This is a genomic window from Winogradskyella echinorum (assembly GCF_014297365.1).
GTDB lineage: Bacteria > Bacteroidota > Bacteroidia > Flavobacteriales > Flavobacteriaceae > Winogradskyella > Winogradskyella echinorum.
On sequence record NZ_JACOQD010000002.1, the window covers coordinates 576,713 to 634,383 of the forward strand.

General features: G+C 32.0%; 57 protein-coding genes and 2 tRNA genes (2 of these 59 running past the window's edge). 37 read left to right on the top strand and 22 right to left on the bottom strand.

Going from position 1 to position 57,671, the window contains the following annotated elements; all coding sequences use genetic code 11:
• The 11 genes from H8K90_RS09685 to H8K90_RS09735 form a co-directional block, all read right to left on the bottom strand.
• Window positions 1-719, bottom strand: the 5' portion of a protein-coding gene (locus tag H8K90_RS09685) for an ATP cone domain-containing protein (protein ID WP_186845762.1). It extends 124 nt beyond the left edge of the window; the window shows 719 of its 843 coding nt (coding positions 1-719); it begins with the start codon at window positions 717-719; the stop codon falls past the left edge of the window.
• A 66-nt stretch (window positions 720-785) separates the two neighbouring features.
• A complete protein-coding gene (locus H8K90_RS09690; protein WP_186845763.1) occupies window positions 786-1,193 on the bottom strand; it encodes a hypothetical protein in 408 nt (135 codons plus the stop codon).
• A 12-nt stretch (window positions 1,194-1,205) separates the two neighbouring features.
• Window positions 1,206-2,060, bottom strand: a complete 855-nt coding sequence (locus H8K90_RS09695) for a universal stress protein (RefSeq protein WP_186845764.1) — start codon at window positions 2,058-2,060, stop codon at window positions 1,206-1,208.
• Between the two features lie 59 nt (window positions 2,061-2,119).
• Entirely contained in the window at window positions 2,120-2,953 is an 834-nt protein-coding gene (locus H8K90_RS09700) for a universal stress protein (RefSeq protein ID WP_186845765.1), read from the bottom strand.
• A gap of 74 nt (window positions 2,954-3,027) precedes the next feature.
• Window positions 3,028-3,873, bottom strand: coding sequence for a universal stress protein (locus H8K90_RS09705; RefSeq protein WP_186845766.1), 846 nt, complete (start codon window positions 3,871-3,873; stop codon window positions 3,028-3,030).
• 17 nt (window positions 3,874-3,890) lie between these two features.
• Window positions 3,891-4,739 carry a universal stress protein gene (locus tag H8K90_RS09710; RefSeq protein ID WP_186845767.1) on the bottom strand — a complete coding sequence of 283 codons (849 nt, stop codon included), beginning with the start codon at window positions 4,737-4,739 and terminating at the stop codon, window positions 3,891-3,893.
• A gap of 138 nt (window positions 4,740-4,877) precedes the next feature.
• Window positions 4,878-5,180 (bottom strand): HPF/RaiA family ribosome-associated protein, encoded by a 303-nt coding sequence (locus tag H8K90_RS09715; protein ID WP_186845768.1) that lies wholly within the window; start codon window positions 5,178-5,180, stop codon window positions 4,878-4,880.
• A gap of 222 nt (window positions 5,181-5,402) precedes the next feature.
• Window positions 5,403-5,789, bottom strand: coding sequence for a hypothetical protein (locus H8K90_RS09720; protein ID WP_186845769.1), 387 nt, complete (start codon window positions 5,787-5,789; stop codon window positions 5,403-5,405).
• A gap of 12 nt (window positions 5,790-5,801) precedes the next feature.
• Window positions 5,802-6,641: a universal stress protein gene (locus H8K90_RS09725; protein ID WP_186845770.1), complete on the bottom strand. Its 840-nt coding sequence runs from the start codon at window positions 6,639-6,641 to the stop codon at window positions 5,802-5,804.
• A gap of 91 nt (window positions 6,642-6,732) precedes the next feature.
• The gene (locus H8K90_RS09730; RefSeq protein ID WP_186845771.1) at window positions 6,733-7,785 is read right to left on the bottom strand and encodes a response regulator; all 1,053 of its coding nucleotides are present in this window, start codon (window positions 7,783-7,785) and stop codon (window positions 6,733-6,735) included.
• Window positions 7,782-9,287: a sensor histidine kinase gene (locus H8K90_RS09735; protein ID WP_186845772.1), complete on the bottom strand. Its 1,506-nt coding sequence runs from the start codon at window positions 9,285-9,287 to the stop codon at window positions 7,782-7,784. Before H8K90_RS09735 ends, H8K90_RS09730 begins: the two co-directional genes overlap by 4 nt.
• A 154-nt stretch (window positions 9,288-9,441) precedes the next feature.
• Between H8K90_RS09735 and H8K90_RS09740 the strand changes: the two genes are divergently transcribed.
• From H8K90_RS09740 to H8K90_RS09770, 7 genes are all read left to right on the top strand, one after another.
• Window positions 9,442-9,849, top strand: a complete 408-nt coding sequence (locus H8K90_RS09740) for a hypothetical protein (protein ID WP_186845773.1) — start codon at window positions 9,442-9,444, stop codon at window positions 9,847-9,849.
• 46 nt (window positions 9,850-9,895) lie between these two features.
• Window positions 9,896-10,594 (top strand): purine-nucleoside phosphorylase, encoded by a 699-nt coding sequence (gene deoD / locus H8K90_RS09745; RefSeq protein ID WP_186845774.1) that lies wholly within the window; start codon window positions 9,896-9,898, stop codon window positions 10,592-10,594.
• Between the two features lie 143 nt (window positions 10,595-10,737).
• Window positions 10,738-12,705 carry a heavy metal translocating P-type ATPase gene (locus tag H8K90_RS09750; RefSeq protein WP_186845775.1) on the top strand — a complete coding sequence of 656 codons (1,968 nt, stop codon included), beginning with the start codon at window positions 10,738-10,740 and terminating at the stop codon, window positions 12,703-12,705.
• A gap of 100 nt (window positions 12,706-12,805) precedes the next feature.
• Window positions 12,806-13,393 (top strand): CDP-alcohol phosphatidyltransferase family protein, encoded by a 588-nt coding sequence (locus H8K90_RS09755; RefSeq protein WP_186845776.1) that lies wholly within the window; start codon window positions 12,806-12,808, stop codon window positions 13,391-13,393.
• A 67-nt stretch (window positions 13,394-13,460) separates the two neighbouring features.
• Window positions 13,461-13,916, top strand: coding sequence for a pyridoxamine 5'-phosphate oxidase family protein (locus H8K90_RS09760; RefSeq protein WP_186845777.1), 456 nt, complete (start codon window positions 13,461-13,463; stop codon window positions 13,914-13,916).
• A 19-nt stretch (window positions 13,917-13,935) separates the two neighbouring features.
• The gene (locus H8K90_RS09765) at window positions 13,936-14,814 is read left to right on the top strand and encodes an RsiV family protein (RefSeq protein WP_186845778.1); all 879 of its coding nucleotides are present in this window, start codon (window positions 13,936-13,938) and stop codon (window positions 14,812-14,814) included.
• 20 nt (window positions 14,815-14,834) lie between these two features.
• A complete protein-coding gene (locus H8K90_RS09770; protein ID WP_186845779.1) occupies window positions 14,835-15,293 on the top strand; it encodes a DinB family protein in 459 nt (152 codons plus the stop codon).
• Between the two features lie 14 nt (window positions 15,294-15,307).
• Here the strand turns inward: H8K90_RS09770 and H8K90_RS09775 are convergent, their stop codons facing one another.
• The 3 genes from H8K90_RS09775 to H8K90_RS09785 are packed head-to-tail and all read right to left on the bottom strand — an operon-like array spanning window position 15,308 to window position 17,824.
• Entirely contained in the window at window positions 15,308-16,297 is a 990-nt protein-coding gene (locus tag H8K90_RS09775; RefSeq protein WP_186845780.1) for an MlaD family protein, read from the bottom strand.
• A 4-nt stretch (window positions 16,298-16,301) separates the two neighbouring features.
• The gene (locus tag H8K90_RS09780) at window positions 16,302-17,063 is read right to left on the bottom strand and encodes an ABC transporter ATP-binding protein (RefSeq protein WP_186845781.1); all 762 of its coding nucleotides are present in this window, start codon (window positions 17,061-17,063) and stop codon (window positions 16,302-16,304) included.
• Window positions 17,060-17,824 carry an MlaE family ABC transporter permease gene (locus H8K90_RS09785; protein ID WP_390622205.1) on the bottom strand — a complete coding sequence of 255 codons (765 nt, stop codon included), beginning with the start codon at window positions 17,822-17,824 and terminating at the stop codon, window positions 17,060-17,062. Before H8K90_RS09785 ends, H8K90_RS09780 begins: the two co-directional genes overlap by 4 nt.
• A 159-nt stretch (window positions 17,825-17,983) precedes the next feature.
• On the opposite strand from H8K90_RS09785, the gene H8K90_RS09790 reads away from it, so the two are divergent.
• Window positions 17,984-18,754, top strand: coding sequence for a patatin-like phospholipase family protein (locus H8K90_RS09790; protein WP_186845783.1), 771 nt, complete (start codon window positions 17,984-17,986; stop codon window positions 18,752-18,754).
• Window positions 18,755-18,836: 82 nt separating this feature from the next.
• On the opposite strand, the gene H8K90_RS09795 is transcribed toward H8K90_RS09790, so the two are convergent.
• A tRNA-Ser gene (locus H8K90_RS09795) sits at window positions 18,837-18,921 on the bottom strand.
• Between the two features lie 290 nt (window positions 18,922-19,211).
• On the opposite strand from H8K90_RS09795, the gene H8K90_RS09800 reads away from it, so the two are divergent.
• The 7 genes from H8K90_RS09800 (at window position 19,212) to H8K90_RS09830 (ending at window position 27,296) form a co-directional block, all read left to right on the top strand.
• A complete protein-coding gene (locus H8K90_RS09800) occupies window positions 19,212-19,469 on the top strand; it encodes a hypothetical protein (RefSeq protein ID WP_186845784.1) in 258 nt (85 codons plus the stop codon).
• A gap of 153 nt (window positions 19,470-19,622) precedes the next feature.
• Window positions 19,623-20,654, top strand: a complete 1,032-nt coding sequence (locus H8K90_RS09805; protein ID WP_186845785.1) for a M28 family metallopeptidase — start codon at window positions 19,623-19,625, stop codon at window positions 20,652-20,654.
• Window positions 20,655-20,780: 126 nt separating this feature from the next.
• On the top strand, window positions 20,781-22,358 hold the full coding sequence (locus H8K90_RS09810; protein ID WP_186845786.1) for a M28 family metallopeptidase: 1,578 nt from the start codon (window positions 20,781-20,783) through the stop codon (window positions 22,356-22,358).
• Between the two features lie 128 nt (window positions 22,359-22,486).
• Window positions 22,487-22,562, top strand: a tRNA-His gene (locus tag H8K90_RS09815).
• Window positions 22,563-22,802: 240 nt separating this feature from the next.
• A complete protein-coding gene (locus H8K90_RS09820) occupies window positions 22,803-23,288 on the top strand; it encodes a hypothetical protein (RefSeq protein WP_186845787.1) in 486 nt (161 codons plus the stop codon).
• Between the two features lie 121 nt (window positions 23,289-23,409).
• A complete protein-coding gene (locus H8K90_RS09825; protein WP_186845788.1) occupies window positions 23,410-26,676 on the top strand; it encodes a T9SS type B sorting domain-containing protein in 3,267 nt (1,088 codons plus the stop codon).
• A gap of 101 nt (window positions 26,677-26,777) precedes the next feature.
• Window positions 26,778-27,296: a hypothetical protein gene (locus tag H8K90_RS09830; RefSeq protein ID WP_186845789.1), complete on the top strand. Its 519-nt coding sequence runs from the start codon at window positions 26,778-26,780 to the stop codon at window positions 27,294-27,296.
• Between the two features lie 99 nt (window positions 27,297-27,395).
• Here the strand turns inward: H8K90_RS09830 and bshB1 are convergent, their stop codons facing one another.
• From bshB1 to H8K90_RS09860, 6 genes are all read right to left on the bottom strand, one after another.
• Window positions 27,396-28,115, bottom strand: a complete 720-nt coding sequence (bshB1, locus tag H8K90_RS09835) for a bacillithiol biosynthesis deacetylase BshB1 (protein WP_186845790.1) — start codon at window positions 28,113-28,115, stop codon at window positions 27,396-27,398.
• A gap of 2 nt (window positions 28,116-28,117) precedes the next feature.
• The gene (locus H8K90_RS09840) at window positions 28,118-29,275 is read right to left on the bottom strand and encodes a trans-sulfuration enzyme family protein (RefSeq protein WP_186845791.1); all 1,158 of its coding nucleotides are present in this window, start codon (window positions 29,273-29,275) and stop codon (window positions 28,118-28,120) included.
• Between the two features lie 52 nt (window positions 29,276-29,327).
• Window positions 29,328-30,734, bottom strand: coding sequence for an MATE family efflux transporter (locus H8K90_RS09845; RefSeq protein WP_186845792.1), 1,407 nt, complete (start codon window positions 30,732-30,734; stop codon window positions 29,328-29,330).
• Between the two features lie 144 nt (window positions 30,735-30,878).
• Window positions 30,879-34,073 carry a cytochrome c biogenesis protein CcsA gene (gene ccsA / locus H8K90_RS09850; RefSeq protein WP_186845793.1) on the bottom strand — a complete coding sequence of 1,065 codons (3,195 nt, stop codon included), beginning with the start codon at window positions 34,071-34,073 and terminating at the stop codon, window positions 30,879-30,881.
• Between the two features lie 103 nt (window positions 34,074-34,176).
• Entirely contained in the window at window positions 34,177-34,626 is a 450-nt protein-coding gene (gene mscL / locus H8K90_RS09855; protein WP_186845794.1) for a large conductance mechanosensitive channel protein MscL, read from the bottom strand.
• A gap of 23 nt (window positions 34,627-34,649) precedes the next feature.
• Window positions 34,650-35,042, bottom strand: coding sequence for a group III truncated hemoglobin (locus H8K90_RS09860; protein WP_186845795.1), 393 nt, complete (start codon window positions 35,040-35,042; stop codon window positions 34,650-34,652).
• A gap of 70 nt (window positions 35,043-35,112) precedes the next feature.
• On the opposite strand from H8K90_RS09860, the gene H8K90_RS09865 reads away from it, so the two are divergent.
• From H8K90_RS09865 to H8K90_RS09915, 11 genes are all read left to right on the top strand, one after another.
• Window positions 35,113-35,892: a Rossmann-like and DUF2520 domain-containing protein gene (locus H8K90_RS09865; protein WP_186845796.1), complete on the top strand. Its 780-nt coding sequence runs from the start codon at window positions 35,113-35,115 to the stop codon at window positions 35,890-35,892.
• 8 nt (window positions 35,893-35,900) lie between these two features.
• On the top strand, window positions 35,901-36,434 hold the full coding sequence (locus tag H8K90_RS09870; protein ID WP_186845797.1) for a KdsC family phosphatase: 534 nt from the start codon (window positions 35,901-35,903) through the stop codon (window positions 36,432-36,434).
• A 36-nt stretch (window positions 36,435-36,470) separates the two neighbouring features.
• A complete protein-coding gene (locus H8K90_RS09875) occupies window positions 36,471-37,439 on the top strand; it encodes a geranylgeranylglycerol-phosphate geranylgeranyltransferase (protein ID WP_261799350.1) in 969 nt (322 codons plus the stop codon).
• A 3-nt stretch (window positions 37,440-37,442) separates the two neighbouring features.
• Window positions 37,443-38,036 carry a Maf family nucleotide pyrophosphatase gene (locus H8K90_RS09880; protein ID WP_186845798.1) on the top strand — a complete coding sequence of 198 codons (594 nt, stop codon included), beginning with the start codon at window positions 37,443-37,445 and terminating at the stop codon, window positions 38,034-38,036.
• Window positions 38,037-38,117: 81 nt separating this feature from the next.
• A complete protein-coding gene (locus H8K90_RS09885; RefSeq protein ID WP_186845799.1) occupies window positions 38,118-39,041 on the top strand; it encodes a septum formation inhibitor Maf in 924 nt (307 codons plus the stop codon).
• Between the two features lie 48 nt (window positions 39,042-39,089).
• Window positions 39,090-39,623 carry a mechanosensitive ion channel domain-containing protein gene (locus H8K90_RS09890; RefSeq protein WP_186845800.1) on the top strand — a complete coding sequence of 178 codons (534 nt, stop codon included), beginning with the start codon at window positions 39,090-39,092 and terminating at the stop codon, window positions 39,621-39,623.
• Window positions 39,624-39,653: 30 nt separating this feature from the next.
• On the top strand, window positions 39,654-40,736 hold the full coding sequence (corA, locus tag H8K90_RS09895) for a magnesium/cobalt transporter CorA (RefSeq protein ID WP_186845801.1): 1,083 nt from the start codon (window positions 39,654-39,656) through the stop codon (window positions 40,734-40,736).
• Between the two features lie 39 nt (window positions 40,737-40,775).
• The gene (locus H8K90_RS09900) at window positions 40,776-41,450 is read left to right on the top strand and encodes a hypothetical protein (RefSeq protein ID WP_246457644.1); all 675 of its coding nucleotides are present in this window, start codon (window positions 40,776-40,778) and stop codon (window positions 41,448-41,450) included.
• A gap of 82 nt (window positions 41,451-41,532) precedes the next feature.
• On the top strand, window positions 41,533-44,052 hold the full coding sequence (locus tag H8K90_RS09905) for a PIG-L family deacetylase (RefSeq protein ID WP_186845802.1): 2,520 nt from the start codon (window positions 41,533-41,535) through the stop codon (window positions 44,050-44,052).
• A gap of 374 nt (window positions 44,053-44,426) precedes the next feature.
• A complete protein-coding gene (locus tag H8K90_RS09910) occupies window positions 44,427-46,253 on the top strand; it encodes a sodium:solute symporter (RefSeq protein ID WP_186845803.1) in 1,827 nt (608 codons plus the stop codon).
• The gene (locus H8K90_RS09915) at window positions 46,234-47,208 is read left to right on the top strand and encodes a Gfo/Idh/MocA family protein (RefSeq protein WP_186845804.1); all 975 of its coding nucleotides are present in this window, start codon (window positions 46,234-46,236) and stop codon (window positions 47,206-47,208) included. The genes H8K90_RS09910 and H8K90_RS09915 overlap by 20 nt, the downstream gene beginning before the upstream one ends.
• A 59-nt stretch (window positions 47,209-47,267) precedes the next feature.
• Here H8K90_RS09915 and H8K90_RS09920 read toward each other — a convergent pair whose 3' ends face one another.
• Window positions 47,268-48,113 (bottom strand): DUF2911 domain-containing protein, encoded by an 846-nt coding sequence (locus H8K90_RS09920; protein WP_186845805.1) that lies wholly within the window; start codon window positions 48,111-48,113, stop codon window positions 47,268-47,270.
• A 180-nt stretch (window positions 48,114-48,293) separates the two neighbouring features.
• Between H8K90_RS09920 and H8K90_RS09925 the strand changes: the two genes are divergently transcribed.
• The 11 genes from H8K90_RS09925 to H8K90_RS09975 all read left to right on the top strand — a co-directional run.
• Entirely contained in the window at window positions 48,294-48,626 is a 333-nt protein-coding gene (locus H8K90_RS09925) for an ArsR/SmtB family transcription factor (RefSeq protein WP_186845806.1), read from the top strand.
• 24 nt (window positions 48,627-48,650) lie between these two features.
• The gene (locus tag H8K90_RS09930) at window positions 48,651-49,121 is read left to right on the top strand and encodes a DUF6428 family protein (protein WP_186845807.1); all 471 of its coding nucleotides are present in this window, start codon (window positions 48,651-48,653) and stop codon (window positions 49,119-49,121) included.
• A gap of 20 nt (window positions 49,122-49,141) precedes the next feature.
• Entirely contained in the window at window positions 49,142-49,756 is a 615-nt protein-coding gene (locus H8K90_RS09935; RefSeq protein WP_186845808.1) for an arsenate-mycothiol transferase ArsC, read from the top strand.
• A 5-nt stretch (window positions 49,757-49,761) separates the two neighbouring features.
• On the top strand, window positions 49,762-50,817 hold the full coding sequence (arsB, locus tag H8K90_RS09940) for an ACR3 family arsenite efflux transporter (RefSeq protein WP_186845809.1): 1,056 nt from the start codon (window positions 49,762-49,764) through the stop codon (window positions 50,815-50,817).
• A 94-nt stretch (window positions 50,818-50,911) separates the two neighbouring features.
• Complete coding sequence (locus H8K90_RS09945) at window positions 50,912-51,568, top strand: TetR family transcriptional regulator C-terminal domain-containing protein (protein ID WP_186845810.1); 657 nt, start codon at window positions 50,912-50,914, stop codon at window positions 51,566-51,568.
• Window positions 51,569-52,879 carry an ABC1 kinase family protein gene (locus H8K90_RS09950; RefSeq protein ID WP_186845811.1) on the top strand — a complete coding sequence of 437 codons (1,311 nt, stop codon included), beginning with the start codon at window positions 51,569-51,571 and terminating at the stop codon, window positions 52,877-52,879.
• Window positions 52,880-53,518, top strand: a complete 639-nt coding sequence (locus H8K90_RS09955; RefSeq protein ID WP_186845812.1) for a flavin reductase family protein — start codon at window positions 52,880-52,882, stop codon at window positions 53,516-53,518. It abuts the gene before it with no gap.
• Window positions 53,518-54,936 (top strand): SDR family oxidoreductase, encoded by a 1,419-nt coding sequence (locus H8K90_RS09960; protein ID WP_186845813.1) that lies wholly within the window; start codon window positions 53,518-53,520, stop codon window positions 54,934-54,936. The genes H8K90_RS09955 and H8K90_RS09960 overlap by 1 nt, the downstream gene beginning before the upstream one ends.
• Window positions 54,933-55,082 (top strand): DUF2256 domain-containing protein, encoded by a 150-nt coding sequence (locus tag H8K90_RS09965; protein ID WP_186845814.1) that lies wholly within the window; start codon window positions 54,933-54,935, stop codon window positions 55,080-55,082. Before H8K90_RS09960 ends, H8K90_RS09965 begins: the two co-directional genes overlap by 4 nt.
• Window positions 55,052-56,359: a DASH family cryptochrome gene (locus H8K90_RS09970; RefSeq protein WP_186845815.1), complete on the top strand. Its 1,308-nt coding sequence runs from the start codon at window positions 55,052-55,054 to the stop codon at window positions 56,357-56,359. The genes H8K90_RS09965 and H8K90_RS09970 overlap by 31 nt, the downstream gene beginning before the upstream one ends.
• Window positions 56,360-56,384: 25 nt before the next feature.
• Window positions 56,385-57,671, top strand: partial view of a cryptochrome/photolyase family protein gene (locus H8K90_RS09975; protein ID WP_186845816.1) — the 5' portion only. It continues 246 nt past the right edge of the window; only the first 1,287 of its 1,533 coding nucleotides appear in the window; it begins with the start codon at window positions 56,385-56,387; its stop codon lies off the right edge, out of view.

The window sequence follows — 57,671 nt, forward strand, 5'->3', positions numbered from 1 at the left end:
AGCAGAAACTGTTTTTCTCTATTTGTAAGTAATGTAGACACTGTAATTGGGTATAATCCCAATCGGTCAATCCTATCTTTTAAACCATTATTTAATGGATAATCCCAACTTAACAAATACAAACCACAACAATTACCATAGTCTAATGCATCTTTGGTAAACCTTGTATTGGTAACTACCCAACCTTTATTAAGTTGTGTTTTTTGATTTTTCTGCGGATACCAATTTTCTTTAATATCACGATAACGCGAATTGATATATAGCGGTATTTTCACATTACAGTTTAGCCCTTGCTCACCATGAAATTTACATTCAATTATGGTTGTTTCGTCGTTTTTTTGAGCTATAATATCTACTTCGTGTGATACGCATTTTCCTTGTAATAAGGAGCCTACTTCAGTTTCATAACCAGAATATTTTAAAATTGCGCTTACAAAACGTTCAAATGGAAAACCAGTAGGCCCAAGTTCGTATATTGCTTTTTTGAGCTTATACTTTGAAGCCAAATGACTTTTATTTTTTTTAAGTAGTGAAAAAGCCCTATTATAAATTTCTTTGGTTGATATTCCTTGATAAAGCTCGTCTCTTACTGTGTCCAGAATGTTATTAATAATAGATTGGCTCGCACCAGTTCTTTTTAAGGAAGTTCTTAATTTATCTAGTGAAAATTTCACCTTATCGCCAGAATATTTTATGATTTCTATATTTTCAATTTCCATACTTATAATTTAAAAATCTGACAAAATCAAAGACGATTATAACAGCCTTAGTTGGCTAACTAATATTTATTTCGACTTAAAAAAGTCTCTAACCCAAGCTTTTACTTGATTATCCGTCATACTATCTGCTTTTTCCACAGCTTTTAGTTTGGTGCTCAAAGCGTTATAGTTTTCATGTAATTCTTTGGCAAAACGCTCATTAGTTTCGGCAGGCCCAAATATGACTAAGGCATCACTATTTTCTATTTTAGGGATGATGTTATGAAAATAGCTTTTCATTTGATGTTTTTCACGCTCCAAATATTTACTATCCTGAACCACATCTTGAGGACCTCCTTTAAGACGTGTACCAGAGCCTCCATGAATACGAAAGTGATCTAAATTAGACGTTACAGTTTCGAATTTTTCTTGCTCATTTTCTAATGTAACAATTAAGGCTTTATCCTTATCTAACCAAATACCTGTTTGTTTCATAATTTTACGGTTTTAATTTCTTAAATCATGCATCACTAGTATCGGAACTTTAGAATGAAATGATATACTTTTCACTAAAGGATCAGTTAAAATACTTCCAAAAAATGCATGTTTTTTATTAATAAATGCTACCATATCACTATCACGACTCTCAACAAAAATGTTTATGGCGGTTTCTACCGAATTATGCGACAGGAAATGGGTTTTATGTTTTGTTTCACCTAAAATTTCTTCAAGCAATTGCTTGTTTTCTTTTTGCTCTTTGCTTAACTCATCTGCTTCTGAAACATGAAGCACAATTACTGTGGCATCAGATTTTTTAGCAATCTCTGTGAGATATATTAATTCTCTTCTTTTATAATGTGTTTTATAGCTAGTAGGAAATACAATCTCTTTTGGCATTATAGACTTTGCATTGAGCGGCACAACTATTACAGGACAGTTTCGTACTTTTTCCATAACGTATGTTGCAGTACTACCAAATGCTGTAGCTCTTGAGTAAGTTTCACCTTTCGTGCCCATAATAACCATTTCTATATCCTTTTTTTCAACTACATCTTTTATAGCTTCTAGAGTATTGTTAAATACAGAGATGGTTTTAAAGTTGTGTTTGGGGTTTGGATCTACCGTCATTGTAATCATATCTTGAATTTTTGCCAAACCATCTTCTGAATTTCGCTTGGCAGTTTCATATAGTTCACTACCAGGCTCCATATTCATTAGGCTTTTCATTAAATTGCTTGTAGCAGAAAAAACATTCAGCAAATAAAAATCACAAGAATCATTTTTATATAATTGAATTGCATATCGTAATGCTTTATTGGCATTTTTAGAAAAATCTGTTGGTATTAAAATTTTATGTCTCATGGCCTAATTTTTAATAATTTAAAGTTATGTCATCTCATAGGTTATTTAAATGACATTCATCAGCTTACACAAGGAATTACTAAAAAAGGAACTGTGGGATGAAATCCAATTTTCTTTATTATGGGTTCTTTTACTAAACTTTCAATAAAACTATGCTTGTAATTAATCATAACAAGTATATCAATGTTAAGCTCTTCAATGAAGTCATTGATTTCTTGGGTTTTTTTAGCGTAATCTGGCATCCAATGAAAACTATATTCATAGTTTTTTAAATATGTTTTTAGCATTGTGTAATTGTAGTCTTGCAATTTTGTCAATTTTTCTTCCTTGTTGATATGAACAATTCTTATCTTAGAATTATAGAGTTCTGCTAGTCGTTTTAACGGAAGTATTTCTTGGTCATAAAAACGATTAAAACCAGTAGAGAAAGCAATTTGTTTTGGTTCTTCAAAATCAAACTCATCTGGTACTATTAATACCGGACAACGGCTCACTTTTTTTATTATATTAACTGTATTACTGCCAAATAGAAACTCTTTAGCGCCTGTTGCTCCTTTAGTACCCATTACTACTAAATCTATATGGTGCTTATCTAAAGCACTATCAATGGCATCGTCTAAACTAAAACTACTTAGTAAAATTTCGAATTCGTGATTAGCATTTGCATTACTATTTACTGCCATTTCCTTTAATTCTTTTAAATCTTTCATGGCATTATCTGACATAGTGTTTAGTAATTTATTTGAAATACTAGACATTGTAGAAATTTTCATTTTTAGAGAATGCAGAAAATAGAATTTACACTCTTCATTGGCATATAGTTTTAATGCATAAACAGCAGCGCTCCAGGCATTATCTGAAAAATCTGTGGGTAATAGAATATTTTTTTTCATGTTTACATAGCTTTTATTATACAGTAAATTACTGCTTTCTTTTAGGATAAAACATGATATAGATCAGTTTGAACCTATGATTGAGATGGCATAACTAGAAATGGCACATTTAAATGGAAACCAATTTGATTAATGGTATTTTTAAAAAATAAGTTTTCAAAAAATGAGTGCTTATTATTTATCATTACCAAAAGATTTATCTTATGTTTAATCTGAAATTCATTAATGGCATTCATTAAATTCATGGTTCTAACATCATGAAATAAATAAGCAGAATCCTTAAACATTGCTTTTAATTTTGATTTATTTCTTTTCTGTAAGTCCGTAAGCTCATATCCTGTAGAAACATGCATTGTATTTAATCTAGCATGATTAGTTTTTACTAATTGCTTTAAAATTTTGAGTTCAGAATGTTTGTATGAGGCTTCGAGATCTGTTGGGAATAAAATTTCGTGTGGTGCTTCAAATTCAAAATCGGATGGAATTGCCAAAACAGGGCACTTAATTTCCTTAAATACATGCACCGTATTTGAACCAAATAAGACTTCTTTAGCACCAGTAGCCCCTTGAGTGCCCATAACTACAAGATCTACATCATAGGTTTCTATAAATTCTTTTATACCTGCAATGAGGGTGTCAAATCTTGAGTATGTTTCAAACTTATGATTTGGATTATCACCAAACTTATCGTTAATGTTTTGGTTAATTTTATTTAAATTATTTTGAGATGTACTTCTTACGGCATCACCAAGACCAAATTGTGCTGGATATCCTAGCACGTATTCCACGTTATAGATTACAGGTGTGTAGGCATTAAATAAATGAAAAGTACATTCTTCATCTTTAAATAATTGAATTGCATAAGTAATTGCATTCCATGAATTATCTGAAAAATCGGTGGGTAAAAGAATATGTTTCATAATATTAGTTTTTAATGTTAAAATCGAGCTGTATTTTGCATAGCTAACAAAGGTATTTTTAACCCAAGGCTTACCTTATCGATATTAGAGGGAAACAACATATCTTCTAAAAATGAGTGTTGCGTATTTACCATAGTGAGTATATCGATGTCTTTTTCTTCAATATAGGTTTTAATAACGTCTGCAATTTTCTTACTTTCTTCGTGGTAAAAGTTTACATCGTTTTCACTTAAGGCATCTTCAATAAATGACTTATTATCTTCTTGTCTGATAGAAAGTTTTTGACTTGTAGAAACATGCAAAACATTAATCTTACTCCTATAAGGTTTTGCCAAAATAGAAAGCAGTTTAAGCTCTCGACGCTTATAAGGCATCATAAAATTTGATGGAAATAATATATTTTTAGGTTGTGTATTGGTATAATTAGAAGGAATAGCCAAAACAGGACACTTTACATATTTTAAAACTTGAAACGTCTGACTGCCAAAAACAATATGTCGCTCATCTGATTTACCTTTAGTACCCATAACTATTAAATCTATGTTTTTACCATCTGCAATAAGATTTGCTTCTTCGACTAGCGTATTGTATGCAGATATTGAATGAAAGATAAACCTAGGATGAGGAGCTATTTTTTTAACCTTACTTATAAGGTTTTCTAAATTAGCGTGAGATTCATTTCTTATATTATCTAAAACGTCATTAAATACTTCACGTGAGGTTAAATCATCATGGTCATAAAACTCATTTTGATATGCATGCATAAAGTAGAACGTCGTTCTTTGGTATTTAAAAAATTCTAGTGCATATTTAATAGCATTCATAGAATTTTCTGAAAAATCCGTTGGTAATAGAATAGATAGCATAATAATAGTTTTTTGGTTTCATTGTTAAATTTAATCTCTTAAAAACTTAAAAACTATGATATATATCAGACAGAAATTATTGCTGTCTTTTCAATATTTAGACGGGAATTATGTATAAATTTTAATCTGTAAACATTATTACAGATAAGGTTTTAGTATTCCTTTTCTTTTTTCTAACTGTTTTTGCAAATCGCTAATTGTGTTCTTTACAGCTAACTCATAATTTTTTTCATTAGAAGCTGCAAATATCCTTGGACCATTAACGCTTAATTCTATTTCACAAATTTTACCATTACCTTTTGGGTCGTTTTCCTTTTTAAAAAACACTTCTGCGTTAATCAGTGTATCGTACTTTTTATTTAAACTTTTAAGTTTCTTTAATGTATAATCATCAAGAGTTTCACTTGTTTTTAAATTAACAAATTGAATACTAGTTTTCATGTCTTATTTTTTTATTGTTATACCTCCAAATTTATCTTAATTACGATGTTAATGAAATGATATTTGTCATCTATGAATTAACTTAATCAAGCTAGATTTTAACTATTGTATTTATATATCAAAAAAAACATCCAACTGAAATTAGCTGGATGTTTTTAATGGTTAATAGCAAAAGAATTTAAGTCTTCATATTTAAATTGCGGTATCTCATTTTATATTTTTTTATAGCGGTATAATACTATAGACTACATTAAGCAAAAAAATACCAACGAAGAATAGTAGTGTATAAATGACTTGTACCATTTTTATATTAATAATTTCTAGCCATTTAACCGTTAGTTTTGGAAACATAAATAAGGCCAATCCTAAAAACAATGATGACCAACCAATAAGTGTAATAATCAATGTGTAGTTTGGCTCCCAAATGTTATGGAACAACACATTTAGCAATCCAACAATAATGGCCATAAAAGAAAAGATGATTAAAAATTTTTCATCTTTTAAATCGTTGAATATTTGTTTTATACGCTTTGGGTTAAGGCTTAATATTAAAAAGAAAATAATTAGATACCATCCCCAAAATTGTGCTAAAAATATAGAACTGTCCATAGTATTAATAATTTATTCGTGTAATACCAAAAACGGAATTTCCGTATGGTAGGTTATTTTTTCTACTTTAGAATGAAATAATATGCTTTGAAAATAATTTAAGTTTTTAGCAACCATTGCAATTAAATTAATATTTCTACTTTCTACAAAACATTGTATTGCGTCTTCTACTTTTCTATTAGTTAGAAAATGAAAGGTTGGTTGATATTCTTCAAAATAATCGGTAAGTAAATCTTTACTTGCCAGCTCATCGGTATTTAAAACACTGTCTTTTTTATGTATATGAAGTATCCGTAGATTAGCTTTTAAAGTCTTTAAAATATCCGTTATGGGCTCTAATGTCTCTAAATGATAAGATAGATTAAAATCCGTAGGAAAAGCTATTTCCTTTAGTGGTGAGTATTTTGCATCTTCTGGTACAACTAAAGTGGTGCAATTAACCTTTGTAATTACATCACCTGTATTGCTTCCTATAATATATTTTTTAAGACCCGAAGCTCCTTTAGTTCCCATAACGATCATATCTATTTTCTTTTCTTCGATATGTTTTCTAATGGATTCTAGCAAAAAAGCATATTCCGTTATGGTATAGAAATTATGCTTATTATTAGTAATATGGTTTTCGCTAATTTTTTTAAGTATTGCCCTTAATCTAGTTTTAGAGGGCTTTATATATAGATCATCAATTTGATCTGCTGTTGGGATATAACTGCTATCTCCTGCCATAAAATTATCTATCCTATTCACATATAAAAGATAGAAATTACACTTTACTGGTTCAAAAAAATCTATGGCATAGGAAATAGCATTCCATGCATTTTCTGAAAAGTCTGTTGGTAATAAAATATTCATCGTTTAAGCGTCTAAGTACAAACAAATCTAAAACGATGGGTGATTTTAAAATATGATATTGGTCATATTGCCAAAAAAAATCAGAATTCTTTTAGTAAATTTCTTGTAGTTTTTGAAGATCTAAAACTTTAATATTTCTACCTTCCATTTCTATAAGTCCTTGTTTTTTAAAAACTGAAATTGTTCGTATTAAAGTTTCTGTAGCAATACCTGCCACACTTGCTAAATCATTACGAGATATTCTAATTGGATCATCTGGCTTTGCATTTATCTTTTCTGCAAACCGAAGAATAGTTGAAGCTGTTTTCTTTTGAACTGAGCTATATGCCATTTGTAATAATTGATCTTTAACTCCCTCTATATCATTTGTTAATAACTGCATTACCTCAAGTGTTACTTTATGGTTGTTATTTAGAACATCTGTGAGCTCTGTCTTTGATACACCTACCATCTCAGTATCTTCCATTGCAACAGCAGTTTCTTTGTAGGGTACGTTTTGAGTAAAGGATGTATAACCAAATAAATCGTCTTCCTTATGTAACCCAGTAGTAAGTTCCTTGCCACTTTCATCAAATTTATAGCATCGTACTACTCCTTTACTTATAAGATAAATATAGTTTGAGTTCTGCCCTTCTTTGTAAATGATATCGTTTTTACTAAAATTATAAACCGTACCATTATCGTCTAAAAAATTTTTTAAATCGTTTAAGGTTCTTATTTCTTCATCTGTATCTGATGATGAATTTTGTAGTGATTCTCGTTCCTCTTTTAAAAGTGCAGCTTTAGCAATTCTACTTTCAATAGCACTTATAATTTCATCTTCGGTAAAAGGCTTAGTAATATAATCATCTGCACCAAGGTCCATACCTTTTCTAACATCTTGGCGTTCCGTCTTCGCTGATAAAAATATAAATGGAATAAACTTTGTTTCATTGTTTTTAGAGAGCGCTTCTAATACACCGTAACCATCCAATATAGGCATCATAATATCACACACCACAATATCTGGCTTATGATTTTTCGCCATTTCTACACCAATTTGTCCATTGCTAGCTGTTAATACTTTGTAGTCTGACAATTCTAATAACTCTGCAGTATTTTCTCTTAAAACAGTATCGTCTTCTATTAATAATATAGTTTTCATGGTTGTGCTTTGTTGGGAAGTTCTATGACAAATGTAGACCCTTTATGTTCTTCGCTTGTAAAGGAAATGGTTCCATTTAAATTTTCTAAATGATCTTTTACGATATTCAATCCAATACCTGTGCCCTGCATCAATAGTGCATTTTCTGCTCTAAAATAACGATTAAAAATGTTTTTCTGATCTTTTGCAGGTATTCCTATTCCGTTATCTATAACTTTGAAAATTGTAGTACTTTCATTCTGCGAAATCTCAACATCAATAATCGTATTTTCCGATGAATATTTAATGGCATTATATATAAGGTTAGACAATGCCAATTCTAATATTTTTTCATCTTGATACATAGCCATGTGATCAATATTTTCTGGGTAATTAATCTGCTGACCATCTTTTAAAAGCATGTTAGCATTGTAAATAACTTCATTTAAAACCTTACTTAATTTAAAGTTACTAAACTTGTAATTAATCTTTCCTTTCTCTAACTTCTCTACAGAAAGAAAATCATTTAAAATAGTATTGAGATATTGAACTTTCTCAGTTATAGTTTTTATATGCTTCTCTCGTTTATCTTGTTGCTCGCTCAACTTGTATTTACTCAATAACATGGTAGAAGTTAAAATACCACTTAAGGGTGTTTTAAATTCATGAGATACCATTGATAAAAATTTAGTCTTAAGATCATTGAGTTCTTTTTCAGCATTTAAAGCCGTTTTTAATTCCTCTGTTCTAATATCTACAGTTTTCTCTAGTCGTTCTGTATAGTTTTTTTGTTCTGTGATGTCTAAAATAATAGCGAAAAAAACATCTCTATCACCTAATTTAGACCGTTGCAAATGTACATAGGCAGGATAAGTGCTACCAGATTTTCGTTGGTGTACAGTTTCAAACTCAATTTTTTCAGTATTCTCTTTGTCTAATAAAGCTATCTCTTCCCTAAACTGCGATTCGGTATAATTTGGTTTTATATCCAAAGGAGTCATGGTTTGCAACTCTTTTAACGAATATCCTATATTTTTTTGTGCACCATGATTTACATTTATAAATTTGAGCGTTTTAGCATCAAAAACGTAAATCTCGTTTAGTGATTTAAGAATAATATTCGCTAAATGATTTTTTTCTTGCTCTAATTTTTTACGCTCTGTAACATCAATCACCAAAGCCATAACAAAATTTTTACCATAAACGGTAAAAGGATTTAAACCCGCTTCAATCGGAAATTTGCTACCATCCTTATGGGCTCCAAAAATATCACGTCCTTGTCCCATTCTTCGACGATGTTGCTTTTTGATAAAGCCATCGAAATGAGCACCATGTTCAGCATGATAATTTTGTGGTATTAATATATTTAATGGTTGATTTATAAGCTCATCTGTCTCATATCCAAACATTTTATTGGCAGAATCATTTGTTTCAACAATATTTTGGTGTTTATCAACTATAATAACACCTTCAGATATAGAACCTAAAAGCAATTTGAATATATCTTGATCTTGTCGAAACATTTTTCAGCTAACTTTTTATGAATGTTAAAGATAGAAAACTCCATTTGAAATTGGTGAATATGCTTGTAAAGATTTAATTGGAAATTCTCAACTGATAGATATCATTTTTTTTAACAGAAAGCAACCATACATTTACAAATAAATACAGACAGCTATGAAAACTAAAAAGAAAATGACTTTGAAATTTTACCAAAATCTAGGTAAATTGTTTTATGCCGTTGCGGCAACTGATGGAAATGTTAAACCAATAGAAATTGAAAAACTCAACACCTTTGTAAAAAAATATTGGTTAGATATAGATGATATTGAAGATGTATTTGGTATCGATGCTGCATACCAAATAGAAGTTGTTTTTGATTGGCTTAATTATGACGAAGAAATGGATGTGAATACTTGCTACACTGATTTTGTATCCTATAAAAATGAACAGAGCCATTTATTTACTGAGGAAGTAAAGAAATTAATTTTAAAAACTAGCTCAGCAATAGCTCACGCTTTTTCTGGTATTAATAAATCGGAATTAATGCTAATAGCAAAATTAGATATAGAATTAAAAAAGTAAACTAAGTTTCAGTAATACTTACCACTTAATAAAAATAACTAGAATTATGAGCATTCATATTGAAGCAAAAAAAGGAGAAATTGCTGAAACAGTATTATTACCAGGTGACCCAATGCGCGCCAAATGGATAGCAGAAACATTTTTTGAAAACCCTAAATGCTACAACAATGTTAGAGGTATGTTAGGTTATACGGGTTTATATAAAGGAAAACGCGTGTCGGTTCAAGGAACTGGTATGGGAATTCCATCTGCACTAATCTATTGTCATGAGCTTATTAATGAGTATGGCGTTAAAAACTTAATACGTGTTGGCTCAACCGGATCTTACCAAAAAGACGTAAAAATTCGTGACATAGTAATTGCTATGGCAGCGTCATCTACTTCTGGCATCAATAATTCGCGATTTATAAATGCGGACTATTCCCCTACTGCCAATTTTGAATTATTTTTAAATGCAGCTCTATATGCAAAGGATAACAACATTCCTATAAAAGCTGGCAATGTACTCTCTGCAGACGAGTTTTATGATGATGATTTTGACAGCTATAAAAAATGGGCAGAATTTGGTGTGTTATGTGTAGAAATGGAAACCGCAGGATTATATACCATCGCAGCAAAGTTTAATGTTAGAGCATTGTCTATTTTAACGGTTTCAGATTCATTAGTAACTAAAGAGCGCACCTCAGCTGATGAGCGAGAAAGCACATTTAATACTATGGTTGAGATTGCATTGAATTCTGTATAGCTCATCATAAAAATGGCTTCAAGGTTTGTCTTCAAAGACGAATATCATTATTTAAATATTTGACTTTCAATGTTTTTACATTGATATAAATTAGCTAAATCCCTCTAAAGTTTTCTAATTTTGAAACACGAGAAAGTATCTAAATGAAAAATAAACCAGAACATCAACATAATCTCAATTTAGTATTTGGTAAAAAAACAGAACTCTATTTTGCTATCTTTTGCGGAGTGTTTTTGCTTATAGGTTACTTAATTGAAAAATTAACTGGTTTTGCAGATTGGACGTCATTGCTAAATTATATAATTGCCTACTTTTTTGGAGGTGCTTTTATTGCTATTGATGCATCAAAAAAAATTCCTAAAGGAGAATTTGATATTGATTTTTTAATGATTGCTGCTGCAGCTGGCGCAGCCTATATTGGTAGTTGGGCTGAAGGTGCTTTACTTTTGTTTTTATTTAGTTTAGGGCATGCTTTAGAACATTACGCAATGAATAAAGCAAAAAAATCAATTGAAGCTTTAGGCAATCTATCTCCAAAAACAGCGCTCGTTAAGCAAAACGATAAATTAAAAGAAGTGGCCATTGAAGCCCTAAAAATTAACGACATTATTGTAATAAAGCCAAATACAAAAATTGCTGCAGATGGCGTAATTATTAGTGGTAACAGTAGTATTAACCAAGCACCAATTACAGGAGAAAGTATCCCAATCGACAAAACATTTATTGAATCTACAAACAATTTACCAGATTTTAAGCACATAGATAAAAAACATATTGCCTTTGCAGGTAGCATAAATGGCGATAACAGCCTCGAAGTTCTGGTGCTTAAATTAAGTGAAGATTCTACAGTATCTCGATTAATTAAATTGGTAAATGAAGTTGAAACTCAAAAATCCCCTACGCAACGACTCACAAAAAAGTTTGAAAAATGGTATGTCCCTATAGTAATACTTTTAGTTATCTTATTATGTTTTGCGTATTTAGTAGTTGATGAAAGTTTTAACGAAAGTTTATATAGAGCAATAACCGTGTTAGTTGCTGCGAGTCCTTGTGCGTTGGCAATTTCTACACCAAGTGCTGTATTAAGTGGCATTGCTAGAGCTGCACAAAAAGGTGTTCTTATAAAAGGAGGTAAAGCGTTAGAAGATTTAGGGGAAATTACAACCATTTCATTTGATAAAACTGGCACCTTAACCGAAGGCAAGCCAAAACTCACCAACTTAATCACTTTAAATAATTTTAATGAAAATGAATTACCTAAAATCGTTCTTGAAGTAGAAAGTTTAAGTAATCATCCACTAGCAAAAGCTATAGCAAATGACATTAGAGTCAATTATAATATTGAGTCTCAGAATAAAGCTTCTAATGTAAACGCTATTCAAGGAAAAGGTATAAGTGCTTTATACAATGGTAATATGGTTCATATAGGTAATGTAAAGCTTATGGAAGATGTTGGCATTATAGTATCAACATCTGTCATCACTAAAATGGAGAACTTTTTAAAAAACGGGCACACCGTTATGCTCGTTGGATATAAAAATGAAGTCATAGGATTAGTTAGCGTAATGGATTTACCTCGAAAAACTGCCAAAAACACTTTAAAAAAATTAAAACAAATTGGTATAAAACAAATGATTATGCTTACTGGAGACCATCAAAACGTAGGAAATGCCATTGCCAAACAAATTGGTCTTACTGTAGTAAAAGGTAATTTATTGCCAGAAGATAAAGTAACCGAAATACAAAAACTCATTAAACGAGATAAAAAAATTGCAATGGTTGGTGATGGTGTTAACGATGCTCCTGCAATGGCATTGAGCACCGTAAGTGTTGCTATGGGTGCAGCTGGTAGTGATGTAGCTCTAGAAACTGCAGATGTGGCTCTTATGTCCGATAAAATTGAAAATTTACCCTTTGTTATAGGTCTAAGTAGAGAATCTAAAGGCATTATTAAGCAAAACATATTTATAAGTTTGGGTGTTGTTGCTATACTAGTTCCTGTAACCATTTTGGGACTCACCAATATTGGTTTAGCCGTTGCTTTTCATGAAGGTTCAACCATTGTGGTAGTGCTCAATGCATTACGTTTACTCCGTTATAAACTCAATTAGATCCATACAGTTTTTAGTTTCACTAAAGCTTATAATAAACTGATATTTCTCATTTTCAGTGGGTTAATATTGTAATAATTTTACAGAAAGTACAATAGCGATGCTCACATTCAAAAATTATAACATTGCAGACTGGTTTTCATTTTATCGGATTATTGCAGCGCCAGTATTATTAACACTCATTTGGTTTGATTTACGCTTAATATTCACATGGTTTTTACTCATTAGCTATTCTACAGATGCTATAGATGGGTATTTAGCGCGTAAGCTAAAAATTACCAGCCCAAGAGGTTCTCAACTCGATTCCTTTGGTGACCAAATAACATTAATTGTTGGTTTAATAGGGTTGTTTTATTTTGAAAATGCTTTTATAAAAACCAATTTTGTTTTAATTATTATAGCTTTCGTGCCATACATTATTCAAATGTTTATTGCCTACTTTAAATATGGAAAAGCTACAGCATTTCACACCTATTTAGCAAAATTATCTGCTATAGTGCAAAGTGTTTTTATCTTATGGTCATTATTCTTTTCTCCCGAATATTCATTGTTTTATATTATGATTGCTATTGGGCTATTAGAAACCTTTGAGGAAATTACACTCATTTTTATGTACAGAAATTGGGCATCTGACGTAAAAGGCATTTATTGGGCACTACGAGACAAACGTCGTCTTAAAAATAAGTAAACTGACCAATATCATAGATAATAACTTCGATTCTAAATAATTTAGTAAAAAACTAAAACCCTAGATTATGATTAGATCATTAAACCAAAAGGAAAACACAAAAATATTAGCATCAAATTATATAGGTAATTTATCCTATATTTATAGAGATAGACCTTATGTAGTGCCAATAACTTACTTTTTTGACACTGAAAACAATATTATAATAGGCTATTCTGGGGAGGGACATAAAATTAACGCGATGCGCAAAAACCCAAATGTATCGCTATCCGTTTCGGAAGTTGATTCAGTAAATTCCTGGAACTCGGTTCTTGCTCAAGGAACCTATGTAGAACTTTCTGGAAGTGATGCTAAAGCGCAACTACATATTTTTTCTTTAGGGGTTAAAGATTTAGTCATCAATAAAGAACACAGAAAATTAGATTTTATTAGTGAATTTTCAAGCAAAATTTATAAGGACGAATTACCAATTATTTTTCAGATTAAAGTTGAAGAGATTACTGGTAAAATGCGACGAAATTAATTTCAAAAAAAAGAAACAAATGAAATATATACTGATAATTCTATTAATGCCATTACTTTTTAATTGTAAAAATGACAGTGATAAAAAAGATCAATTACCTATCTATAATAACGAAATTAGAGATTCAATAGCCACAAATACGGTTAAACCAGATAGTATGCAAATTGAAACCGTTAATAAATCTATTGCTTTAGAGTTAAAACAAGAGCAACTCATCAAAAAAAAGGATGAGCGCATTGAGCTTCAAAAATTGGTTATAGATAAAAGAGATGCTATAGAAAAGGATGATTACACAATAAATTTTCATTACCCACTTCTTAATGAATCCTTTAAACCTACGCACACCAATTTTAATAATTTTATGAATCAGTATTATGCCAATATTTCTAAAGCCGAATCCGAAATATTACAGAATAAACTTTTATGCGATAGTATTGAAGCTCAAAAATTTAGGGAAGAGCGCTTTATAGATTACAAAATTTACAATGTTAATGACCAGCTTATAAGTCTGTTGTTTTACAAAGAGAATTATTACTCTGGATCCATGCATCCAAGTTTTACGTTCGATTGTTTCAATTTTAATCTTGTTGAAGGTGTGTTTATGAACTACGAAGACTTCTTTACGCAAGGCTCTGAAGAGGAACTATTAACTATTCTCAACGAAAAAATTAGCAATAGCATAAAACTAGGTAATTTGTATTACGACTGCTGGGAAATAGAAATTGAAGATTTTTTTAGAGCCAAAAATAATTTTGTACTCAATGATAACTATGTAGAGTTTTATTTTGATGATTGCGTAATGTGCCCTTCTTATACAGGCACCTATTCTATAGAACTTCCGCTCGTAGAATTACTTTCTGTTCTTAAAAAATTCGATTCAAATCCATTAGTTTTTTAACACTGATAAAAAAGGCACCTATGAAAACAAAGACACAATTGTTATTAGATCTTTGGATAGAAGCTAGAACTCGATTTGCAAATCAGTTACCTAATCTCACTGAAAATGATTTAACAAAAAAACTATTACCATCTCCAAATAGTATCGGTTTTTTAATTCGTCATATCGGAGACGTTGAACTTCTTTTTGCCAAAAACGTATTTGGAGCTAGCGATACAAAAGTGATAGCAAAAACAGTCATTGCCCAAAAAGACACTGGAGATTGGACTAACCTCAATGAATTGTTAGCATATGTCAATCACTCATTTAAAGTGTTACAATCTATCGTAGAAAAACAAGAGGATTCGGACTGGGAAACTACTATTGTAACTAAAGAATTCGGAACTAAAACCAAAGCAGAAGCTTTTGGTAGAATCATTTCACACACCACCTATCATGCAGGTCAATTAGCTATTATAAAAAAATATGGAAAAAGCTGACCTTAAAATTTAAGTCAATCTTTGTTTTTTGCTTCCTTTTTCTCTTGTCGTTCCAACCTCTTAAAATAACCTCGTGTTAAAAAGTTATGTTTTAATGCTTCCATATTCTGATTAAATTTATCTGTACCTTCATTAATATTATTTAGAGTAGATTTTAAACTATTCACTAAAGTTGTATCCTTTACAAAATAATTATAGGCACCTTCACTAGAATTAAAATCATTAACTACTGAATTTATGTTTTTGAGAACACTTTCAATTTCTAAACTTGAAGTTTCAAGATGTGTAACTATATCTTTTAACTTTTTACCTGAAAGAGTATCGTTAAGTAACATGCCTAAAATAGTTCCATCATCCGTTTTAATATTAGAAATAATAGAATTAAGTTCTGCAATAGAATTGGAAGCACCATAACTGGCATATTTAAGGTTGGTTACAGATTGTTTTAGGTCTTGTGCCATAATGGTATCGTTGAGCAAAATGCCAATAGTTCCTTTACCTTTTGTAATGCTATTAGTAATTTTAAGCAAATCTGAAGTTAATATCGCTGCATTTTCAGTACTTGTATTGAGTGTATTAAGAATATCGTCAGTACCTATTTTACTGTAAGATTCTATAGTAGTATTATTTTCTATCATTTCAGAAATCCCTTTACCTGGTACAATATTTACTATCATGTTTCCAACCAACCCGTCTGAACCAATCGTTGCAATAGCATTTTTTTTAATGTGTGAAATAATTTTCTCTTCAATCGATAATTCTACTTTTATGGTTGAATCGTTAACCATCATAATATCTTTAACCGTACCGATATCAATACCCGAGTATCTTACATTATTACCTTTTTGTAACCCATTAACATTTTGAAAGTAAGAATTGATGACAAATGTTTTTTTAAACATATCTTCTCGTTGACCAACCAGATAAACACCTGCAATAAATAGAATGGTTCCTATAAGAACAAATATGCCTAGTCTTAGTTTTTGAGCATTTGATTTTTTCATAATATTAGTGTTTAAAAAAGGCTTTAATTTTAGAGTCTTCGGAATTTGATAATTCTTCATATGATCCAACAGCATAATCAATACCATCTATAAGTAATAACATTCTATCTGAAATAACTCTTGCACAATCCACATCATGGGTAATAATTAGTGATGAGGTGTTATATTTCTTCTGAATATCTTGCATTAAAATGATGATTTCTTTTGCTGTGATTGGGTCTAACCCACTTGTAGGCTCATCATAAAGAATGATTTTTGGTTGTAGAATTAGAGTCCTTGCTAAGGCAACACGACGTTTCATTCCGCCAGACAATTCCGAAGGCATTAAATCGACAGTATGGGCCAAACCAACATTCGTTAAAGCTTCCATTACCAAGTCTTCAGTATTGAGATTTACGCTCATCTTCTTTTTGTGACGTCGTAATGGAAATTCTAAATTCTCACGAACCGTCATAGAATCATACAGAGCACTACCTTGAAATAGAAATCCGATATCTGCTCTCAAAATATCTAAAGCTTCTTGTGTTAATTTGGTAATATCATTTTGCATAACTGTAATAGAACCACTATCAGCTTCGATTAAACCTACTAAACATTTAATCATTACCGATTTCCCTGAACCCGATTTACCCATAATGACCAAATTTTCACCTTGATAAAGTTTCATATTAAAGCCATTCAATACATCATTGTCTCCAAAACTTTTATACAAATCTTTAATTTCTAAGACTATATTTTTGTTTAATATGTTTGTTATTTCACTCATAAATCGTAAAAAATATCAGTTACAAAAACGGCCATAAAATCAATAATGAACAATAATAAAGAACTTATAACAACAGCTGAATTCGCAGCCTTACCTACTCCTTCGGTACCTTTTGCACAATAATAGCCTTTATAACAGCCCACAATACCAATGGCCAATCCGAAAAAGAAGGATTTAATAGTTGCTGGAAAAATATCACCAAACTCTATTGCTTCAAAAACTTGATTAAAATAGAGTGTAAACGATACATTTCCTTTTAGATTTTCAACTAAAAATGAACCAAACAAAGCAATGGCATCTCCAATGATTACTAATAAAGGCAGCATTAACGTAACTGCTAACACTCTAGTAACAACAAGATATTTAAATGGATTTGTACCAGAGACCTCCATAGCATCAATTTGTTCGGTAACACGCATTGAGCCTAACTCAGCACCAATGCCAGAACCAATTCTACCAGCACACACTAAAGCTGTGATTATCGGACCTATTTCTCTTACTATAGATATACTAACCATAGATGGCATCCAAGATGCAGCACCGAATTCCATTAAGGTTGGTCGTGTTTGTAAATCCAAAACCAACCCAATAATAAAACAAGTAATTCCAACTAATAACAAGGAACGATTGCCCATATTATAACATTGGCGCAATAACTCTTTTGTCTCAAAGGGGAACTTAAAACTTTCCTTAAAAAAGCGAGTCGTAAAATAAGATAAATCACCAAGCTCAATTAAGAACGTGTTTACCTGACTTATCATTTTTGAAATATTCAACATCGCGGATTCTATAGTATAATCAAATGTATTGTAATAGCGCGTTTTGCAAAATGATATAAATCATATCCATAGACTGATATAAATCATTATTATTAAAGACTTTACTACATATATTTGAGCCTAATAGATTTCATAATAACAATGAATATAGGATTAGTATTGTCTGGTGGTGGCATGAGAGGAGTTGCACACATTGGTGTAATTAAAGCATTAGAGGAACATGGAATTTTTCCGACGCACATTTCCGGATCTAGTGCAGGTGCTATTGTTGGCGGTTTATACGCTTACGGTTATGATTATAAAACCATTTTAGATTTCTTTAAAAATGTTCAATTCTTAGATTTTAAAAAGTATGCTTTAGGCAAACCAGGTTTTATTGATGCTGAAAAATTTTACCCACAATTCAACACTTTAATTAAGGATGATAATTTTAGTGCATTAAAAAAGACTTTAATAATTACAGCTACTGATATTTTAAAAGGTAGTCTTAAAATTTTTAGTGAAGGTGAATTAATTAAACCTATATTGGCTTCGGCAGCTTTTCCCGGTGTTTTCGCACCTGTTAAAATTGGAGACTCACTTTATATAGATGGTGGTGCTCTTAATAATTTCCCTGTTGATGTTTTAAAATCACAAGCTGATATTCTTATAGGAAGTTACGTCAATGGTTTTGATACTCTAACAATAGAAGATCTTAAACACTCGCATCATGTTGTAGAACGTGCCTTTAAATTAAAATCCGTTAAGGAAGATTATAAAAAATTTAAACAGTGCGATTTGGTTATATCTCCCAAAACATTAGGCAAATATGGCACATTTGATAAAAAATATATCAATGAGATTTTTGAAATTGGTTATAAAACTACACTGAATGAACTTCAAAACAACACGTCGTTCCAAGTAAAACGTTAGTATCTATTATAAATTAAAAAACCCTCTAAACACTATGTTTAAAGGGTTTTAACTTTTAAAGTGTCTTTGACGACTTTATCAGCGGAGAAAGAGGGATTCGAACCCCCGGAGGTGTGACCCTCAACAGTTTTCAAGACTGCCGCATTCGACCACTCTGCCATTTCTCCTGAGTGCCTCATGAACTATTTGTTCAATGCGGGTGCAAATATAAAATCCTTTTTGTTGTAGCCAAAGATTTTTCTTTAGTTTTTTTAAAAATTAAATATAATTGATAAAAAAAGTAAAAGTTGGAGCTATTAATGAATCCATTGTACTTTGCGGCATAATATGTGTTAAACTAAAAGTTGTAATTGTAATTAATTCAAAATAAATTAAAAACATGAAAAAATTATTCATCATTCTAGGTCTTTTAGCTGCATTCACTGCTGTGGTTTTATCTGTAACTTAATTATACGGCATGGCAGTTACACCGATTATTATTGCTTTTATAAGTGGCTTAATTGTAATATTTTTATCGAAAAAGGAACATTCTAAAACAAAAACGATTCAATATATATTCCTTTTAGTTATAATATCGTTAAGTCTAACAATTTATAAAGGAGTAACTAAAACTGACGATGAAGTTGCAATCGAAAGTACTGAGCAACGAAGTACTAAAAAATTAGAAGATTCTACGCCAGAGACCGAAAAATTAGAATCGAATAATACCCCATAAAAATTCACCAAGGTGGTAAGAAAAAATTTCGTCTATTTATATTATTTTTGCTAAATCATTTAGTTACATGTAATAAGCATGCAAAAAGTTATCGTTTAAAGGAAAATAAAAAAAAACGAAACGCATGTGATAAAAAACAATAGATACAATCACATGAAAATATTATTTGCGTCTGCACTTATCCTTGTTGGTTCTTGCTCTACTCTGAGACACAGCGAAAAAGTTAATAATCTTAAAAACAGTATTGCATTTGATGATAAAAGCGTTGTTGAAAAATATATCAATACTATTAAAGCTGATGAGTTAAAAAATCATTTAGAAGAAATAGCTTCAGATAAATACAATGGCAGAATGACTGGTGAAGAAGGACACAACCAAGTTTGTGATTACATAAGAGCATATTATAAATCTCAAAATATTAAAGCGCCAAAATCTAATCCTAATTATTACCAAAAGGTTCCAAAAGATGTTTTACCAAATAACCTAAATGACTCTCAAAATATTATTGCTTATATAGAAGGTTCCGAGTACCCAGAAGAATATGTTTTTATTACTGCACATTCTGATCATGAAGGTGTAAAAAATGGAGAAATTTATAATGGTGCAGATGATAATGGATCTGGCACTGCAGCGGTTTTAGAAATGGCTGAGGCATTTAGTAGCGCTGTAAAAGATGGATATAGACCTAAACGAAGTATTGTTTTTTTGCATGTAACTGCTGAAGAAGTCGGTCTTCATGGGTCGCGTTATTATTCAAACAATCCTATTTTTCCGTTAGAAAACACCATAACAGATCTTAACATAGATATGATTGGTCGTGTTGATCCTATACATAAAGATAATGAGAATTACATATACCTTATTGGATCAGATAGAATAAGTACCGAATTACACTTTATCGCCCAAAAAGCCAATAGTGAATTTACAAATTTAGATTTAGACTATACATACAATGCTGAGAATGATTCTAACCGTTATTATTATAGATCGGATCATTATAATTTTGCAATAAAAGGTGTGCCTGTAATTTTCTTTTTTAATGGCGAGCACGAAGATTATACCCAACCAACTGATACAGCTGATAAAATTAATTACCCTTTGTTAACTAAACGAGCAAGATTCATATTTGCCACAGCTTGGTATATTGCCAACTCAGATAAGCGATTAAGCCCAGAGATTATTTAGTGTTAAAGTTTGTTAAAGAAATTTAGCCTTAACTCAAAGCCCTATCAATTTTTGTAATTTTACTTACTTACTTTTTTATAATCAACATATTACTAATACAACTAACTATCTTAACGATTTAATAAAATGAAAAAAACACTACTAATACTTTGTGTTTCTGGTTTAATATTAAGCTGCGGAACCTCTTCTAAAACTAATTCTGCTTCTGCTAAAGTATCAACTAAAACAGTAGATCCTTCGGAATACGCATCAACAATTACTTCAGATGAATTAAAAACAATGCTATACAAATATGCATCTGATGAATTTGAAGGTAGAAACACTGGAGAAAAAGGTCAGAAAATGGCTGTAGAATATTTAAAAGCACAATACTTAGCTTTAGGAATTCCGACACCTTTAGGTGGTGACGATTACTTTCAAGAAGTGCCTTTAGAGAAACAAAAAATTGCTGAAGCTCAATTGAGTGTTAACGGTAAAACGTTTAATAGTTTTGAAGATCATATTGTATTAGCAGCAGATCAAAGTATTGATATTTCTGTAAATGACATTGTATATGTTGCTTCTGGTATTGATGCTGATAATTATTCAGATTATAAAAATGTTGATGTAAAAGGTAAAATAGTTTTGGTAAAAGCTGGTGAGCCAAAGGACGCAAATGGCAATTACGTTACGTCTGGTACCAATGAAGAGACAAAATGGTCTAGTGGTCGTCAATCTTTATCGAGCAAAAGAGATGCAGCAAGAGACCATGGCGCAAAAGGCATGCTTTTAATGGATAGTGGATTATTTCCTAGATATGCAGGTTTTTTTAAAAGACAGGCTGAGTCTGGTGCTTCTGGACGTTTATCATTAAAAAGTAATGAAGCTGGCATGACCATGCTAATGATTAATGAAAGTTTAGGTAAAGCACTACACGCATCTATTTTAGAAGATAATACGCCAAAAGTACTGGACTCTAAAATAAATTTAGCAATAGAAAATAATGCAGAAGAAGTAATTTCTGAAAATGTTGTAGCTTATATAAAAGGTACTGAAAAACCAGATGAAATTATTGTAATTTCTGCACATTTAGACCACGAAGGTATAAAAGATGGACAAGTATACAATGGTGCAGACGACGACGGTTCTGGTACAGTTGCTATTTTAGAAATAGCTGAAGCATTTAAAATGGCTGAAAAAGCTGGAAATGGACCAAAACGTTCAATATTATTTTTACATGTTACTGGAGAAGAAAAAGGACTTTTAGGTTCGAGACATTACACAGATAACGACCCTATCTTTCCATTAGAAAATACAGTTGCAGATCTTAACATAGATATGATAGGTAGAACAGATCCTAAACGTAAGGAAGGAGATAGAAATTATGTTTATTTAATAGGTAGTGACAAACTAAGTACAGACTTACATAATCTATCTGAAGAAGTTAACAAAAAATATACAAACATAGAGTTAGATTACACTTATAATGATGAAAACGATCCGAATCGTTATTATTACAGATCAGATCATTATAATTTTGCAAAAAACAATGTTCCTGTTATATTCTATTTTAATGGTACACACGATGATTATCATAAGCCAAGTGATACGCCAGATAAAATTGAATACGATTTATTAGAAAACAGAACACGTTTAGTTTTCCATACAGCTTGGGAGATTGCAAATAGAGATGCGAGAGTTGTTGTAGATAAAGCTGCAGAATAGGATTTTAAAAACAGAGATAAAAAGGGTCTTTCAGTAACTTAACTGAAAGGCTTTTTTTATTAAAAAATAGTTCAAAAAGGTTTTGCAGAAAATTGGAAATAAATTACATTTGCAGTCCTAATTAAAATGGTGGTTGTAGCTCAGCTGGTTAGAGCGTCGGTTTGTGGTACCGAAAGTCGCCGGTTCGAACCCGGTCTTCCACCCTAAATTAGTAAAAAGCTTCTCAGTAATGAGAAGCTTTTTTTATTTTTACTATAATATGTCATAACACAAGTTTTATCAAGTGATTAATAGATTGCATATCAAACAACTATAATCCATAATCAATCTTTCATTTCATTCGCTTACAACCATTTAAAAAATTATACTATGTTTGGAGTATTTTACAACATATAGTTGATATTTTAAACATTGGCAACGATTACTCTAAGAATCGTAAAACGAATGGAAAAGAAATTAAAACATAGTATTCTAACTTCTTATTTAATAGGAGCACCAATCGGAATTATTATTGTTTTCGCAACTATTTTTGTTCCGAGTTTTTTATTTGGAGAAGGACTAATGATCATTGTTATTCTTGGTACATACGGAATCTCAACTATCGGACTTGTGGTTGCGTTTATAATTTCTTTGTGGATAGGCGGAAAAGTAGCCTATAAGAATATTAAAAACGGAAAGTCTTTACTTCTAACTTCCTTCAAATATTCAACACTTGTGAATGCAATTATTTGGACAACTTTTTGTTTGATCATTAGCATAACAGTTAAGGAAGAAAAAATTCTAATGATGGTTCCTCCTATTTTTGCTTTTGTTGTTTGTACAGTATTAACAACATTTTCAATCGGGCTTTTAATTTCATACGTTATCAAACGAATAATTAGTAAACCGACTGAATTAAAAAATAGTGTTGCCAACAAAGTATATAAATAATTAAATCGTAAGTGCATATATCGAAAATTTTAACGAATTTTCGCACACTTAGTACTTTTTTACTAAATTACTACTCAAACAAAAGAAACTGTAACTGAACTAGTTGTCACCAAACTAAAAAATGATAAAAACCTTGAAGCTTAAATTTATTGTAATTATTTCTCTTTTTTGCATTTTTCAATCAAAGGCCCAAATTACCTTAACGCATAATATTGGTGAAACTCCAATAGCCACTGGAATGTTTTCATGTGAAGGCGATGAAACATGGATGAGGGTATTTGACCTCTCTGAATTTGGGGTTGGTCCAAACGAAGAATTTGCAATAACGTCAGGGCAAATAGCTTTTTCCGAATCAAATCCAGGTGCTAACTTACAATTCAGAATTTATAGTGTTGGAGGTGATTTTCCTAATTATCCTTATTCTTTATACCCACCAACATTGTTAGGAACACGTGGCATTGGAACAGCACCAACAATAAATGGGGAGCCTGAGATTCTTCAAACCGATTTTAATGAACCTGTTATTATTCCTGCAGGTACCGAAAAAATTCTAGTCGCTGTAGAAAAGTATTGGAGCGTTTATGACCCTGAGTCCGCAATAGTGGTTATTGCCGGAACGGAAAATGATACTGGAGTGTCTTATTACTATGGTTGCGACGAAAGTTATGGTATAACTCCAACTACAGACTTACCGAATCCTGTGCCAAATGCCAACTTTTATATTAATGTTACTGGTGAAACCTTCAATGCTTTTAGTAATGGTCCAACGACTAGACTAACTCATAATACCTGTGGGGATATTATTAAAACCAATATTTTTTCATGCTCATCATCATACCTTTACTGGTCAAGGACGTTTACTTTATCAGATTTTGGAATTTCAAATAATGAAGAATATGTTATTAATTCAGGACAAGTTGCCATAAATAATACTGGATGGCTACCAGAGATTAATTTTAGTATTTACGCCATAGATGATAATTTTCCTGCCTCTTTTTCAGAAACAGATTTAATAGGTAGTAGTCAGTACCAAACATTACAATATGGAATTGGAGACAGTCCTCAAATCATTGAAGTATTATTTGACACGCCAATCACGGTACCTGCTAATGTAGAAAGAATTTTAGTTGAAGTACACAAAGGAATTGTTTCCGGTGATGCACTTGCTTTTATAGGTGGTACAACAGTAGATAATGATGTATCATGGCAGCGAGGTTGCATTGTAAACGGAACACCAGTAAATGGATTTGTAACAGCCACAGATATGGGATATCCAAACTCTAACTTTTATATAAATGTAACTGGTAATGTAAATCATATTAGTAACTCGTTTGGTATATCGGTGACAAACATTTGCTCAGAGTTTTTGAAAGAGTTTAGTATAGAAGGTAACGACAATTTTAACTCTGTATTATGGGATTTTGGTGATCCTGCTTCAGGTTTAAACAATAATTCATATGACTTGTCGCCATTTCACGATTTCTCGGCTGATGGCGTATATACTATTACAGCAACTGTAACGGCATCAGATGGAAGTGTTGAAGTCTTATCAGAGACCATTGAGGTTTATGAACCACCTAACGCATATGGAATCGATAATATTTATGCCTGTGAAGACGTGTCTAATACAGGCATATCATCTGCCTTTGATGTAAGTGCGGTCGAAACTCAGGTACTTGGAGGGCAAACCGATAAAACAATAACTTATATTGATGGCAGTGGTAATGAATATAGCTCCCTACCAAACCCTTTTACCAATACAATTAGTGGTTTAGAAACAATTATCGTAAGAGTAGCAAATGACAATAACCCGTGTTGTGTTTCTGAAACAACTTTTGATCTAATCGTAAATCCTTTACCTGAAATAGAAACTAATTTAGCATTAACGAGTTGTGAAAACGTATCTAATGGTTTTGCTGAATTTAATTTATCAAATTTACCTAATGAAATTATAAACGGGCAACCAGATTTAATGCTTGAATTATTAGATAGTAATAATAATTTAATTTCAATTTCCGACTACAATAGTTATGAGAACCTTGTGGCTAATCAAGATTATATTATAGCACGTCTAACTAATACTTCGACTAATTGCTCATCGGACATAAATATCAACCTGACCATAAGCACTAACCCAATTGCCAATCCGTTGCAACCAATATATGGTTGTGATGACAACAATGATGGTATTTCAGAATACTTTGATATTTCTAATATTGAAAGTCTAGTACTTAATGGGCAAACAGGTTTTCTAGTAAGTTACTTTAATGAAGCTGGTATTGAATTACCATTACCTTTACCGAATCCTTATACAAATTCAATTGCTTTCAGTGAATTAATTACTGTAAGGGTTACTAATCCAAATTCAACCTGCTTTTCAGAAACAACTTTACAATTGCAAACTGTTACACAACCAAATATTAATCAACCAAATAATCTATTTGCATGTAATGAAGGAAATGGATATGCCCATTTTGACACATCCCTTATCGAGCAACAAATAATTGGAAACCAAACAGGTTTAACAGTTACCTACTTTGATACTAGCAACAATCCATTACCAAGTCCTCTTCCATTATTATTTCAAAACACAGAACCTTTTTCTCAAACTATTAATGTTATAATAGAAGATACAGCTAATCCAAATTGTTATTCAGAAACCAATTTTGATTTAATCGTAAATGAATTGCCTGAAATTAACTTACAAGACGAATATTTTATATGTAATTTAGAACCATCATTACCTTTAATTATAAACTCTGGTTTTAATTCATATAATTGGATTTATGAAGGTGGCACTATAGTTTCTAACACTAATAGCGTAGATATTGCAGATGAAGGAAATTATCAATTAACAGTTACACAAATTGAGAATGGTATAACTTGTGAAAACACATTTAATTTTACACTTATTCGTTCTGTTTTACCCGAAATCGAAACAATAAATTTTGGTGAGTTAGGGAATAATTTTATTGAAATTATTGCTTTTGGTGATGGAGATTTTGAATATTCAATTGATGGTAATAATTTCCAAGACAGCAATTATTTCTCAAATATTCTTGGTGGAATTTATACAGTTTTTGTTAGAGATAAAGATGGTTGCGGACAAGATTCGGAAGAAGTTACAGTGATTGATTATCCAAAGTTTTTCACACCAAATAATGATGGATTTAATGATTTTTGGCAAATTAAAGGTATCGTTAATTTCCCAAATTCTAATACATTAATATTTGATAGATTTGGAAAGCATTTAGCAACTATAACATCAAATGAAATAGGTTGGAATGGACAACATAATGGTAAACTAATGATGTCTAATGATTATTGGTTTAGAACAGACCTTGGTAATGGTAGAACTTTTTCTGGTCATTTTTCGTTAAAAAGGTAAATACCTTTTTTTGTTTATAAGACTGAAACAACATCTTTCTTACCTATAAAATGATATGGAAGCGCCATTTCACTTATTGAGACATATAAAATGTAACTAAATTGACCAAACCGCTAATTAAATCTGTAATTATAATCTTAATCTTTAGTAGTTGTCAACAGAATGGAGATTATTATTTTCACTTTGACGAAGTAAACCATTATTCTATTAAAATAGATGAAAACGAATTATTTGACCTTGAAGAAAAGAAGAATATCTCTAAAAATCAACAACTAAAGCTTGATATAATTTTAAATAACAAGCCTAAAAAAATTACAGATACTACATTTATTCCTAGACTTACAGTATTAGGATTTAAAAAGAATAAAGTCCCATCAACTAAACATGTAGAATTAAATAAAATATTTCGAGAAAAACATCATGACGAAGTTTATGCACTTGCATGTGTTCATGTTTATAGAGACATTCTAATATTTAAAAAATCGGATTCAATAATAGGAATCGCAAAAATATGTTTTGATTGTTTAAATAGTCAAATTCTAGGGACATCCGCCAATACCATAGAATTCGGACAATCTGGAGATTATGGAAAACTTTATAAATTATTAAATTATAATTAAGGTATTACATCAAAAGAATTCACTAAACAAGACTAAAAAGAGTAACTAAAGATTAAACTCCTAATATAAAACTGTCTTATCTATACTAAGTTCCCAAAATTATTTTAAATCAAATAAAGAATCTACTGTAGGATAACGCTCAACAGTAAAACCTTCGGCATGCTCTACTCCAACTAGCCTACCTAAATTTCGAGCTCTATAATCGATACTGTCTGTAAAATTCTTACTCGATATAGGTGTTTCAGGCTCTTCACTATTTGGGTCATAAAACTGAGTTTCATAAGCTAAAACCGATTTCATTTTGGTATCCATATATCCAGAAACATCAACAACTACATCTGGTTCTATGTCTTTCCATTGTATATAATGATATACGGCTTTCGGTCTCCAAGGTTCTTGAATTTTGTTATCACCTAAACTAGTTTCAATTTTAATTAATCCACTTAAAAAACAAGCATCACTTACTAGCTGACTTCCTTTACCATGGTCTATATGTCTGTCGTCAATTGCATTACAAATCACCATTTCCGGTTTGTAATAACGAATCATTTTTATAATTTCTAGTTGATGTGCTTTGTCATTTACAAAAAAGGCATCTGCAAACTTCATATTAACTCTGGCGTGCACTCCAAGAATTTTTGCAGAATTAGAAGCTTCTACATCTCTAGTTTCAGCTGTGCCACGAGTACCCAGCTCACCTCTTGTTAAATCAATAATTCCTACTTTTTTACCATTAACAACTTCCTTTGCTAGTGTTGCTCCACAACCTAATTCTACATCATCTGGATGTGCTCCAATGGCTAGTATATCTAACTTCATTCTTATTTTTTTGAAATTTTATTAATCGCTTGGTCGATATCACTCTTTAAATCTTTCACATCTTCAATACCAACAGAAAAACGAACCAGTTGGTTACTAATACCTACTTTATCGCGCTCTTCTTGCGTTAATAGTGCATGTGACGTAAGATGTGGTGAAATCATAGTACTTTCAACTCCTGCTAAGCTCATTGACGATTTTATAAGTTTTAATTGTTTTTGAAATTCTAGTGCATCTAAATCATCTTTTAACTCAAAAGACAACATCGCACCAAATCCTGTCATTTGAGATTTGGCCAATTTATATTCTGGATGCGATTTTAAACCTGGATAATAAACTTTGGAAATTTGAGAGTGCTTATTTAACCATTTAGCCATTTTCATGGCATTTTTAGTTTGCGTTTTTACGCGCAAACCTAAGGTTTTCATACTACGCTCTAACATCCAAACCGTCATGTCACTTAAGCTTCCACCAAGGTTTTTTCCAACGTTCCAAATACGTTCAATAATTTCTTCTGAACCAGCTACTGCACCTGCACAAATATCACTGTGACCACCAAAATATTTAGTTGCAGAATGCATTACCATATCAACACCTAAATCTATTGGATTTTGATTTACAGGAGAAGCAAAAGTATTATCTATTGATGTTAAGATATTCTTAGCTTTTCCAAGCTTTGAAATTGCTTTAATATCTGTAATCGTTAATAAAGGATTTGAAGGTGTTTCAATATGAATTAATTTTGTGTTTGGTTGAATAGCAGCTTCAAAATCTTCGACTTTATAACCATTTGTAAAAGTATATTCTATCCCATATTTAGGGAATTCTTCTTTTATAAAATTCACGGTTCCACCATATAAAGTATTTTGAACCACCAAATGATCACCTTTTTGCAGAAAAGCCAAAAACATATGACTTATTGCAGCCATACCAGAACTAAAAATCAACGCTGATTCTGTGCGCTCTAATGCAGCAATCTTTTTTGATAAATATTCTTGATTTGGTGTGTTAAAGTACCTTGGATAACGCTTTACATCTACATCTAAAAACTCATAAGACGAGCTTAAATACATAGGTGAAACTGCGCCTTTAAATTGTTCATCTTTTATTTCTCCAATGTGAGTACAAATGGTATTAATACCCATTTTTTTATTAGTCATATCTTTTTTATTGAATGTTTATAAATTTAGTAAAAAAGGAACAAATTAAACGTTAGACTTTAACAGATTTCCAATAGCCTTTTTTAAACCAAATAATTCCGATAATAGTGATTAAAACTTCTGCCAGTGTTATTGCCAAAAAGACGCCTATTGGACCGAAATTAAATGTCAATGCCATTAGATAGGCAAATGGTAATTGAAATAACCAAAAGCAAATAAAATTAATCCAAGTTGGTGTTTTAGTATCTCCTGCACCATTAAAAGAGTTGATTATTACCATACCATAACCGTAAAAAATATAACCAGCAGCAATAATTCTTAAACACAATGCGCCATTTTTAATCACCTCAACTTCGGGTGTAAACCATGAAACAATTTGTGGAGCAAAAACCAAGTAAAAAACAGAAACAATACCCATAAAAATGGCACTAAATTTTCCTGTTTTCCAAACAGACTGCTCAGCACGATCTGCTTTATTAGCACCTAAATTTTGTCCAACCAAAGTAGCTGCTGCATTACTCATTCCCCAAGCAGGCATTAATGTAAACATCATTACACGAATGGCAATAGTATAACCAGCTAGTACTTCACTACCAAATTCGCTCATAATTCGCATTAAAAACACCCAAGATGATGTAGCAAGTAAGAGTTGACCAATACTTCCTAGTGATACTTTAATAAGATTAATCATTACTGCAACACGTAACACTAAATCTTTAAAAGCAACTTTAATTTTACTCCAGCCATAAAAAAGAACAGCCAATTGAAAAACGACAGCAGTACCTCTACCTATAGTGGTAGCAATTGCTGCACCTTCTACTCCATATGCTGGTATTGGACCAAATCCAAAAATAAACATTGGGTCTAAAATAATATTAAGACCGTTAGATAGCACCAATGCCCACATGGCTATTGATGCATCACCAGCTCCCCTAAAAATAGCATTAATTAAAAATAGCAGCATAATGGTAACGTTTCCACCAAGCAGTACTTGTGTATAACCATAACCTTCGGCTATAAGATCTGCTTCACCACCCATAAGTTCTAAAATTTCTTTTGGGTAGAGAATACCAATAACGCTAATGATTAAAGAGACTAATACTCCGAGAAAAATAACCTGTACAGCAGCTTGTGAAGCTCCTTCCCTGTCTTTTTCACCAATCCGTCTTGCAACAATTGCGGTAGCTGCCATACTTAGACCAATAGCAACAGCATATACTAACGTAATAACGGATTCGGTTAAGCCAATTGTTGCAACTGCATTTACACTTACTTGAGAGACGTAGAAGATATCTACAATTGCAAAGACAGATTCCATGAGCATTTCTAAAATCATAGGTATAGAAAGCATAAAAACGGCTCTGCGTATACTGCCTGTGGTAAAATCTTGTTCCTTTCCAGAAACAGCGATTTTAAAATATTTAAAAAATTGTTTTATTGAAATTTTATTCGATTGCATTACTTAAAAAATTTAATATAGAGATATGTCAAACAGCAGATGTTTGACTATTGACATCGCAAGAAGATGCGATAATTTTTTCCGTATATTTTTACTTATGCAATCATAATGACACAAATATGCGCATTATTTTCTTAAAACAAATCACTTTTTATAATAAACCCTATACTTTCTGTAAGCAAAGAATCCTAAAAGCGCTACTAAAACTATTGCAATGGCAATGAATTGAAAACTTAGTATTTGGTCTCCACTGGCATAAGCATGCAAACCAGATAAGTAGAAATTAACTCCAAAATAAGTCATTAGAATACTAGCAAAAGCTATAATTGATAAAAAGTTATATAACCATCGTCCACGTAAACCAGGTACTAAACGTATATGTATAACAAAAGCATAGATCATAATACTAATCAACGCCCAAGTTTCTTTTGGATCCCAACCCCAATATCTTCCCCAACTTTCGTTAGCCCACATACCTCCTAAGAAATTACCAATAGTTAACATTACCAAACCAACAGTTAATGCCATTTCATTAATAATAGTAAGCTCTTTAATATTAATGAGCATACGCTCTTGATTCTCTTTGTTGGTAAAGATCATTAACAACAAGGCTACGATTCCTAATATCATACCTATAGCAAAAGGGCCGTAACTTGCTACAATTACAGAAACGTGTATCATTAACCAATACCCTTGCAATACAGGTTGAAGATTTGCTATTGCAGGATCCATCCAATTCCAATGTGCAACCATTAATATCATAGAACATACAAACGCAGAAGCTGCGACTGTTAAATTACTTTTTCTTCCAAGTAACAATCCAAATAACATCACAGACCATGCTACATAAATCATAGATTCGTAAGCATCACTCCAAGGTGCATGACCAGATAAGTACCAACGCCAAATTAAAGCTGCTACATGCATTGCAAATAATAGAACAATAACACCAATAAAAATATTGATAGCTGTTTTAAGTCCCTTGCTTTTATACTTAAAAATCTGCACTATAATCAATACAAACAAAATAGTGGCCGCATACATATACCAACTAAACAAACGTTTGAAGATATCATATTCGTTATAAAGAATTTCTGATTTAATTTTATCATCAGAGAGCATTACTTCGCTACCCAACTTTTGTTGCGTCTTTTTAATTCCAGACAATAACTCTTCTGCTTTAGTGTAATCTCCTGTCTGTTTAGCATTATTAAGCGTTACCAAATATGCTGTAAAACCATTATTTATAAAATTACCATAAAGCGTATCTTCTATCTTTTCTCTATAGCCCTCTTCTCTAAATTCTAATGAAGAAATCCATTTATTGTTTTCATCACCTGGAATAGGAAATATCTTTATTGTACGTCCTTCAATTGTATTGTGCAATAAGTTTACGCGAGAATCTGCTTCCTTAATTTCTTTCTGAAATCCTGTTGGTACTTGAGCTTTATAGGCCTCTTCTAGATAAGGAGCCAACTTATACATTCCGTCTGGTGTAAAGTAATCTATAAAACTTGAAAACTCTTCATCGTAATCTATACCGATAATTGACCTAATAGAATCAGCCTTTCTTTTCTTTAAATAGATAATTGGTACATTATACCAAAGCATAGGACTTTCTTGGATTGAAAGAAAAACCTGCGAAGCATTAAAGTCTTCATAAACATCGCTTTTACTTAATTTTCGAAGCATTTCAGAAGCATATGTATGCATCGGCATCATACGACCACTATAGTCTTGGATAACCATTTCCGAAAACTTAGCAGCATGTTCCTTAGGTGTAATATGTACTTTTAAAATTGAATCAATTTGCGCCTTCGCTGTTTTTTTAGGATGTCCATGACCATCATTTTCTGAGTGTTCTTGCGCAAATCCAGAAAAGCTAAGAAGTAACAAAATCATGCTCATCATTTTTGCTTTCTTCTTCTTTAACTTATTAAGCTTGCTTCTTATATCATCGAAACGAGTATGCTTAGCAAATAGAATTGCCATTAAACCAAAGTACAACAACATGTAACCAGCATAAGTAATATAAGTTCCCCAGCGATCGTGGTTTACAGAGAGAATAGTTCCTTTTTCATCTGGATGATAACTTGCCTGAAAGAAACGATAACCTCGATGATCTAATACATGATTCATATAAATACGATAGTCAAAATCACCTTCTTCCTTATCTAGAATAGTCACCTTACTTTCAAAAGATGAATACGAGTTTTCGGTTCCTGGATATTTTTCACCAATAAAATCATTCAACTTTACAGAAAAAGGTAATTTTTCTAGTCGAGAACCATATTGTAAAGCTATTTCTAAGCCACCAACTTCAATTTCTTCAACTGGATTAAAAGTTCCCGGACCACCAATTATGTTAGCACTTTTTGTTTCTCCATTAACAGTGACGTCTATAACAATGCCATCTTCGTCATTTTTTAGAATAACGGGTTTTTTAACAACATCAAACACACCTTTAATTACTGGTTTAGGAAATACTAACTGCATATTTCCAATAATATATCGCGAACGCAATACAAGAGGTTGCAAGCTATCTTTAACCAACTTTCCTTGAGCTCTGGTTGCCATAGTCATATACTCGCCTGCGTAAGGAGATTTTATGAATAACCCTTCATCAGTATTCATTATGTTTATGGCTCCTTCTTGTTCTTTATTTAAAGAAATAAGGACATTATGCAAATTAGAAACTTCACCTTCTTTAAGAAAATGATTGTGTGGTCTTCCATCACCAGCTTCAACAATTTTGAGGTAACTTTCGCCAGATGCATCTGGTACAATATCCTTTTCCGCACCAGCAATAAACTTTTTAAGTTTAAAGTTAACAGGAATATTATCGTAGGTTATAGTTTCATCTAAGTCGTTATCTAGTCTTGGTGAAAAATCAACTTCTCGTTGAAAATTATAGCGTTGCAAAACTCCATCAATTTTATAATCTCCAACAACATAAGCCGTAACATAGGTTTTTAAAGATCTAAACTCATTAACAGTTTCACCTTCACCAATTGACATTCTACCTTCATAACCAATATAACGTGTTATAAAAGCTCCAAGAAGAATAAAAATAAAGGATAAGTGCAAAATTAAAGTCGCCCACTTTTCTTTTTTATGTAAACGATATCTAAAAATATTACCCACAAAATTGATAACAAAAAAGACCATAATCGCTTCAAACCACCATGCATTATAAATTAATGTCCTTGTATACGGTGTTGGTGAGGTATCCATATTTCTATCTAGAATTGTTCCGGTTGCCATTGCGACGGCAAAAACAATAAATAAAACAGCAGTAAGTCTTGTGGAGAATAGGATATTAGCGATTTTCTTTTGCATAGCTATAAGCATTTTTAAGCTCGTGCAAAGATAAGCCTTTTTGCTCATTTAGAGATGCTTTTTAAAGCATCAAAAGATGTTAAATTTATTAGAATAAAAAAGGCTACTTAGAACCATTTGATTTAAGTAATTTATTTTGCTCTTCCATTAACTCTTTTAAGTCTGACAACAGTTGAATGTCTTTTGGTGTTACAACAGTTTCATCCTTTGTGTCTTGTGCTTTATTGCGCAATCTATTCATTCCCTTAACAACAATAAAAACGGTGAATCCTATAATTAAAAAATCTAAAAACACTTCAAATAATTTACCATAAGCGATGGCAACTTCTGTCGTAGTAATTGTACCAGAAGCATCGGTTATTCCATCTCTAAGAACGAGCTTCTTATTTTCAAAATTTACTCCATCAGAAAGTAAAGACAATGGAGGCAAAATAACTTGTTTAGCCAATACATCGATCACTTTATTAAAAGCTGCACCGATAATTATACCAATGGCCATATCCATCATATTTCCTTTTACCGCAAATTCTTTAAATTCCTTAATTAATTTCATGTTATATTATTTATTCTAAATTATCAATTCTTTGTTCTAGCTTCAAAAATCTTTAAATATAAAAAGGTTCCCATTTTACGAGCACGTCGCTTGGCATTTTCAGCGTAATCACCTACAAATAATTCATCAATAGTTTGAAACCATAAGTTTAACCATAAACCAAAATGCAATTCTGTAATGGCATTATTGTGAGCTGCATCTACTTTTACATGAGCTTCGAGCGGATTTCCGTAATATTTTGTTTTTAAAAATAAACTCGATTCCCAAAACGTAGTTAGATGATCTAAATGCGAATCCCAATCTTTAATGGTTTCATTAAAAAAAGGACCAAGAACGTCATCTTTTCTTACCTTTTCGTAGAATTTAGATACCAATTGAAAAATATCTGCTCTCGTTTTAATGTCGCTTTTTGTCATAATATTCAAAGTTATTGCTTTAATCTAAAAGTTCTTATTCTTAAATGGGAAATCTTAGTATTTTTACAGCATGATATCAGTTGTCTTACTTGGCGCAGGTAATGTAGCCACGCATTTGTATAAAGCATTCTCTAAAGCTGAAGAAGTTTCAGTAGCACAATGGTATAATAGAACTTTATCATCAATTCAGTCCTATAAAAATGAGGTTGATATTATTAATGATTTATCTAAATTAAAAGTAGCCGATATATACATTTTAGCGGTTAGTGATGATAGTATAGCGCAATTGTCTCAAGACTTACCTTTTGAGAATAGATTAATTGCACATACCTCTGGCAGTGTTGCAATGCACGATTTAGATAAAAAAAATAAGATTTCGGTATTTTATCCTTTGCAGACTTTTTCTAAAGATGCCGATGTTAATTTTTCTGAAGTACCTATATGTATAGAAGCTTATCAAAAAGAAAACCTTAAAGTTTTAAAAGACTTAGCGAAGGCAGTTGGTTGTAAGGCTCATAAAATATTTACAGATCAGCGACAAATCCTACATTTGGCTGCGGTTTTTGTTAATAATTTTACCAACCAATTATACAGAATTGGTCATGAAATTTGTGAAACTAAAAATATAGAATTTGATATCTTAAAGCCTTTAATACAGGAAACTGCAAAGAAAATACAAGATATGTCACCATATATAGCTCAGACAGGTCCTGCGAAGCGGAATGATAAAAAGACTATAAAACGACACTTAAAGCAAATTGAAAATGAAGACCACAAAGCGATTTACAAATTGCTTACTGCTTCAATAAAAAAGACACATAACTACAGTTTACCATCTAACAAAAAATAACACCTATAATGACCGACGATAAAAGTTATAAAGAATATTTAGCAGACATTACCACCTTTATTTTTGATGTAGATGGTGTGCTAACCGATGGTACTATTACAGTAACAACTGATGGTGAAATGCTACGCACCATGAGTATTAAAGATGGTTTTGCATTAAAAACTGCTGTAGATGCTGGTTTTAATTTGTGTATTATTTCTGGTGGTTCTAATGAAGGGGTCCGTAAGCGTTTAGCAGGTTTAGGTATAAAAAATATTTACTTAGGAGCGCACAACAAAATTGAACAGCTTAATGACTACTTAAATGCAAACAGTATTGCAAAATCGCAAGTGTTATATATGGGAGATGATATACCAGATTATCCGGTTATGAAATTGGTAGGTTTACCTTGTTGCCCTCAAGATGCTGTGCAAGAAATTAAAGCTATCTCTAAATATATTTCTCACAAAAATGGAGGAAAAGGTGCTGTAAGAGATGTTATAGAACAAGTACTTAAAGTGCAAAGTAAATGGAATGGTAACTTTGACGCTAAGTATGACTAGTATGAAGTATGAAGTATGAAGTATGAAGTATGAAGTATGAAGTATGTAAAAAATAAAATACACTATCCAAACTTAAATATGATTCACTTTTTTAAATTAATTCGTTGGAAAAACCTAATAATGATTGCTTTAATGCAAATTTTGGTTAAATACGCATTGCTTTTACCCTATTTTAGAAGTGGAGAAGTTGCAACGGCTTTAAGTCCATTGGCTTTTTTCCTTTTAGTATTAGCTACTGTATGCATTGCCGCTGGAGGTTATGTTATAAACGATGTTTACGACATTGAAACAGATAAAGTTAATAAACCAGAAAAAGTGATTATTAATAAACATATTTCTGAAAAAACAGCTTCTGCGCTATTTATTATTCTAAATGTAATTGGAGTTGGTTTAGGGTTTTATTTATCTAATGGTATTGGCAAATCTGGCTTTTTTGTCATTTTCATTGTTGCTTCTGCTCTGCTCTATATTTATTCATCTTACTTAAAGCAAATGTTACTTGTAGGCAATATTGTTGTGTCTTTAGTGGTGGCCTTAAGTATTATTTTAGTGGGAGTTTTTGAATTAATTCCCGTAATAGACGATAGCAATAGAATTAATCAAATTTTCTTTTTCAGAATTATTTTAGATTATGCCATTTTCGCATTTATGATTAATCTACTGCGAGAAATGGTAAAAGATATTGAAGATATAGATGGCGACCATAAAGCTGGCATGCGAACGCTTCCTATAGTTGTAGGTAGAGAGCGTACTAATAAAATTGTTTTTTTCTTATCATTAATACCTTTATTTTCTGTTGTATATTATATCATCTCTAATTTATTTAAACAACAACTTCTCGTAGGCTATTTTTTAATCTTTGTAATTGCACCATTAATTTATATTACTATAAAATTGTTTAGTGCTGAGCAAAAATCGCATTACAGACATATTAGTCTTATCTTAAAACTCGTAATGCTTACAGGTATGCTATCATTATTGGTCTATAATTTCACTTTAAGATAATAGATGTTAAACGACAAACTCAAAAATTTCAATATCATTTTAGCTTCGGCTTCACCTCGTCGTCATGCATTTTTAAAAGCGATGAATCTCGATTTTGAAATTCAACTAAAACCTGTTGATGAAATATATCCTGAATTTCTTAAAAGTTATGAAATCACAGATTATTTAGCAAAGCTAAAAGCTGAGCCTTTTATTGAGAACTTACAATCAAATGATATTTTAATCACCAGCGACACCATTGTTTGGCATAACGAAAAAGCTATTGGCAAACCAAAAGATGAAGATGATGCTTTTAACATGATAAAATCTTTGAGTAATTCAACACATGAGGTGGTAACCTCTATTTGTTTCACTCAAATATCAAAACAAAGCATAGTCAATACTATAACTAAAGTAATTTTTAAGGCTTTGAGTGATGAAGAGATTTGGTATTATGTAAAAAACTACAAACCGCTAGATAAAGCAGGTGCTTATGGCATACAAGAATGGATTGGAGCTATTGGTATTACTAGTGTGGAAGGTTCTTATAATAACGTTGTGGGCTTGCCTACACATTTGCTTTACAAAACGTTAAATGCTATTGCAAACGGTAATTAGCATCGTAACTTTGCTGTATTAATTTTTAGTGAACATCGAGCGTTGTTGAAGTGTTCTTAAAGAATCTTAAATACTTAAGTTATGAAAAAGATTTTCTTATTATTATGTCTCTCTTTACTTCTTTTTAATTCTTGTAAAAAAGCAAAAACTGAACCTTCTGAAGTTATGGCAATTTCAGAACCTAAAACCGAAGATGCATTACCCAAAACTGTCCTTACTAAAGCGTTTAATGAGTATTGGTTCAATGGTGAAGCAGAAATAACATCCTATAAATTAGAACAAGCACGTTATGGAGAACTAAGAGAAGGCACTGCTGTTTTAGTATACGTAACTGAAGATTTTTTACCAGAAGTGCAAGTAAAAGCAGATAATTATAGTAAAGAAAACATACCCGTTTTAAAGCTAAATGCTACAAAAAACTTTATCACAGGTATTTACCCTTATTCCATAATGCAAAGCACCTTTTATCCAGTAGCTAATAATAAACATGCAATAAAGATTTCTGCGTCAATACAAGAATGGTGTGGACACGTCTATACACAACTTAATAATCGTGATGATTTTGAAGTGACCTCACATTCCTATTTTCAAGGTGAAGCAGATCAATCTTTTACTTTAAAAAAGACCCTAACAGAGAACGAATTATGGACCAAGCTTCGTATTGATCCAAAAAGTCTTCCTGTTGGATCTATAGAAATCATTCCTTCAATTGAATATCTCAGATTTACTCATAATGCCACCAAAGCATATAAGGCAGAAGCAAGTTTAGAAAATGGAATTTACAGTTTATATTACCCTGAGTTAAATAGACTACTAAAAATAAACTTCAACGCCAGCTTTCCACACAACATACTAGGTTGGGAAGAAACTACCACAAGTGGCTATGGCGCATCTGCTAAAAAATTAACAACCAAAGCCACAAAATTAGAATCCATTAAATCTGCTTATTGGAATAAAAAAAGTACTATAGACGAAGCTCTTAGAGAAACTTTAAAATTACAATAGACTTATAAAAATCACTAACTATATTTGTTTAGCGATAATCAACTTAACATGAATGAATTTTATTCTACCTATAAAGACGAAATCATCTATTCAGCTATATTATTATTTATACTATTAATAATTAGAGCGATTATAGTTATAACTGTCAAAAAAATCGGAAAAAAAAGTGGAACCACAGAGGCTAGAGCTAACCTAATTGGTCGTTACGCCACTGTAACCCTTGTTTTTATAGCATTACTAATAGAAGCATTAATTATAGGTGTAGAAGTTGGTGATATAACACTAATTTTTTCCTCTGTATTTGCAGTAATTGGTATTGCGTTATTTGCCATTTGGTCCATCTTAAGCAATGTCACTTCTGGAGTCATTATGTTCTTTTCATTTCCTTATAAAGTTGGAGACAAAATTAAAATACACGATAAGGATTATCCTGTAGAAGCTATTATCGAAGATATTAGAGCGTTTCAATTAATTTTGAGAGAGGATAATGGTGACCTAGTTACCTATCCAAACAATCTAATTTTACAAAAAGCTGTAACCTTGATGGAAAAAGATGCTTTAGATGACAGCAGTATTTTGTAAATTGTCCTTGATACTTAAAAAACTTTATGCATGGTTCTAAAACGTAAGGCCAAAAAAAGAACAACAGATTACCAAAAACATGTTGGCCAAGTTCCAGGCACATTAATTTATACAGGAAAAAAATCTGATAAAGATTTTCAGGTAGAATGCTTCGATTATACCAAAGACAAGATAGAAGAATCTGTACTTTTAAACATAGGAGATGCAATTAATTACAAAGAGACTGATTCTGTAACTTGGATTAATGTAGATGGTCTTAAACACACTGACCAAATTGAAAATATAGGACAACAATACAATATACACCCTCTTGTACTAGAAGATATTGTAAATACCACACAACGTCCTAAAATAGATGAATATGAAGACTATCTCTTTGTAGTTCTAAAAATGCTTTATTACGATAAAGATGAAAACATTGTTATTGAGCAAGTCAGTTTTGTATTAGGCAAAAACTATGTTTTAACTTTTCAAGAATCCGAAGGAGATGTTTTCGATTCTATAAGAGAACGCCTACGTTTTAGTAATGGTCGCATAAGAGGATTAAAATCCGACTATTTAATGTATGCATTAATTGATGCAGTGGTTGATAATTACTTTAGTATAATTGAAACACTAGGTAATAAAATTGAAGACTTAGAAACAGAACTTTTTGAAGGACATGCCAGAGAAAACATTAATATTGAAATACAACAATTAAAGCGCGAAATTTTAAAAGTAAGACGTGCTATTTTTCCATTACGTGAAATTATAAATCGAATAGAAAAAGGTGAGCATCCACTAATTTACAAACGCACAATTACCTACTATAGAGATATTTACGACCATTTAATACAAGTATCAGAAAACATTGATATTTACCGAGAAATGATTTGGAGTTTAATGGATATGTACATGACAACCATTAGCAATAAGATGAACGAAGTCATGAAAGTACTCACCATAATGTCAACTATTTTTATACCGCTCACCTTCCTTGCTGGTATCTATGGAATGAATTTTGAATACATCCCAGAATTAAAATATCGTTATGGTTATTTTGTTCTTTTAGGAGTAATGCTACTTCTTTTTATAGCATTATTATTTTATTTTAAACGTAAGAAATGGCTGTAAATTCTTATAATTGCTAAAGAATCAACCAAAATCTTAAAAATGACTAGACAAGAACACCTCAAATTTTGCAAAACATGTACTAATAGAGAAATGGATCTAAAATTAGGTCTTGTATGTAAACTAACTGGCAGAATTGCCGATTTTGAAGGAGAATGTGAATCTTACAACCATGACGAAACTGCTGTTGCCAAAATGGATGACGAAGTTGAAATGGTTAGCTCTGAAATAACATCCAAAATTTCGGAATCTACTTTAGAAAAACTAAAATCCGAGCAAAGTTTACCTGCTGCTATTTTTGCAGGAATTTTTATAGGTGTACTAGCAGCCATAGCATGGGCAGCAATAACCGTTTCAACAGGACTAAAAATTGGTTTAGTAGCTATAGCAATTGGTGCTGCTGTAGGGTTTGGAATGCGCTTTTTTGGAAAAGGCATTGACCAAATTTTTGGTATTTGTGGTGGAATTATAGCTTTAGTTAGTTGTATTTTAGGCAACCTATTTAGTGTTATTGGTTTTGTTGCAATCAGCGAAGGATACGGACTTTTTGAGACCTTTTTAAACTTTGATTATTCATATTCTTTTGATGTTATAAAAGAAACAGCAAGTCCTATGGATCTCATCTTTTATGCTATAGCAGCTTGGGAAGGTTATAAATTTTCCTTTCGAAAATTCACTCAAAAAGATTTGTACGAACTCGAAAAAACAGAAGATTAGCTTAAACCGTTAAACAAAACCTAAAAAAATCGCATAAAACAGTATCTTTCCTATATTTGAAGAGCAACTAACTAATAACCTCATGTATCAGATTAGACTCTGTCTTTTGCTTTTTATAAGCAGTATATTTTCATTACACGCCCAACAACCTCAAAAACTCAATTCTTCAGAAATTTACGAAGCTGTTCAAAAACTTAATGTTTTAGGTTCAGTACTCTATATCGCTGCGCATCCAGATGATGAGAATACACGTTTAATCTCTTACATGGCTAATCATGTAAAGGCTCGTACTGCTTATTTGTCTTTAACCCGTGGAGATGGTGGACAAAACCTAATTGGGCCAGAAATAAGAGAGCTTTTAGGTGTTATTAGAACGCAGGAGCTTTTAGCTGCAAGACGTATCGATGGTGGTGAACAACGTTTTACAAGAGCAAATGATTTTGGCTACTCTAAACATCCAGACGAAACTTTAGAAATATGGAATAAAGATGAAGTACTTTCTGATGTGGTTTGGGCCATCCGAGAATTTAAACCAGACATCATTATTAATCGATTTGACCACAGACGAGCAGGACAAACTCACGGACACCATACTAGTTCTGCGATGTTAAGCTTAGAAGCTTTTGATTTAGCAAACGATCCTTCAAAATATAGTAGTCAACTAGAATTAACTGAAACTTGGCAGCCGAAACGTTTATTTTACAACACCTCTTGGTGGCGCTATGGAAGTCAAGAAGAATTCGATAAAGTGGACAAAAGCAATATGCTCAACTTTGATATTGGAGTGTATTACCCAACAAAAGGTATGTCTAATAACGAAGTGGCCTCTTTAGCAAGTAGCCAACACCTTTGTCAAGGTTTTGGTCGTTTAACGACTCGTGGCTCACAAAAAGAATATATCGAATTTTTAAAAGGAAAGCCTTTAGATGATGGCAATGATGTTTTTGCCGGTATTGATACTTCTTGGAACAGAATTGAAGGTGGACAAGCCATTGGAAACATTATGACCAAAATTGAAAATAATTTTGATTTTGTAAATCCTACCACTCACCTACCACAACTTTTAGAAGCCTATAGATTGCTTCAAAATGTTAACGACAACCATTGGAAAACTATTAAAACCAATGAGCTTAAAGCTATAATTGAAGCTTGTACTGGTTTGTATTTAGAAGTGTCGGCAAATTCTCCACAAGCTTCGCCAAATTCTGATGTTGCTCTGCGTATGGAAGTTTTAAACCGAAGTAATGCAAAAATCAACTTGGTGTCGTACAATCTTTCCACCTTAGATAAAGGCATTACAAAAAATATGGAATTGCCAGAAAACCAACGTTTAAATTTTGAAGAAGGTATTACAATTCCTCACAATATGGCTTATACAGCTCCATATTGGCTAAACAACCATAGTACATTGGGTATGTATCATGTAGAATATCAAGATTTAATTGGCTTACCAGAAACACCAAGAATTATTTTCGTAGACTTTAATTTAAATATAAATGGTACACCTATAACTATAACAAAACCAGTTGTATATCGCTATTCAAAACCAGATAAAGGTGAATTATATAGGCCTTTTGAAATTATTCCAGAAGTATCAGCAAGCATAAGCGATAAAGTATTCATTTTTGAAAATGACCAACAAAAAGAAATTGAAATTATTGTAAAAGCTGGTCGCGATGCTATTGAAGGTTATGTGCAAATGGCTTATCCTAATGATTGGAGTGTTTATCCCCAAAAGCAAAAGATAGAAATTGCTAATAAAGGAGATATTCAAAAAGTGGTATTTACTGTAATTCCTCCAAAAGGAAAGAGTGAAGGTTTAATAACTCCAATGGTAAATATTAATGGTGAATTTTACACAGATGAGTTAATAGAAATAGATTACGAACATATTCCATTTCAAACGGTTTTAATGCCAAGTGAAAGCAAAGTGGTACGCTTAGATATTGAAAAAAAAGGTGATAATATTGGTTATATTGAAGGAGCTGGTGATGTAGTGCCTGAAAGTTTGAGACAAATCGGTTATAAGGTTACCATTATTAAACCAGAACAAATTTCACCAGAAAACCTTTCTAATTTTGATGCCATCGTTGTTGGCATAAGAGCTTACAACATTGTAGATGAATTAAAATTTAAACAAAAATTCTTACTAGATTATGTAAAAGAAGGTGGGAATCTGGTAATTCAATATAACACCAATAGAAGATTAAAAGTAGATAATTTAGCACCATATGATTTAAAATTATCACGAGATCGTGTTACTGATGAAAATGCTTTGGTAAGAATATTAGAGCCTAATCATCCTGTTCTTAATTTTCCAAATAAAATTACTATTCAAGATTTTGAAGGTTGGGTACAAGAACGTGGATTGTATTTCCCAAATGAATGGTCTAAAGAATTTACACCACTACTCGCTTCCAACGATAAAGGAGAGTCATCTAAAGAAGGTGCTTTACTAGTTGCTAAGTATGGTAAAGGAAATTACATCTATACAGGCTTAAGCTTCTTTAGAGAATTCCCAGCTGGTGTTTCTGGAGCTTATAGGTTATTTGCTAACCTACTTTCAGCAGGAAAAGAAGATGCTGCTACATTAAAAAATTAAGAAATTAGAGAGAAATAAAACTAAATAACTAATTAGAACCAACAATAACAAAAACGAAAGTCCCGATTTTCGACAACGTCGGAATAAACGATTTTAAGAAATAATGAGCAAAAAAGTGGAACTGCGAAGCGTAGTTTCAAGCATGTAACTTTGAAAGAGAATGTGCTTTAGCAATTTCCTTATAAATCGTTTTGACTTTTTGGTTCGCTTTCTGTCAAGACAAAATGAACATTAAAAACAACTGATTAATATGCACAACCAAGACCAACCACAAGAAAAACAAAAATGGGATAAGATGTACACTATCGTACTAATCGCTAACGCATTGTACATAGTACTCTTTTACTTTATAACAGCATCATTCGCTTAAATATATGCAAACATTAGATTGGAGAGATTGGCTAGTTCTTATCGCTACACTTTTAGCGATTGTTGGCTACGGCACATGGAAAACTAGAGGTAGAAAAAATGCCCAAGATTACATAAAGGGTGGTAACACAACCAAATGGTGGACTATCGGTTTGTCAGTAATGGCAACACAAGCTAGCGCTATAACTTTCCTTTCTACAACTGGTCAGGCTTTTTCTGACGGTATGGGTTTTGTTCAATTCTATTTTGGATTGCCAATTGCCATGGTGATTATTTGTTTGGTATTTATACCTCTTTATCATCGTCTTAAAGTTTATACAGCCTATGAATTTCTCGAAAATCGATTCGACCTTAAAACACGAAGTCTAACAGCAATCTTATTTTTAATTCAACGTGGCTTAGCTGCTGGTATCACAATATTTGCTCCAGCCATTATTCTCTCTGTTGTTTTAGGTTGGAATATTGTTACACTTAACATTGTTATTGGCGTTTTAGTCATCATCTACACCGTTTCTGGCGGAACAAAAGCCGTAACAGTGACACAAAAACAGCAAATGTTTGTAATTTTTGCCGGTATGCTAGCTGCATTATTCATTATAATAAATCTAATTCCAGATGACGTTTCCTTTAGAGATGCCATTGATATTGCTGGTGCTACTGGAAAAATGGAAGTCTTAGATTTTTCATTTGACCTAGAAAATCGCTATACAGTTTGGACAGGCTTAATAGGTGGAACATTTTTAATGTTATCATATTTTGGCACAGACCAAAGCCAAGTGCAGCGCTACCTTTCTGGTAAATCCATGAAAGAAATGCAAATGGGTTTACTATTTAATGGTTTATTAAAAGTACCAATGCAGTTTTTCATATTGCTTGTAGGTGTCATGGTTTTTGTATTTTATCAATTCAATCCTTCACCTTTAAACTTTATTGATGCATCTACGCAAACTGTTTTAGCATCAGAATATGGTGATGATTACAGAACATTACAAGAAAAACAAAAAACTTTATTTTTAGATAAACAGACTTTAAGCTTAGACTATTCAAAAAATCAAAATTTAAAAACTAAACAACAACTTTTCACCATAGATAGTATTGAGAAATCTTATAGACTAAAATCAAAATTTCTAATCAAAAAAGCTGTTGATTCAGAGTACAGTTCTAAATACAATGAACTTCAACAAGAAGTGGAACAACTAAAATCTAATGCTGAAAGTGAAGCCTATATCGAAAAATCAGCTGAACTAACTGCGCTGTACAAAGATGCTGCAAAAGATACACAGACCAATGACAGGGATTATATGTTTATTAGGTTTATATTAAATAATTTACCTACAGGACTTATTGGTTTATTATTAGCTGTAATTTTATCTGCTGCAATGTCTTCAACCGCATCAGAAATTAACGCTTTAGCAACTATTACGTCTATTGATTTATATGGAAGAAATGTGAGTGGTGAAAAAGATGATGCGCACATGGTAAAAATGACGAAGTGGTTTACATTAGGCTGGGGAATTATTGCAATAATCATTGCCTGTTTTGCCAATTTAGCAGAGAATTTAATTCAGTTAGTAAATATTATAGGTTCCATTTTTTATGGTAACGTATTAGGTATATTTTTACTAGCTTTTTTCTTTAAACATATTAAAGGTAATGCCGTTTTTACTGGCGCTTTAATAACGCAAACTATAGTTGTTCTTGGTTGGTGGTTTGACTGGATGCCTTATTTATGGCTTAATTTGTTTGGCTGTGTTTTAGTAATCGTAATTGCACATATTCTTCAAGTGGCTTTACCTAAAAAAGAATTAACAGATGTCAACAAAAGTTATTAATTGGGGAATTATTGGCGCTGGAAAAATTGCAGCAAAATTTGCTACTGACTTACAAGCCACATCAAACAGCAAACTTTATGCTATTGCTTCGAGATCTTTATCTAAAGCAGAAGAATTTGCCTTAGATTTTAAAGCAGACAAGGCCTTTGGTGATTATGAGAGTTTAGTCTTAGAAACTAATATAGATGCCATATATATTGCTACTCCACACAGTTTTCATAAAGCACACACTATTTTATGTTTAAATAATAACAAACCTGTGTTATGCGAAAAACCTTTCGCAATGAATTTGTTAGAAGTAAATGGGTTGATTAAAGTATCTAAAGAAAAAAATATACTTTTAATGGAAGCATTATGGACTGCATTCCTACCTCATTTTCAGTATGTACAAAATCTTTTAAAGAACAAGCACTTCGGAAATATTACCAGGCTTGAGGCTGATTTTGGATTTCACCCACCATACAATGAATCTTCTCGATTATTCGATAAATCAGTTGGTGGTGGCAGCTTATTAGATATTGGAATTTATCCAATTTTTGCAGCGCTGTGGACTTTAGGCCGTCCAAATACTATAGAAGCTAATGCTCAATTTTTCGATTTAGGCTCAGATTCAGAATGTCTAATGACTTTCAAGTATGAAGACGCTGAAGCAAACTTAAAAAGCACATTGTTAGAAGAAACCAATACAGAAGCTATTTTTCATTGCGAAAAAGGCACCATTAAGATTAATGGGCGCTTTCACGAACCTTCTACAGTCACATTAATAGATAAACATGGTAATTCTGAATTGAAATCTTTTAATTATAAAACCATTGGGTATAGCTTTGAAATTGAGCATTTTAATCAATTAATAAGAGAAGGCAAAACAGAAAGTGATATTATGACTTTTGAAAGAAGTCGAGAATTGATTAAAACTTTGGACGACGTACGATCAATTATCGGATTAAAATATTAACATAAAAAAAGCGTAACTAACATTTTAGCTACACTTTTACTCTTAAATTTTAGAAGAAATTATTTTCCACTCCACTCCTTTATAGAGTCTTCATTCATCTTTATATAATCCGCATTTTTATTCTCTTTGGCACCTGCTAATGATTTTTTAGCAATTTCTATTGCACCTTTCTTATCACCAGCTTTAGCATAGATTAAAGATTGCTGACGTAATTGCCAAAAACGTGGTTTTTCAGTCATAGACATTGCTTTGTCAATCCATTCCTTAGCTTTTTCAATATCTTTTCCTTCGCTTAAATAATAAGTTGCCGCAGCATAATATTCATTAAAGCCAGGACCATTTAAAGCTTTATCAATAGAAGCCGAAACCATTTTATCTGTTGGTACTTTAAATTCTACACCAACATAAGTCTTCGCCCACATTATTCCTATTACAGCAGAACTACTAGTAATATCATCAAAAGAAATTGTAAAGGTTTCAATATCTATTTCTATTGGATATGCAGGTACTGTAACACGTGCTGCAACTTTAGACTCATCTAACTCTGCAGGTGCTCCACCACCAGCGTAATCTGTATAGAATACAACATCCCATGTTTTAGCCTGTGGAATTGTAAAGATGGCATAAGTACCAGCGTCAAGTTCTTTGTCACCAATAGTTACATTATCGCTAAATGTTACTTTAGTTCTTGCATTGGCACCTGTTCTCCAAACCTTTCCGTAAGGAACAAGATCACCAAAAATAGCTCTTCCACGCATAGATGGTCGCGAATAATCAATAGATACATCTGTTAAACCAACTACTTGTTCAATTTTAGCAGCCGGACTAGGAGCAGGTGTTTCAATTTGTGCATTAACTGAAAACATAAGTGTTACAGCAAATACTAATAGTACTAATTTTCTCATTTTTATAGTGTTTAAGTGTTTGTTTTTTAAGTGCCATAAAATTACAACTTAACTCAACCGTTAAATGTTAAGAAATCCTTAAAGTAAAAGATGTGCGCTCTATTGATAATTTCTTAACATTAAATTTTGGCTCATTAAATATATTAATCGTAATATTGCAATATAATAATATAATGAGTTATGGGTTTAACTAAAAGTGAAATATTTACAGACCAACAAAATGAGATTTCTAACATAGCAAAGGTGTTTGGTCATCCTGCTAGAGTAGCTATTCTGCAGCATATATTTAAATCAAACACGTGTATCTGTGGTGACTTGGTTGAAGAAATTGGCTTAGCACAACCTACGATATCTCAACATTTAAAGGAATTAAAAAAAGTAGGATTGATAAAAGGAAATATTGAAGGCACAAGTGTTTGCTATTGTATTGATGAAGAAAATTGGTCTAATATGAAAACAATTATTTCAGATTTTATTAATCAAGATATAAATGAACAAAACAACTGTTGTTAAACAAAATTATAAATCACTAGAATTATGAAACTTTCAGAGATTAAATCAAAATTAAATGAGCTTGAAACTATAGCTTTTAAATTGCCAAACGGAACTTTAGTGCCAAGTCATTTCCATGTTACGGAAGTTGGCAAAATCACTAAAAACTTTATTGATTGTGGTGGTACTGTGCGTTATGAAGAAGTCGTTAACTTTCAACTGTGGAATGCTAATGATTACAACCACAGGCTACATCCAGAAAAATTATTGAACATTATAGAATTGTCTCAGAAGACTTTAAATATTATGGACAATTTAGAAATTGAAGTCGAATATCAAGCAGATACCATTGGGAAGTTTGGTTTAGATTTCGATGGAACAAGCTTCCTACTTACCTCAAAACAAACAGATTGTTTAGCAAAAGACAATTGTGGTATTCCTGTAGCAAAACCAAAAGTAAAATTAGCTGATCTGTCAGCCGAACCTTGCTGCACACCTGACGGAAATTGTTGTTAATTAACTAAGAAAAATCACCTATGCTATTCAACCAAATTAAAGAGCAGATAGATCAATTAGATATAAATTCTATTTCAGATGATAGAAAAAATGTGCTACAACCGCTTATTGATTTCATTCAAGATAAAGTAAACAAAGCGCAACTGATAAATCTTAATTTTATCTGTACGCATAACTCACGTCGTAGTCACTTATCCCAAGTTTGGGCACAGTCAATGGCGAGTAATTTCCATATTAACAATGTAGTTTGTTATTCTGGCGGAACGGAAGCCACTGCTCTATTTCCATCAGCTGCTGAAGCTTTAAGCGAATCTGGATTTAAAATTGAAAAATTATCAAATGAATCTAATCCGGTTTATGCTATAAAATTTTCAGAGACTGAACATCCTGTAATAGGTTTTTCTAAAACTTATGATGCTGAATTTAATCCTATTTCGAATTTTGCAGCCATAATGACTTGTTCTAGCGCAGATGCTGGTTGTCCTTTTATTGCTGGTGCTGAAAAACGCATTCCAATAACTTTTGAAGATCCAAAAGCTTTTGATGGTACTCCACAACAAGCTGAAAAATATAAAGAACGTAGCCTTCAAATTGCAACAGAATTAAAATACGTGTTTTCTCAAGTTAAAAAATAGTGACCATGACTAAAGCCAAAAAGAAACTCAGTTTTTTAGATAGTTATCTTACTTTATGGATCTTCTTAGCAATGCTTGTAGGTGTAGGCATAGGCTATTTTGCACCTTCATTTCCAAAACTAATAGACTCCTATAGTAGCGGAACCACCAACATCCCAATTGCCATTGGACTTATTTTAATGATGTATCCACCACTTGCTAAAGTAAATTATGCGTTATTACCAAAAGTGTTTAAAGATGTAAAAGTTTTGTCTATTTCCTTAGTTTTAAATTGGATTATTGGACCTGTACTTATGTTTATTCTTGCCATTATATTCTTGCAAGATTACCCAGAGTATATGGTTGGCTTAATTCTTATTGGATTAGCACGTTGTATTGCTATGGTGTTGGTTTGGAACGATTTAGCTGAAGGGAGTAGTGAGTATGGAGCTGGTCTGGTTGCACTTAATAGTATTTTTCAAGTTTTCGCATATAGCTTCTATGCTTACTTATTTATTACTGTGCTCCCACCCTATTTTGGTTTTGAAGGTGCTATTGTAGATATTTCTATTACAACAATTGCTGAAAGTGTTGCTATTTATCTAGGAATTCCATTTTTACTCGGTATTTTTTCGCGATTAATTTTAGTGAAATTAAAAGGAGAAGAATGGTATACTAAAACCTTTATTCCAACAATTTCACCGATGACGTTGATCGCCTTATTATTTACAATTGTGGTTATGTTTTCGCTCAAAGGTGAACTTATTGTTGAAATACCAATGGATGTACTTATCATCGCAGTACCGTTGCTAATCTATTTTGCTCTAATGTTTGTCATCGGATTTTTTGTGAGCAAAGCTATGGGAGCAACATATGATAAAAATGCTGCAATCGCATTTACAGCAGCTGGCAATAATTTTGAATTAGCTATTGCCGTAGCCATTGCCGTTTTTGGATTAAATTCCGGACAAGCATTCGCAGGTGTCGTAGGACCTCTAGTAGAAGTACCAGCTTTAATTTTGTTAGTTAGAGTGGCATTTTGGTTACGCAAAAAATACTATTTACCTAAAGTAACTTCGTAAAAATTGCTCATATCAGAAATTGATGTTAAATTTTGTTTAACTTTATTTACAAATAGTTAAACATTGTGTATCTTTACATTGTAAATCAATTACAATGGCAAAAAAGAAAAACATAAAACAATCGGACATCGTTTCATTTTACATGGATTATGTCTTAACTCACAATCATAAACCCAAATCAGTTTATGCTTTTGCTAAGGACAACAATTTTGAAGAACAAAAATTCTATGAGTTTTTTAATTCTTTTGAGGTCTTAGAACAATCTATTTTCAAAATATTCTTCGATAATACGCTTGAAGTTTTACATAAAAGCGAGGATTATCAATCTTTTGATGCACGGAATAAATTACTCAGTTTCTATTTCACTTTTTTTGAAGTATTAACAGCAAATAGAAGTTATGTAATCCATGCTTTAAACGCGGATAAAAACCAATTGAAATCACTCAAGGTGCTTTCGCATTTAAAAAAGAGTTTCACCAATTATATTGAGTTATTAGACATTAAAACGCTAGATCTTAAGCAAGAGAAGCTCGAAAAACTTAAAAATAGAGGTCTTAAAGAATCAGCTTGGTTTCAATTACTATTAACCATGAAATTTTGGATTGACGACACGTCACCATCATTTGAAAAAACAGATATTTATATTGAGAAATCTGTTCAGGCTAGCTTCGATTTAATCGACACAACACCATTAAAAAGTCTAATAGATTTCGGTAAATTCTTGTATAAAGAAAAAATACACTCCAACTAGATGAAAACGATAGATAGTATTCCAATTACAAAAATATCTAGAGCTAGTAAACTAGTTTCTACAGGTGCAAAAGTAGGCGTCAACTACTTAAAGTATTATGGTGATAAAATGGTAAATTCTAAAGAAGATGCCAAAGAACGTTTAAACCAAAATAATGCTGAAGACATCTACGATAGCCTAAAAAAATTAAAAGGTAGCGCCCTAAAAGTGGCTCAAATGCTAAGTATGGAAAAGAGCATTTTGCCACAGGCATATGTTGAGAAATTTTCGTTATCGCAATTCTCCGTGCCTCCATTATCGCCACCATTAGTTATAAAAACATTTAAAAAATATTTCGGAAAACATCCCGAAAATCTATTTGATACTTTCAACGCAACTTCAGTAAATGCCGCCAGTATTGGCCAAGTCCATATAGCGGATAAGAATGGGAAAAAATTTGCTGTGAAAATCCAATATCCTGGAGTTGCGGAGAGTATCGCTTCAGACTTAGCTTTGGTAAAACCCATTGCTATTAAAATGTTTAATATTAAAGGAAAAGACTCTGATAAATATTTTAAAGAAGTTGAAAATAAACTTACAGAAGAAACAAATTACATATTAGAAATGGCGCAAAGTAAAGCGGTTGCTGAAGCTTGCCAACATATTCCTAATCTTAAATTTCCGAAGTATTATGAAGAATTTTCATCAGAGCGTATTATTACTATGGATTATATGAAAGGCGAACATCTTTCAGAATTTGTAGCGCATAATACAGATCAAAATCTTTCGAACAAAATCGGACAAGCCTTATGGGATTTCTATATGTTTCAAATTCACAAGTTGAAAAAAGTACATGCAGATCCGCATCCTGGAAACTTTTTAATTTCGGAAGATGGTCATTTAATTGCTCTAGACTTTGGTTGCATGAAAACGATTCCAGAGGAATTCTACAAACCTTATTTTGAATTAGCCGATAAGGACTGCATTAATAATCCTGAAGCTTTTACAGAAAAGTTATATGAATTAGAAATTCTACGCACAGATGATAGTGAAGAAGAAATCACATTTTTTAGTGCTATGTTTCATGAGTTATTAAGCTTGTTCACAAAACCGTTTCATGTTGAAGAATTTGATTTTTCAAACCCTGAGTTTTTTAATCAAATTACAGAAATGGGACAACGCTACTCAAAAAGCACAGAACTGCGTAATATGAATGGTAACAGAGGTTCTAAGCATTTTATATATATCAACAGAACCTTCTTTGGATTGTATAATTTAATGTTTGATCTCAAAGCTGAAAACGTAAAAATCAACAATTTTAATAACTTATAAATGGTTGAATTCAGTAATGACGATCTCAAAAAAATGCATCATTTATATAGAATCAACTTAATCAATAGTTGTTCTGGATATAAATCGGCAAATTTAATAGGTACTAAAAGTAACGATGGCATTAGCAATGTCGCAGTCTTTAGTTCTATAACGCATTTAGGCTCAAATCCTGCTTTATTAGGATTCTTTTTAAGACCGACAACTGTAATGCGGAATACCTATCATAATATTAAAGCGACAGGAAATTATACCATAAATCATATTTACGATGATATTCTAAACGATGCACATCATACCTCTGCAAAGTACGATGGGCATATTTCAGAATTTGATGTTACCAATTTATCCGAAGACTTTAAAGATGGGTTTTCATCTCCGTTTGTTAAAGGGTCTCCAGTACAAATGGCAATGGAATATGTTGAAGAATATCCTATTGCCGCGAATAATACCATTTTAGTAATAGGTAAAATTAAAAAGCTCTATATTGATGATACTTTACTCGAAAAAGATGGTTTTGTCAATTTATCAAAAGGCAAAGTAGCGACTATAAATGGTTTAGATGGCTATGCTATTCCTGAATTAAAGCAACGATTAGATTACCAAAGACCAAAACCACAATTTGTAAATTCAAATGACTAATGCGCATATTAATCACAGGTACAACAGGCTACATAGCACGGAGACTAGCGCTCCAACTGCTCGAAAATAAGCACGAGCTTATTTGCTGTGTACGTGATTTAAATCGCATTCCAGATGAAATTGAAGATAATCCACTTTGCACCTTCATAAAGGTTGATTTTTTAAAACCTGATACGGCAGAAATACCAAACGATATCGATGCAGCCTATTATTTAATACATTCGATGTCCACCAGTTCTGATGATTTTGAAGACTTAGAATTACAATGTGCCGAAAATTTCAAAAAACTGGTTGAACCAACACATTGTAAACAGGTCATTTATTTAAGTGGTATTGTTAATGACGAGTCATTATCAAAACATTTAAAATCGAGATTACAGGTAGAAAACACATTAAAATCCGATTCCTACGCCTTAACTACATTTAGAGCCGGAATAATTGTCGGTAGTGGAAGCGCTTCTTTCGAAATTATAAGAGATATCGTAGAGAAACTACCTTTTATGATAACTCCAAAATGGCTCAACACTAAAACACAACCTTTAGCAATTAGAGATGTTTTAAACTTTTTAGCTGGTGGATTAGGCAAAGAAGAATTATACAACAAAGCTTACGATATTTTTGGTCCTGAGGTACTGACTTACAAAGAAATGCTATTGCAATTTGCAGAAGTCAGAGGATTAAAACGTTATATCGTTACACTACCTGTTCTTACACCAAAATTATCCTCGTATTGGCTGTATTTTGTAACATCAACATCCTTTCAATTAGCAGCTGCTTTAGTCGATAGTATGAAAGTTGAAGTTATAGGTAAACCAAGTAATATCAATGAAATTATAGGTATAGAACCTATGGATTATAAAACTGCTGTGGATTTAGCCTTTCAAAGAATTGAACAAAATGCAGTAATATCGAGCTGGAAAGATGCCGTAAGCAGCGGACGTTTTAAAGACCAATTGTCTAAGCATATCGAAATTCCACAATACGGTTGTTTTAAAGATGAAAGACAAAAAACTGTTACTGATGAAGCTTATACCTTAGATAGAATCTGGGGAATTGGTGGTAGAAATGGTTGGTATAGTTTCAATGGACTTTGGAAAATAAGAGGCTATATGGACAAACTCTTTGGTGGTGTTGGTCTAAGACGTGGAAGAACCAGCGACACGTATTTAGAAGCTGGTGATGCTCTAGATTTTTGGCGTGTTTTGTATGCTAGTAAAGAAGAAAAACGATTATTGCTTTTTGCCGAAATGCGTTTACCTGGTGAAGCTTGGTTAGAATTTAAAATTGTTAAAGGCCAATTGCACCAACGTGCTGTTTTTAGACCAAAAGGTATTTGGGGACGATTGTATTGGTATGCTGTTTTACCATTTCATGCTTTTGTTTTTAACGGTATGATTAACGCTTTGGTGAAAAAATGAAAGGTGTAAAAAAAGAAAATCTTCCAACAAAAATGTGTCCCAAATGCAATCGACCATTCACTTGGAGGAAAAAATGGGAAAAGAATTGGGACAATGTAAAATATTGTAGTGAAAAATGCAGAAGACAGAAAACAATATCAACTTAGTATGGTTTAGAAATGATTTAAGAACCATTGACAACGCCGTTTTGTTTGAGGCACAAAAAAACAGTGACAAACTTATTGCTGTCTATTGTTTTGACCCACGACATTTTGATTTAGATCCATACGGTTTTAAGAAAACTGAAAAATTCAGAGCTAAATTTTTAATAGAAACGGTTACCGATTTAAAGACACAACTCAATAAGCTTAATATTGAATTATTGGTTTTTAATGCACAACCAGAAGCTGTAATTCCTCAATTGTGTGCAGAATACAAAATCAATACTATTTTTCTTCAAAAGGAATGGACATCTGAAGAACTATCTGTAGAAAATGTTGTAAAATCGAAATGTAAAGACTGTCAATGGCATGCCGTTTATAATCAGTTTCTGTATCATCCTGAGGATATTAATTTTGATTTCTCTGATACTCCACAGGTTTTTACAGTCTTCAGAAAAAAGCTTGAAAAACATGTAAACATTCGTCCAGAATTAAATGTATCAAAATACTCTGAAAACAATCGAATAAAGAATAACACCAAAATTCCATCACTCAACGACTTGGGATTCGAAGATTTTGATAATCACACGCATTCTGCATTCCCATTTCAAGGCGGAGAAACACATGCTTTCAAACGACTTGAAGATTATTTTTTCAATACTAAAAAACTAGGATTTTATAAGAAGACCAGAAATGGATTGGTTGGTAAAGATTACAGTTCAAAATTTTCACCATGGTTAGCAAACGGTAGTTTATCTGCGAGGACAATTTATTGGAGTATCAAAAAATTTGAAAAAGAACATTTTAAAAACGAATCGACCTATTGGCTCATTTTCGAACTGATTTGGCGTGATTATTTTAAATACATTTCCTTAAAACATGACAGCCAAATCTTTAAACTAGAAGGTATTCTTAACAAAGATTATACATGGAAAACTGATCAGAATTCTATTCAAAACTGGATTAATGGAGAAACAGCATCCGATTTTGTAAATGCCAATATGCTGGAGTTAAAGAATACAGGTTGGATGAGCAACAGAGGACGACAGAATGTGGCATCTTATTTTGCCAAATCCTTAGAACTCGATTGGCGCATTGGCGCAGCCTATTTTGAATCGCTTCTACTCGATTATGATGTACATAGTAATTATGGCAATTGGATGTATGTTGCTGGAGTTGGCAATGACCCTAGAGACAGAAAATTCAATGTGCAGTTGCAAGCAGAACGTTACGATGCCAGCGGAAAATTCAGAAACCTATGGTTACAACCTAGTTTATTTTAATGATAGAAAAAGATAGCAGAATTCAATGAACACATTACGACTCATATTAGGTGACCAACTCAATTCTCAGCATTCATGGTTTACAGAAACCAATGAGAACGTCACCTATTGCCTTTTTGAAATGCGACAAGAAACGGATTATGTAAAGCATCATATTCAAAAAGTTATTGGATTTTTTGCTGCGATGAGAAGTTTTGCTGAAGAACTAAAATCGCAAGGACACAACGTCATTTACTTCAAAATTAATGATGAAAGTAACACGCAAAGTTTAGTCGATAATCTTTCAAAATTAATTAAAGACTACGCTATTGAATGTTTTGAATATCAATTGCCTGACGAATATCGATTAGACCAACAACTCTCTGAATTCTGTAATTCATTAGACATTGAAACCAACACCTACGATTCCGAACATTTTTACACTTCCAGATACGAATTAAAAGATTTTTTTGAAGGCAAAAAGACCTATCTCATGGAAAACTTTTATCGCAACATGCGCAAAAAACACGAGGTTTTAATGGAAGGTAAGCAACCTGAAGGTGGTCAATGGAATTACGATAAAAGCAATAGAAAAAAGTGGAAAGGCAAGCCCGAAATTCCGCATTACAAATGGTTCATTAATGATGTTTCAGATATTGTATCAGACATAGAAAAAGCCGATATAAAAACCATTGGTCATTTTAAAACTGAGACATTTAGTTATCCTATAAACAGATCTCAGGCATTAGAGCAACTCAATTATTTCTGCGAGCATTTGTTAATACGATTCGGTGATTACCAAGATGCGATGCATACAGATCAGGTGTATTTATTTCATTCGCGTATATCGTTTGTTATGAATATTAAATTGATAGGTCCAAAGGAAGTTATAGGCGCTGTAATTGATTACTACTACGATCATAAAACTGAGATTGACATATCTCAAGTCGAAGGTTTTGTGAGACAAATCATTGGCTGGCGCGAATATATGAGAGGTATGTATTGGGCATTAATGCCAGATTATAAAACAGAAAATCACTTAAAAAACACAAATAAACTACCTGAGTTTTTCTGGACAGGTAACACAAAAATGAATTGCCTAAAACAGAGCATAATTAATTCATTAGACAATGCTTATGCGCATCACATCCAACGCTTAATGATTACAGGCAATTATGCCTTATTAACACAAATAGATCCCGATGAAGTAGATGCTTGGTATTTGGGTATCTATGCAGATGCCATAGAATGGGTGCAATTGACCAACACTAGAGGCATGAGTCAGTTTGCTGATGGTGGTAAAATTGCAACAAAACCCTATGTATCTTCAGGT

Coding starts and splice junctions, on each gene's coding strand:
- H8K90_RS09690 (WP_186845763.1), bottom strand. CDS start 1,193: ATGAAACAAACAGGTATTTGGTTAGATAAGGATAAAGCCTTAATTGTT.
- H8K90_RS09695 (WP_186845764.1), bottom strand. CDS start 2,060: ATGAGACATAAAATTTTAATACCAACAGATTTTTCTAAAAATGCCAAT.
- H8K90_RS09700 (WP_186845765.1), bottom strand. CDS start 2,953: ATGAAAAAAAATATTCTATTACCCACAGATTTTTCAGATAATGCCTGG.
- H8K90_RS09705 (WP_186845766.1), bottom strand. CDS start 3,873: ATGAAACATATTCTTTTACCCACCGATTTTTCAGATAATTCATGGAAT.
- H8K90_RS09710 (WP_186845767.1), bottom strand. CDS start 4,739: ATGCTATCTATTCTATTACCAACGGATTTTTCAGAAAATTCTATGAAT.
- H8K90_RS09715 (WP_186845768.1), bottom strand. CDS start 5,180: ATGAAAACTAGTATTCAATTTGTTAATTTAAAAACAAGTGAAACTCTT.
- H8K90_RS09720 (WP_186845769.1), bottom strand. CDS start 5,789: ATGGACAGTTCTATATTTTTAGCACAATTTTGGGGATGGTATCTAATT.
- H8K90_RS09725 (WP_186845770.1), bottom strand. CDS start 6,641: ATGAATATTTTATTACCAACAGACTTTTCAGAAAATGCATGGAATGCT.
- H8K90_RS09730 (WP_186845771.1), bottom strand. CDS start 7,785: ATGAAAACTATATTATTAATAGAAGACGATACTGTTTTAAGAGAAAAT.
- H8K90_RS09735 (WP_186845772.1), bottom strand. CDS start 9,287: ATGTTTCGACAAGATCAAGATATATTCAAATTGCTTTTAGGTTCTATA.
- H8K90_RS09740 (WP_186845773.1), top strand. CDS start 9,442: ATGAAAACTAAAAAGAAAATGACTTTGAAATTTTACCAAAATCTAGGT.
- deoD (WP_186845774.1), top strand. CDS start 9,896: ATGAGCATTCATATTGAAGCAAAAAAAGGAGAAATTGCTGAAACAGTA.
- H8K90_RS09750 (WP_186845775.1), top strand. CDS start 10,738: ATGAAAAATAAACCAGAACATCAACATAATCTCAATTTAGTATTTGGT.
- H8K90_RS09755 (WP_186845776.1), top strand. CDS start 12,806: ATGCTCACATTCAAAAATTATAACATTGCAGACTGGTTTTCATTTTAT.
- H8K90_RS09760 (WP_186845777.1), top strand. CDS start 13,461: ATGATTAGATCATTAAACCAAAAGGAAAACACAAAAATATTAGCATCA.
- H8K90_RS09765 (WP_186845778.1), top strand. CDS start 13,936: ATGAAATATATACTGATAATTCTATTAATGCCATTACTTTTTAATTGT.
- H8K90_RS09770 (WP_186845779.1), top strand. CDS start 14,835: ATGAAAACAAAGACACAATTGTTATTAGATCTTTGGATAGAAGCTAGA.
- H8K90_RS09775 (WP_186845780.1), bottom strand. CDS start 16,297: ATGAAAAAATCAAATGCTCAAAAACTAAGACTAGGCATATTTGTTCTT.
- H8K90_RS09780 (WP_186845781.1), bottom strand. CDS start 17,063: ATGAGTGAAATAACAAACATATTAAACAAAAATATAGTCTTAGAAATT.
- H8K90_RS09785 (WP_390622205.1), bottom strand. CDS start 17,824: ATGATAAGTCAGGTAAACACGTTCTTAATTGAGCTTGGTGATTTATCT.
- H8K90_RS09790 (WP_186845783.1), top strand. CDS start 17,984: ATGAATATAGGATTAGTATTGTCTGGTGGTGGCATGAGAGGAGTTGCA.
- H8K90_RS09800 (WP_186845784.1), top strand. CDS start 19,212: ATGGCAGTTACACCGATTATTATTGCTTTTATAAGTGGCTTAATTGTA.
- H8K90_RS09805 (WP_186845785.1), top strand. CDS start 19,623: ATGAAAATATTATTTGCGTCTGCACTTATCCTTGTTGGTTCTTGCTCT.
- H8K90_RS09810 (WP_186845786.1), top strand. CDS start 20,781: ATGAAAAAAACACTACTAATACTTTGTGTTTCTGGTTTAATATTAAGC.
- H8K90_RS09820 (WP_186845787.1), top strand. CDS start 22,803: ATGGAAAAGAAATTAAAACATAGTATTCTAACTTCTTATTTAATAGGA.
- H8K90_RS09825 (WP_186845788.1), top strand. CDS start 23,410: ATGATAAAAACCTTGAAGCTTAAATTTATTGTAATTATTTCTCTTTTT.
- bshB1 (WP_186845790.1), bottom strand. CDS start 28,115: ATGAAGTTAGATATACTAGCCATTGGAGCACATCCAGATGATGTAGAA.
- H8K90_RS09840 (WP_186845791.1), bottom strand. CDS start 29,275: ATGACTAATAAAAAAATGGGTATTAATACCATTTGTACTCACATTGGA.
- H8K90_RS09845 (WP_186845792.1), bottom strand. CDS start 30,734: ATGCAATCGAATAAAATTTCAATAAAACAATTTTTTAAATATTTTAAA.
- ccsA (WP_186845793.1), bottom strand. CDS start 34,073: ATGCAAAAGAAAATCGCTAATATCCTATTCTCCACAAGACTTACTGCT.
- mscL (WP_186845794.1), bottom strand. CDS start 34,626: ATGAAATTAATTAAGGAATTTAAAGAATTTGCGGTAAAAGGAAATATG.
- H8K90_RS09860 (WP_186845795.1), bottom strand. CDS start 35,042: ATGACAAAAAGCGACATTAAAACGAGAGCAGATATTTTTCAATTGGTA.
- H8K90_RS09865 (WP_186845796.1), top strand. CDS start 35,113: ATGATATCAGTTGTCTTACTTGGCGCAGGTAATGTAGCCACGCATTTG.
- H8K90_RS09870 (WP_186845797.1), top strand. CDS start 35,901: ATGACCGACGATAAAAGTTATAAAGAATATTTAGCAGACATTACCACC.
- H8K90_RS09875 (WP_261799350.1), top strand. CDS start 36,471: ATGAAGTATGTAAAAAATAAAATACACTATCCAAACTTAAATATGATT.
- H8K90_RS09880 (WP_186845798.1), top strand. CDS start 37,443: ATGTTAAACGACAAACTCAAAAATTTCAATATCATTTTAGCTTCGGCT.
- H8K90_RS09885 (WP_186845799.1), top strand. CDS start 38,118: ATGAAAAAGATTTTCTTATTATTATGTCTCTCTTTACTTCTTTTTAAT.
- H8K90_RS09890 (WP_186845800.1), top strand. CDS start 39,090: ATGAATGAATTTTATTCTACCTATAAAGACGAAATCATCTATTCAGCT.
- corA (WP_186845801.1), top strand. CDS start 39,654: ATGGTTCTAAAACGTAAGGCCAAAAAAAGAACAACAGATTACCAAAAA.
- H8K90_RS09900 (WP_246457644.1), top strand. CDS start 40,776: ATGACTAGACAAGAACACCTCAAATTTTGCAAAACATGTACTAATAGA.
- H8K90_RS09905 (WP_186845802.1), top strand. CDS start 41,533: ATGTATCAGATTAGACTCTGTCTTTTGCTTTTTATAAGCAGTATATTT.
- H8K90_RS09910 (WP_186845803.1), top strand. CDS start 44,427: ATGCAAACATTAGATTGGAGAGATTGGCTAGTTCTTATCGCTACACTT.
- H8K90_RS09915 (WP_186845804.1), top strand. CDS start 46,234: ATGTCAACAAAAGTTATTAATTGGGGAATTATTGGCGCTGGAAAAATT.
- H8K90_RS09920 (WP_186845805.1), bottom strand. CDS start 48,113: ATGAGAAAATTAGTACTATTAGTATTTGCTGTAACACTTATGTTTTCA.
- H8K90_RS09925 (WP_186845806.1), top strand. CDS start 48,294: ATGGGTTTAACTAAAAGTGAAATATTTACAGACCAACAAAATGAGATT.
- H8K90_RS09930 (WP_186845807.1), top strand. CDS start 48,651: ATGAAACTTTCAGAGATTAAATCAAAATTAAATGAGCTTGAAACTATA.
- H8K90_RS09935 (WP_186845808.1), top strand. CDS start 49,142: ATGCTATTCAACCAAATTAAAGAGCAGATAGATCAATTAGATATAAAT.
- arsB (WP_186845809.1), top strand. CDS start 49,762: ATGACTAAAGCCAAAAAGAAACTCAGTTTTTTAGATAGTTATCTTACT.
- H8K90_RS09945 (WP_186845810.1), top strand. CDS start 50,912: ATGGCAAAAAAGAAAAACATAAAACAATCGGACATCGTTTCATTTTAC.
- H8K90_RS09950 (WP_186845811.1), top strand. CDS start 51,569: ATGAAAACGATAGATAGTATTCCAATTACAAAAATATCTAGAGCTAGT.
- H8K90_RS09955 (WP_186845812.1), top strand. CDS start 52,880: ATGGTTGAATTCAGTAATGACGATCTCAAAAAAATGCATCATTTATAT.
- H8K90_RS09960 (WP_186845813.1), top strand. CDS start 53,518: ATGCGCATATTAATCACAGGTACAACAGGCTACATAGCACGGAGACTA.
- H8K90_RS09965 (WP_186845814.1), top strand. CDS start 54,933: ATGAAAGGTGTAAAAAAAGAAAATCTTCCAACAAAAATGTGTCCCAAA.
- H8K90_RS09970 (WP_186845815.1), top strand. CDS start 55,052: ATGCAGAAGACAGAAAACAATATCAACTTAGTATGGTTTAGAAATGAT.